The organism is Streptomyces sp. NPDC127108, from assembly GCF_042677545.1.
Classification (GTDB): domain Bacteria; phylum Actinomycetota; class Actinomycetes; order Streptomycetales; family Streptomycetaceae; genus Streptomyces.
In genome coordinates this window covers 290,967-332,256 of the sequence record NZ_JBHXTE010000003.1, presented here as the reverse complement: position 1 = coordinate 332,256, position 41,290 = coordinate 290,967, and the positions used below count along the sequence as shown (strand labels likewise).

Below are 41,290 nucleotides of genomic sequence, written 5' to 3'. Positions count from 1 at the left end.
TCCTCAAACGCCGGACGGGCTGAAATGTGCCGGGCTGTTGCTCAGCTGGTGCAAGTTCGGGCGGGTGGGTGGGAGAAAAAGCCTGTCCGGCGTTTGAGGACGAGGCGCGGAGCGCCGATCGGGGGCGGACCGTCCCACCCGTACGGGACACCCACCCCGGGCGCAGGCCCGCCGCGAGGCGCCCCGTACCGTGGGGGGTGTGTACCGGTTCCTGCTGACGCCCCGCTGGTGGGGCATCAACCTCTTCGTCGCGCTGACGATCCCCGTGTGCCTCTTCATGGGCTCCTGGCAGCTCACCCGCTTCGAGGACCGCGTACAGGACCACAAGGACGCCGAGCAGCAGGCGACGACGGACACGGGCGCCGCCCGGCCGCTGGCCTCGCTGCTGCCGGTGGACAAGAGGACCTCGGGCGAGAAGGCGACGGCGACCGGCCGGTGGGGCAGGCAACTGCTCGTGCCGGACCGGGAGTTGGACGACAAGAGCGGGTACTACGTCCTGACGATGCTGCGCACCGACGGCGGCAGGTCGCTGCCGGTGGTGCGGGGCTGGCTGCCGGGGACGGCGGACGCGAAGAAGGCCCCGGCGCCGCCGAAGGGCGAGGTCACGGTCACCGGCGCGCTCCAGGCCTCGGAGAGCCCGAGCTCGAACGGCGTGACCACGGCGGGCGGGCTGCCGTCCGGCCAGGTGGGCATGATCAGCGCGGCGTCGCTGGTGAACATGGTCCCGGACGACCTGTACGACGCGTGGGTCACGCTCGACCGGGGCACGGGGCCGCTGAAGCCGGTCCCGGCGACGGCCCCGGAGGACTCGGGCCTGGACATGAAGGCCTTCCAGAACCTCGGCTACACCGGCGAGTGGTTCGTCTTCGCGGGCTTCCTGGTGTTCATGTGGTTCCGGCTGTTCCGGCGCGAGCGGGAGTTCGCGCGGGACGCCGAGCTGGGGCTCGTACCGGACGCCACGGAGGCGTGACCGGCCCCGGACGCCGCCGAGGCCTCCGCTAGCGGGGCCAAAGGGCCCGAAGGATCTCGCGGCACGTGTCACCACGCCACGCGCGCGTCACTGCGCCGCGAGCACCCCGGTCTTGTACACGGTCCCCGCACACGCGTTGGGCACCGTCGCGCCCGCGGAGGGCGAGCCCGGCTCGGCCGTCAGGGACACGGCGACCTTGCCGTCCTCCGTGCCCTCCTCGCGGACCAGCTGCGTCGTCGTGCCGTCCGGCGCGCCGCTCTCGGAGCCGCTGCCGCCGTTGCCGCCGCCGCTGTCGCTGGGCGTGGGGTTGGGCGAGGGGTCGCCGCCGTCGGACGGACAGGTCCCCGAGGGGACGAAGGCGAACCGCACTTCGTACGAGGCGCCGGGCTTCAGGACGAGAGCACTGGACTCCTGCGCCGGGTCGGGCAGGCCGGTCGCGGCGTCGCCCGCCGTGTGGTCGACGACGTTGACGTTCGACTGGTCGGCGGCGCCCAGGGCGGCGGCGTTGACGCTGCCGGCCGAGTTCACGGTGCAGCTGTTGCCGGAGGTGTTGGAGATCCGGAAGGTGCCGTAGACCGTGCCGTTGGCCTCGGCGGGGGCGACGGAGCCCGTGGCGCCGAGCTGGGCGGCGTCGCAGCTGGGCGAGGACACGGCGTCCGTGTCGTCGTCCGTCGGGTCGGGGCCACCGGTGGCGCCGCCCTGCTTGCCGTCCTTGTCCTTGCCGTCCTTGCCCTTCCCCTCCTTGTCCTTCTCTTCCTTCTTGTCCTTCTTGTCTTCCTTGTCCTTGACCTTGTCGCCCTTGCCGTGCTCACCGCGGTCCTTGCTGCCGCCGGTGTCGCCCTGGCTGGGCTGGTTGCTGCCCGCGCCGATGATGGAGGGCCGCGCGTCGGAGTCGCCGCCGGAACCGGCGACGTGCACGAGGGCCGGGATGGCCGTGCCGACGAGGAGCGCCGCGGCCGCCATGCCGACGAGGGCCTGGCGCTTGCGGGCGCGGCGCGCGGGCACCGCGTGCCGCAGCCGCTCCAGGGCGGCGTCGCCCGGCTGGATCTCCTGGACGGCCTGCTGGAGCAGGCGCCGCAGCGCGAGTTCGTCGCCGTGCAGACCGTCGGGGTCGTTGGCGTCGTCGGGGTCGTGGGAGTCGTCGCCGCCGAACGGGCCGCCACCGAAGGGGCCGCCGCCGGAGCCACCGGAGCCGGAGCCGCCGCCCGGGCCCGTCCCGCGCGGACCGCCGCCCGAGCCTCCGGCCGCGCCACTGCCCTGGGCGCTGCCGCCCGGGCCGCCGCCGCGGGCGGGGCCGTCGCTCGACGCGCCCTCCTGCGGGCCGTCGCCGGATTCGCTCACGATCAGGCCGAGTACACCGAGTCCGCGGTCGGGGCGGCCCTTGCCGCTCGGCCCGTGCTTCACAGTTCCGTTCCCAGCGTCTTGCCCGCGGGCGCGCCCGGCGTCCCGCTCTTCGTACATGTCCCGCTCGTCCAGCGCGCTCGGCTTCTCCAGCGAGCTCCGCGCGCCCGGCTCGGCCGGGGCGCCGCGCGTACTCGGCTTGGTCAGCGAGCTCCGCTTGTCCAGCGTGCTCTGCTTCTTGTCCAGCGTGCTCTGCTTCTTGTCCCGCGCGCCAGCCCTGTCCAAGGCCCCGCGCTTGTCCGGGGTCCCGCGCCGGTCCGTCAAACCACGCTTGTCCGAAGCACCGCGCTTGTCCGACGCACCGCGCTTGTCCGACGCACCGCGCTTCTCCGGCGCGTCCCGCGTCCTCCGCTTCTCGCGCACGTCCCCGCGCGCGAGCACGTCCCGCTCCTCGGGCGCGCCGCCCTCGGCCGCCGTGCCCTTGCCCTGGTGTCCCCTGTCCGTCATGCCGGGGCCTCCATGGCGACGCGCAGGGCGGCGATGCCCCGCGAGCCGTACGCCTTGACCGAGCCGAGGGATATCCCGAGGGTCTCGGCGACCTGGGCCTCGGTCATGTCGGCGAAGTACCGCAGGACGAGGACCTCGCGCTGGCGGCGCTGCAGGCCGCGCATGGCCTTGATGAGTTCGTCGCGCTCCAGGAGGTCGTACGCGCCCTCTTCGGCGCTCGCCATGTCCGGCATCGGCTTGGTGAGCAGCTTCAGGCCGAGGATGCGGCGGCGCAGCGCGGACCGGGAGAGGTTGACGACGGTCTGGCGGAGGTAGGCGAGGGTCTTCTCGGGGTCGCGCACGCGCTTGCGCGCGGAGTGCACGCGGATGAACGCCTCCTGCACGACGTCCTCGCAGGAGGCGGTGTCGTCCAGGAGCAGCGCCGCGAGGCCGAGCAGCGACCTGTAGTGGGCGCGGTAGGTCTCGGTGAGATGGTCGACGGTGGTGCCCGCGGTCACGCTCAACTCATCGCCCTCGCGCTGAGTCGGGATGCGGGCGGGCCGCGCTGCGGGCATGGGGGCGATCACCGGCATGCCGCCGGGTACGCGCGGGCGCCGGGGCGGTCGCAAGGCCACCGCGCCGCTCGCTGCTGTGAAGTCCAGTACCTCTGCCACGCCTGTTTGACACGCTTCCCCCCATCAGGGTTGTACGCGTCGGGTGTGGCGTTCCGCATCGCCTGCCCGGTGCAGGCCGCAGGCGCCGCGGTCGCGGCGTGCGCCGCGGCTGCGGGAACCGCTCGCGACGATGCATCAAAAGCCCCCATGCGTACCAGCTCTTCCCCTATGCCCCATATTCTTTTTCGCAGCACTTCAGGCCGCCCACTGGAGGGCGACGGCGAAGACGCGCGCCACGCCGTCGCGGTTGCACGACGCGGAAGCCGAATCTTCGAACGCGGAGACGCCCCAGTTCAAGCGGTCTGGACCATCGGATTGAACACAGAACTTACACAGTTCCTACAGGGCGTTCCGCTCCGGGCGGCCCTTACGACGACGGAAGCGACGCCTCCGCTGCTCCGGGGACGACGACTCCTCCGCCCCGTGCCGCTCCCCTCAGCCGCCGCCTGTGAACTCGCCCGCGATCAGCTCCGCGATCTGCGTGGTGTTCAGGGCCGCGCCCTTGCGCAAGTTGTCCCCGCACACGAAGAGTTCGAGCGCCGTCGGGTCGTCGAGGGCGCGGCGCAGCCGTCCGACCCACGTCGGGTCGGTGCCCGTGGCGTCGGCGGGGGTCGGGAACTCACCGGCGGCGGGGTCGTCGAACAGCACGACCCCCGGCGCGGTCGCCAGGATCTCGCGGGCGTGCGCCACGGTCACCTCGTCCTCGAAGCGCGCGTGCACCGTCACCGAGTGGGTGGTGACGACGGGGACGCGGACACAGGTGACGGCGACCTTCAGGTCGGGCAGGCCGAGGATCTTGCGGGACTCGTCGCGCACCTTCATCTCCTCCGAGGACCAGCCGTCCTCGCGGAGCGCGCCGACCCACGGCACGACGTTCAGCGCGACGGGCTCGGGGAAGGGCCCGGTGTCGTCGCCCACGGCCCGGCGGACGTCACCGGGGCCGGTGCCGAGCTCCGAGCCCGCGACGAGCCTCAGCTGCCGCCGCAGGGTGTCGATGCCGTCCTTCCCGGCCCCGCTCACCGCCTGGTACGAGGAGACGATCAGCTCGCGCAGGCCGAACTCGGCGTGCAGGGCGCCGAGGGCGACGATCATCGACAGGGTGGTGCAGTTGGGGTTGGCCACGATGCCCCGGGGCCGGAGCCGGGCCGCGTGCGGATTGACCTCGGGCACGACCAGCGGGACGTCCGGGTCCATCCGGAAGGCGGCGGAGTTGTCGACGACCACGACGCCGCGCGACGCGGCGATGGGCGCCCACTGCTCGGCCACGTCGACGGGGACGTCGAACATGGCGACGTCCACGCCGTCGAAGACGTCCTCGCTCAGCGCGAGGACCTCGACCTCCGCACCGCGCACGGCCAGCTTGCGGCCGGCCGAGCGCGGTGAGGCGACGAGTCGGATCTCGCCCCAGATGTCGGCGTGCTGCGACAGGATCTGGAGCATCACCGTGCCGACGGCCCCGGTCGCTCCGACGACCGCGAGCGTCGGCTTGCGGTTCATCGCCCGGTGCCCCCATAGACCACGGCCTCGTCGGAGTCCGAGTCGAGGCCGAAGGCGGTGTGCACGGCGCGCACGGCCTCGTTCACGTCGTCGGCGCGGGTGACCACGGAGATGCGGATCTCGGACGTCGAGATCAGCTCGATGTTCACGCCCGCGTCGCTCAGCGCCTCGAAGAAGGTCGCCGTGACTCCGGGGTTGGTCTTCATGCCGGCGCCGACGAGCGAGATCTTCGCGATCTGGTCGTCGTAGCGCAGGGAGTCGAAGCCGACCTGGGCCCGGGTCTTCTCCAGCGCGTCGATGGCCTTGCGGCCCTCGGTCTTCGGCAGCGTGAAGGAGATGTCGGTCAGGCCCGTCGAGGCGGCCGAGACGTTCTGCACGACCATGTCGATGTTGACCTCGGCGTCGGCGATCGCCCGGAAGATCGACGCGGCCTCGCCCGGCTTGTCCGGGACGCCCACGACCGTGATCTTGGCCTCGGACGTGTCGTGCGCGACACCGGAGATGATGGCCTGCTCCACCTTGCGGTCCCCTTGCGGTTCGTTGCTGACCCAGGTGCCCTGCAGTCCGCTGAAGGACGAGCGCACGTGGATCGGGATGTTGTATCGGCGGGCGTACTCCACACAGCGGTGGAGCAGCACCTTGGACCCGGAGCTGGCGAGCTCCAGCATGTCCTCGAACGAGATCCACTCGATCTTCCGCGCCTTCTTCACGACGCGCGGGTCGGCGGTGAACACACCGTCGACGTCCGTGTAGATCTCGCAGACCTCCGCGTCGAGCGCGGCGGCGAGGGCGACAGCGGTGGTGTCGGAACCGCCGCGGCCCAGCGTGGTGATGTTCTTGCCCTCCTGGCTGACGCCCTGGAACCCGGCGACGATGGCGATGTTGCCCTCGTCGATCGAGGTCCGGATGCGGCCGGGCGTGACATCGATGATGCGCGCTTTGTTGTGAACCGAGTCGGTGATGACACCGGCCTGGCTGCCCGTGAACGACTGGGCGGCGTGGCCCAGGTTTTTGATCGCCATGGCCAGCAGGGCCATGGAGATCCGCTCTCCGGCGGTCAGCAGCATGTCGAATTCGCGCCCGGCAGGGATCGGCGATACCTGCCCGGCGAGATCGATCAGCTCATCCGTCGTGTCACCCATCGCCGACACCACGACAACGACCTGGTGGCCGTTCTTCTTGGCGTCGACGATCCTCTTGGCGACCCGCTTGATGCCCTCGGCATCGGCTACGGAGGAGCCTCCGTACTTCTGCACGACAAGGCCCACGTGCGCTCCTCGCTCAGTCCGTCTCGTTCCGCATCACTGCGGTCGGCTCAGTCTAACGAGCGGCCGAATTCCGCCCCGCGAGTATCAGATCGTGAGATGCCCCGCTCACGCCTTGATCAACACGGTGGCTCCCTGTCCTCCGGCCGCTCCGGGGAGTCCTCTGCCCGCTGCGGACCGGGACACTCCGGAAAGTGGGACGCGTCACACGGGCGGTACGGCCTTCGGCTCCGGCCCCCTCGGCAGCTCCACCGTGACGCGGAGCCCCCCGTCGGGGCGCGGAGCGAGGGTCAGGGTGCCGTCGTGCGCGTGGGTGATGGTCTTGACGATGGCGAGGCCCAGGCCGAGGCCCGCGTGGTCGGTGGCGTGCAGGCGTTCGGCGCCGCGCTGGAAGGGTTCGGTGAGGGTCGCGGCCAGCTCGGCGGAAAGCTTCTCGCCGGTGTTCTCGACGGTGAGCGCCACGGTCCTCGGGCGGAGGCCGGTGGTGACCCAGACGGTGCCGTGTCGGGGCAGGTTGTGGACGATCGCGTTGTGCACGAGGTTCGTGGTCAGCTGGAGCAGGAGCGCCTGCGATCCGGTCGTGGGGGTGATGTCGCCGGAGGTCTCCAGGGCGACGCCGCGCTTCTCCGCGAGGGGCAGGAGCGTCTCGGTGGCCTCCTCCGCCATGAGGGACAGGTCGACGTGTTCCCGGGTGAAGGAGCGCTGGTCGGCTCGGCTGAGCAGGAGCAGGGCCTCGGTGAGGTCGATGGCCCGGGTGTTGACGGTGCGGAGGCGGTCGATGATCTCGCCCCGGTCGTGGTCGGGGTCGGTGCGGGCCACGTCGAGCAGCGTCTTGGAGACGGCGAGCGGGGTGCGCAGTTCGTGCGAGGCGTTGGCGGCGAACCTCCGCTGTTCGCCGACGTGCGCTTCGAGGCGTTCCAGCATCGTGTCGAAGGCGTCGGCGAGTTCGCGGAACTCGTCCTTGCGGCCGGGCAGCCGGATGCGGTGGGAGAGGGATCCGTCGGTGGCCACGCGGGTGGCGTCCGTGATGCGAGTCAGAGGGGAGAGCATGCGGCCGGCGAGGAACCATCCGCCCACGAGCCCGAAGACCAGAAGGAACACCATGACCGCGGCCGCCGTCGGCCCGAAGCCGCGCACGAGCTCGGTCCCCGGACCCTTTCTCCACGCCCCCTGATCGTTGGTCCCCAACCATCCCTGGCGCAGCAGGAAGAACCCCGCGGCGCCGATCAGCAGCGCCCCCGCGAGCATGACGAACCCGGCGTAGCTGAGGGTGAGCTTGAGGCGGACGCTCAGGCCGGGCCGCCTATCCACGGCCGCCGCCCCCATGCCCGGCGCCGGGCTGCGCGTCGATGCGGTAGCCGACACCCGGCACCGTGGCGATGACCCAGGGTTCGCCGAGCCGCTTGCGCAGCGCCGAGACGGTGATGCGCACGGCGTTGGTGAACGGGTCGGCGTTCTCGTCCCACGCGCGCTCCAGGAGCTCCTCGGCGCTGACGACACCGCCTCCGGCGGCGACGAGGACTTCGAGGACCGCGAACTGCTTGCGGGTGAGGGCGACGTAGCGGTCGTCGCGGTAGACCTCGCGACGGAACGGGTCGAGGCGCAGCCCCGCGATCTCCTGCACCGGCGGCCTGTTGTGGGCGCGCCTGCGGTCGAGGGCCCTGAGCCTGAGCGCGAGTTCCCTGAGCTCGAAGGGTTTCGTGAGGTAGTCGTCGGCGCCGAGTTCGAACCCGGACGCCTTGTCGTCGAGCCGGTCGGCCGCGGTGAGCATGAGGACGGGCATGCCGCTGCCGGAGGCGACGATGCGCCTGGCGATCTCGTCGCCGGAAGGACCGGGCACGTCACGGTCCAGTACGGCGATGTCGTACGCGTTGACGCTCAGGAGCTCCAGGGCGGTGTCGCCGTCGCCCGCGATGTCGGCCGCGATCGCCTCCAGACGCAGGCCGTCGCGGATGGCCTCCGCCAGATAGGGCTCGTCCTCGACGATCAGCACACGCATGACATCGACGCTACAAGCCGCCGCATATCGTCGGCATATCAAAAACCGCATACCCGGCGGCAACACCGCGCTTCCTTCACTGGCGGTATGACTCGAACCCCGCCGTCGGCGCGCATGTCCCACCGCCCGCCCCCTCGCATCCGACCGCTCCTCGTCATCGGCCTGTTAGTGGCCATAACGGTGGCCACCGCGATCCTCGTCCAGCAGACGCAGCGATCCTCTTCCTCTTCTTCCTCGTCCTGGCTGCCGCCCCCGGCCTCCTCCGGGGCGTCCCCGAACGGCGCTGCTCGCGGTGAGGTCCGCGGTCAGCTCGACGAGTCCGACGGTGTCGTCCCCGACCACGTGACGGTCTACGACGACGGGATACCGGCCGTGGCCAAGCTCGACGCGGACCTGCGCGGCGCCCTCCGCGAGGCGGCGGGGGACGCCGCGGACGACGACGTCGACTTCTACGTCAACAGCGGCTGGCGCTCCCCGGACTACCAGAACCAGCTCCTGCGCGAGGCCATCGCCAAGTACGGCTCGAAGGACGAGGCCGCCCGCTGGGTGGCCACCCCGTCGACGTCGCCGCACGTGGCGGGCGACGCGGTCGACATCGGGGACTCCGACGCCCAGGAGTGGCTGTCCGAGCACGGCGCCGCGTACGGGCTGTGCCAGATCTACCGCAACGAAGCGTGGCACTACGAACTGCGCACCGAGGCCACCGACGAGGGCTGCCCGCGCATGTACGCCGACCCCACCGAGGACCCGAGGACACGGCAGTGACCAGCACCATCACGAACACAGCCACAGACACCGGCACAGACACGAACACCGGCACCGGCACCGGCACCCGGACCAGCACCGCCGCCCCGCCCTGGCGCACCGCCCTCCACCGGGCGAAGCGCGCCTGCTCCCGGCCGGACCCCTGGAAGCGCGGCCCCCTCCTCACGGCCCTCGCGCTGCTGCTCGGCCTGTTCCTGCTCCTGCACGCGCGGATACCGAACCGGATCGGGAACGTCGGCAGCCTGGTGGAGACCTTCCTGCCGTGGTTCGGCCTGTTCGTCCCCGTGCTCCTCGCCGGGGCGCTCTGGCGCCGCTCCGCCGCCGCGCTGTGCGCGCTGCTGCTGCCCGTCACGGTGTGGCTGAACCTCTTCGGCGGGCTGCTCGGCGACAAGTCCCACGCGGGCGGCGACCTCACCGTGGTCAGCCACAACGTCGGCGCCGACAACCCCGACCCGGCGGGCACCGCCCGCGACCTGGCCGCCTCCGACGCCGACGTACTGGCCCTGGAGGAGATCACCCCGCAGGCGAAGCCGCTGTACGAGAAGGCGCTGGCGAAGGCGTATCCGCACCACACGGTCCAGGGCACGGTCGGGCTGTGGAGCAAGCTGCCGCTGTCGGACACCCGGCCGGTCGACACCGAGCAGGACGTCGGGCCGCTGGGCGACGCCAAACCGGCCGACGTCACGCTGGCGGCCACCCGGGCGCTGCGCACCACGGTGGCCACGGACCAGGGCCCGCTGGCGGTGTACGTGGCCCACCTGGGGTCCGTGCGGGTGGTTCCCGGGGACGGCTTCGCGACCGAGAGCCGGGACCGCGGGGCGAAGGCGCTCGCCGAGGCCGTCGCGGCCGAGCGCAACGAGCGGATGGTGCTGCTCGGCGACCTGAACGGCACCATGGACGACCGCGCGTTCGGGGACCTCACCGCACGGATGGACTCGGCCCAGGAGACGGCCGGGGGCGGCTTCGGCTTCACCTGGCCGGCGAAGTTCCCGATCGCCCGGATCGACCAGATCCTGGTCCGCGGCGTGCGGGCGCAGGGCTCCTGGGTGCTGCCCGCCACCGGCAGCGACCATCTGCCGGTGGCCGCCGGGATCGACTACCGATGAGTTTTTCCGTGGCGCCCGGTCTGAGAGGTCAGAGATCATGCCGGGAACCGGACGCCGAGTCCGGGACCCTCCGGACCGAGCTACCGAGGACCTTCGATGCGCACTCTGATCAGCACCGCTTTCATCTCGCTCGACGGCGTCGTCGAGGCCCCGGGCGGCGAGCCCGGCTACCGGAACTCCGGGTGGACCTTCAAGGACGTCGAGTTCCTGCCCGAGGCGTTCGAGATCAAGGGCCGGGAACAGGGCGAGGCCACCGCGATACTGCTCGGCCGGACCAGCTACGAGGCGTTCAGCCCCGTGTGGCCCGACATGGCGGAGTTCGCCGACTACAAGCAGATGCCGAAGTACGTCGTCTCCACGACCCTCGCCGAGGACGACCTGGTGACGAACTGGGGCGAGACCACGATCCTGCGCTCGCTCGACGAGGTCGCCGCGCTGAAGGAGACCGAGGGCGGCCCGATCATCGTCCACGGCAGCGCCACCCTGAACCAGGCGCTCTCGGACGCGGGCCTGATCGACCGCTACCACCTGCTCGTCTTCCCGCTCCTCCTCGGCGCGGGCAAGCGGCTCTTCAGCGGCACGGACAAGGACACCCAGAAGCTGAAGCTCGTCGAGCACGAGGCCTACGCCAACGGGCTGCAGAAGAACGTCTTCGACGTCGTCCGCTAGGGCCTGCCGGGAGTGGGCCGGGAGTGACCCGGCGGGCGCCGGTCCACTCCCAGCACGCGCCTAGGTCGCGGGGCGCAGCCCCAGCGGGCCCGCGATCTCCTCGGCCATGACCTTGCCCGCCTCCTCTGCGAGGGCGTCCTCCATCAGGTCCTCGTCGGTGTCCAGGCCGTTGAGGTCCTCAAGGGGCTGGTTCAGCCGGACGTGCGCGACCAGGGACTGCAGGGCGCGCAGGGAGGCGGACGCGGTGGAGCCCCAGTTGGAGAAGTAGGAGAACTGCCACCACCACAGGGCCTCCGTGGTGCGGCCCTCGCGGTAGTGGGCGAGGCCGTGGCGGAGGTCGGTGAGGACGTCGGCCAGGTCGTCGGAGATCCGGCAGGCGACGGGGGCCTTGCGGGGCTCGTAGGGGTCGAAGACCTCGGAGTAGACGTCGATGGGGTCGAGCAGCCGGGCCAGGCTCTCGCGGAGGTCGTCGACGTCCGCCTCCGGGCCGAGGTCCGGTTCGTAGCGCTCGTCGGGGACGATGTCCTCGTGCGCGCCGAGGCGGCCGCCCGCGAGCAGCAGCTGGGAGACCTCCAGGAGCAGGAAGGGGACGGCCGAGTCCGGCTCGTCGCCCTTGGCGATCTCCGTGACCGCGACGATGAAGCTCTCGATCTGGTCCGAGATCTGGACGGCGAAGTCGTCCGGGTCCTGGGTGATCGCGTGCAGCGTGGCGTCAGACATCTAGGAGTCGTCTCCCCTCGAAAGCGCGGCCCAGGGTGACCTCGTCCGCGTATTCCAGATCTCCCCCGACCGGGAGTCCGCTGGCCAGTCGGGTCACTTTCAGGCCCATGGGCTTGATCATGCGCGCGAGGTACGTCGCCGTCGCCTCGCCCTCCAGGTTCGGGTCGGTGGCCAGGATCAGCTCCGTGACCGTGCCGTCGGCGAGGCGCGCGAGGAGTTCCCTTATCCGCAGGTCGTCCGGGCCGACGCCCTCGATCGGGCTGATCGCGCCGCCGAGCACGTGGTACCGGCCGCGGAACTCGCGGGTCCGCTCGATCGCCACGACGTCCTTCGGCTCCTCCACCACACAGATGACGGAGGGGTCGCGGCGCGGGTCGCGGCAGATGTTGCACAGCTCTTCCTGCGCGACGTTCCCGCAGGTCGCGCAGAAGCGGACCTTGTCCTTGACCTCGAGGAGGGCGTGCGCGAGCCGACGGACGTCGGTGGGCTCGGCCTGGAGGATGTGGAAGGCGATCCGCTGCGCGCTCTTGGGACCGACGCCGGGCAGCCTGCCCAGTTCGTCGATGAGGTCCTGGACCACGCCTTCGTACACGGATTGCCTTCCTGTTTCCGGCCGCCGGGCTCGGATCGCCGGGTCTTCAGTCTTCGGGGCTCAGGGAGCTTTCGTACGTACCGTAGTTGGCCGTCGGCTTACTTAGAAGGGAACCGCGGGCCGCAACGGCTGTCAGAACGGCAGGCCGGGGATGCCGCCGCCGCCCAGACCCTGGGCGAGGGGGCCCAGCTTCTGCTGCTGCAGCGCCTGGGCGTTCTCGTTCGCCGCCTGCACCGCCGCCACCACCAGGTCCGCGAGGGTCTCCGTGTCGTCGGGGTCCACCGCCTTCGGGTCGATCACGAGGCCGCGCAGCTCACCCGAGCCGTTGACCGTCGCCTTGACGAGGCCGCCGCCCGCCTGGCCCTCGACCTCGGTCCGCGCGAGCTCCTCCTGCGCCTTGGCGAGGTCCTGCTGCATCTTCTGGGCCTGCTGGAGCAGCTGCTGCATGTTGGGCTGGCCACCACCGGGGATCACGATCAGCTCCTGGTTCCTCTGGTCCGTATGGCGGGATTTTCCCGTCTGGCACGAGCCTACGTGGTCACTGCCGCACGCGCCCCAGCACTCCGGCCGCCACTCTTTCGGGTGAGATTGCCCCAGCTCCTATACCTGATCAAGCGCCCCTTCCGGGCGGAAAAGCCGCGAAAACTGCCGCATAGCCACCCATTGGGCGGTAGGACTGGACGCCGCGCAGCGGCACCAGCCAATTACGTTGCGCCACCTATGCGGAAGCCGAGGGAGTGCCGGGTGAGCCACCAGCCGGAGATGCAGCCTGAGGGGGTGCCCCACGACGGGGACGGGGCCGGTGCGGGGATGCCCGGGGCGGCGCCCGGTGACCTGGTGGGGCGGTCGTTTCCGCAGGGCGACTGGGGAGAGCCCGCCGAGCGCCTCGACGAGCTGTACCGGTGGGTGGAGCGGGGGGCGCTCGACACCGCCGGGTGGTATCTGCGCGACCGCACGCGCAAGCGGCTCGGGGCGCGGCTGCTGCGGGGCGGGGCGGCGCTCGGGGCCGCGGGGGCGGGGGTGCTTCCGCTGCTCGATCTCGCCGGGGGCGCGGAGGGTGTGGCCACCTGGGGATTCGTTTCGCTGCTCGCCGGGGTGGCGTGCGTGGGGTGCGACCGGTTCTTCGGGCTCACCTCCGGGTGGATGCGGGACGTCGCCACCGCGCAGGCCGTGCAGCGGCGGTTGCAGGTGCTGCAGTTCGACTGGGCTTCGGAGAGCGTGCGGGAGGTGCTCGGGCCCACGGAGGGGACCGCCAGTGAGGCGGCCGAGCGGTGTCTCGGGGTGTTGCGGCGCTTCACCGAGGACGTGACCGAGCTGGTCCGGGCCGAGACGGCCGACTGGATGGTGGAGTTCCGGGGTGGGCCCGCGGCGCTGGTGATGCAGGGGGCCGTGCCCGGGGGTTCTGGCGGGGCGCCTCGGGAGGGCGGGGGTGGGCCCGGGCGGTTTCCGTTGCCGCCCGGGGCCCGGCCGAACATGCCTCGGCAGCGGCCGCCGGAGCCCAGGTAGGGGCCCTGCCGGGGGCTTCCCCAATCCCGCCCCTTCCCGAAACTGGGGGCTCCGCCCCCAGACCCCCGGATCGGCGCTCCGCGCCTCGTCCTCAAACGCCGGACGGGCTGACTTATCCCCAGGGCGGGCCGAGGGAAGCAGCCGCGCCGCAGGCCCTCAGCTGTAGATGATCATCGAACCCTGCGCCAGGCTCCTCGTCGTCGCCGCGTGGAGGCCCAGCCAGACGTGGCGTTCGCGGGCGAAGGGGCTTGGGTCGTGCGGGGGTGGGGTGGCTGGTTCTTCCAGGGTGGTGGGGGCCTGGGGCGGGGCCGGGGGGAGCGGGGGGTTGGCCGGGTCTATGCCGATGGCGGGGGCCACGAATTCCAGTTCGCGCAGGAGGGCCTGGGAGGAGCCCAGGGGGCCGCCGCCGGAGAGGAGTTCGTCGTTGGACAGGGGCGCGGGGAAGTCCACGGGGACGTACGCGCCCGCGTGGTCGTAGTGCCAGACCAGGTGGGACTGCTGGGCGGTGGAGTCGAACATCTCCAGGAGCTGTTCGTAGTCCCCGCCGAGCTCGTCGACGGGGGTGACCTCCAGGCCGCAGATCTTCAGGAGGTAGGCGCGGCGCAGGAAGTGCAGCGCGTCGTAGTCGAAGCCCGCGACCGGGGCCACGTCGCCGGAGAGCCCCGGCATGTACGCGTACACGGGCACCGCCGGCAGTCCCGCGTCGCCCAACGCCTTGTCGTACGTGGCGAGTTCCTCGGCGAAGGGGTTGTCGGGGCTGTGGCACAGCACGTCGACGAGCGGGACCAGCCACAGGTCGCAGGCCAAGAAATGCTCCTAGGGTCGGTGAATGGGGCCGGTGGAACGGTTCCTGCGTACACAGCTACCGTGCGTGTTGTTCCGGCAGCGTAGTGGCACCGGGGCCTGCTCAGCCTCCCCCGTGCACGTCCCAGATCCACACCCCGTCTACCCACTTTGCGCGCTGTCCAAGGAGGTCGTCGACCGTCGTGCGCAACGCCGCGTCGCCGGGCTGCGGCGCGAGGACGAGGAGGCCCGCCTTCCAGTACCGCAGGTCGACCCGGGCGGCCTCCCGCCAGGCGTCGGTGATCCGCACGGACCGGCCCGAATTGCGCACGTCCCGCAGGAGGTTGGAGGTGTTGCGGGGCGAGGCGCCGTAGATGCCGACGCGGTCGGGGCCCCAGGGTCCGTTGAAGTAGCCGCCGGGCAGCCGGAATCCCAGGTCGGCGGTGGTCTGCCAGTGCAGGGCCTCGGCGTAGGCGGGGTCGGGCAGCGGCACCGGTACGAGGGTCTCGCCGGACGCCGTGTCGACGTACCGCTTCCAGGTGCCGTCGGCGATGAACGCGGGCACCTCGGTGCGGTCGACGGCCCGGAGGGGGAGCGGGAGGAGCGGGACGAGGGCGAGGGCGACGGCGGCGAGTCCGGCGTACCGGAGGGGCCGTCCCCACATCGGCCGGCCCTCGGCCCCGCGCTCCACGAGCCGTCCCACCGCGAGTGCCACCAGCATCCCGAGGGCGGGCGCGCACACCATCGCCACCCGCGACTCGATGACCGACTCGAACAGCGGCTTGTCGGAGAGCAGCGCCCACGGTCCCGACAGCACGACGTCGGTCAGCGGGATGCGGAACTTCGGACCGAGGGAGAGGAAGGCCGCCGCGACCGCCGTGAAGGCGAGCGCCTTCACCGCCGCGCCGCGCCACAGCCACACCACGATCAGCAGGGCGAGGACGACGAGCGGCCAGCCGTAGAAGGCGTTCTGCTCGGTGGGGTTCATGGACAGGGAGGCCGCGGTGTCGGCGTCGCCCGCGAGGGAGCGCTCGGCGAAGGAGAGCAGGGCCAGCGGGCTGTTGCCCGCGTTGTCGCCGTGCAGGACGCTCTTGTAGCTCTGCGGCCCGAAGAACTGCCACCACAGCGGGAAGGCCACCAGGGGCAGGCAGACGGCGAGCCCGATGCCGATGCCCCGGGCCAGCGGGCGCCAGGCCCGACGTGCCACATCGCGGCGCACCACCGCGTACGCCACCGTGAACAGCAGCATGCCCATCGCGGCGAGCAGCAGCGGCTCCTCGCCGAGGAAGATCTGGTACGTCGCGAAGAGCCCGAGGATCACCCCGTCCCGTACGACGTTCGTGCCCTCGCAGAGGCGCAGCGCACGGTCGATGATCAGCGGGATCATGAACAGCACGATGAAGTTCGGGTGCGCGTGCGCGTGGCTGATCATCGGGGGCGCGAAGGCGGCGAGGGCCGCGCCGAGGGCGGCGGCGCCCCGGTGGCGTACCAGACGGCGGACGATCAGCCAGTACCAGGCGAAGGCCGTCGCGGCGAGGCCGAGGGTCATCGCCAGATTGAGGCTGACGGCCGGGCCGAAGAGCCAGGTGACGGGCGCGAGCGGGACGGAAAGACCGAGCATGACCGTGTTGGCCATGAGGTTCACGCCGTCGGGATACCCCTGCAGATCGGTGAACAGGGGGTTCTGCAGATGGCGCAGATTGTGCGCCGTGACCTCGAAGAACCACTCCCACTGGTTCTGGTCCTGGAGGGAGTGCGGGAGGTAGCGGTGGTCGGGGGATATCCACCGGGACGAGTACAGGACCGTCGCGAAGGCGACGAAGAGGGCGGCGACGAGGAGGTCGGCGCGGCGCACGGAGCGGATCTTGAGGGCGGACACCTCGGCGAGCACCCGGACGTAGTCGCCGGGCCTGACCTTCGAGCCCTCCTGGTGCGACCAGCGCACCGGGACCTCGGCGACCGGCCAGCCCTCCCGCCGGAAGTGGTGCAGGATCTCCACGTCGATGCCCCAGCCGCTGAGCCGGGACGCGGCGAAGGCCGCGCGGGCGCGGTCGCCGTCGAAGAGCTTGAACCCGCACTGGGTGTCGCGGATCCCGGGGACGGCGACCGTGCGTATCAGGAAGTTGCCGCCCCGGCCGAGCAGCTCGCGCAGCCGGTGCTGGTGGACGTCGATCGTCGCGCCCGGCCGCGCGCGGGAGCCGACGGCGGCGGCGTGCCCGTCGGCGAGCGCCTTCTCCAGGGCCTCCAGCTCCTCGATGGGAGCCGCCAGGTCGGCGTCCGTGACGAGCACACGACGGCCGTACGAGGCGAGGACGCCCTGGCGCAGGGCGTGGCCCTTGCCCCGGTTGCGGCCGCCGCGCAGGAGCTGGATCCGGGGGTCCGCGGCGGCGGCCTCGGCGGCGATCTCCGCCGTCCGGTCCGTGGAGCCGTCGTCGACGACGATCAGCTCCCACTGCGGGCGCCCCGTGTCGGCGGCAGCTCCGTCCAGGTAGGCGCGGATCGCGTCCAGGGTGGGGGCGAGGCGGCGTTCCTCGTTGTAGGCGGGGACGACGATGGTGAGGTCGACGGTCATGCGGGGCCCTGCGGGAGGTCGTGGCCGGGGTCGTGCCGGGCGCCGCTCCGCGGCCCCTCGGCGGCGGCCAGGCTCTCGACGAGCTCCAGCGAGTGGGCGTTGTACTCCGCCACGATCGCGTGCGCGAGGACGGCGTCGCGGCAGGTCAGGGCCTCCACGAGGTCCAGGTGCCGGGACCAGAGGCGGCCGCGCAGGTCGCCGCCGCGCTCCACCTCGCGGCGCAGGTGCGGGACCGCGCACACCCAGGACTGGACGCGCAGGCGGTGCAGGAAGTCCGAGAGGTAGGCGTTGCCGAACAGGGCGCTCAGTTCGCGCCAGAAGCGCAGGTCGTAGCCGATCAGGACGGTGAGGTCGCCGGCGGCCGCCGCGCGGGCCGCCTCCTCGCCGCGGCGGCGTACGGACACGAAGCTCGCCGCCGGTACGGCCTGGTGGGCCGCCGTCGTCGCCACCTCGCGGAAGATGGCGTCCGCGATGAGGCCTCTGGCCTGGAGCATGCCCCGGTAGTCGGCCAGCGTGTGCTCGTGCACGCGGAAGCCGCGGTGCTGCACCGAGTCCAGGAGGCCCTGCGCCGTGAGGTTCACCAGGGCCTCGCGGACCGGGGTCGCGGAGACGCCGTACTGGTCGGCTATCTCCTTCACCGTGAACTCCTGGCCCGGCACGAGGCGGCCCGCGAGGATCTCGTCGCGCAGGGCGTCGGCGATCTGCTGGCGCAGGGTGCTGCGGATGACGGCCGGGCCGTCGGGTCCGGGCATGGTGGTGGGCCTCCCCCTACGCATTTCTCTGACGTGGGCGTCCTCGCGGACGTGGGTAAGTTCTGGTCACTTACGAGCACGTCAGACTACGTGGTCGGGGTTCCCCTGCCCCATGACCGACGTCACCGTCGTCGGCGGGGGCCGTCGCCCTCGGGGTGCCCCGCCCCACACGTTACGGCTGCCGCCGACCTGGGCTGTGCCCACCCGCGCCGCCCCTGGCGGCCCAGCTGCCCACAGCGGGGTGGGCTGCCACAGCGAGGTTCGCCGCGGAGCGGCGGGGCAGGGGGCGGTGGGGTGAGCCCACACGCTCACCCCGCCCAGCCCCGGCGGCCGCGTCAGGCCACGTGGGCGTCGGCGGCGTCGAGGGCCGCGTCCAAGGCCGCGAGGCCGGCCTTCGCCTCGGGTTCCGAGATGTTGCACGGCGGCACCACGTGCGTACGGTTCATGTTCACGAACGGCCAGAGCCCCTGCGCCTTCGCGGCGGCGGCGAACGCGGCCATGGGGGCGTTCGCGTCGCCCGCGGGGTTGTAGGGGACGAGCGGCTCCCGGGTCTCCCGGTCCCGTACCAGCTCAAGGGCCCAGAACATGCCGACCCCGCGCACCTCGCCCACGCTCGGGTGCCGCTCCGCCAGCTCCCGGAGCCCGGGCCCGATGACGTCCTCGCCCATGCGGGCGGCGTGCTCGACGACGCCCTCGTCCGCCATGACGTTGATCGTCGCGACGGCGGCCGCGCAGGCCAGCGGGTGCCCGGAGTAGGTGAGCCCGCCCGGGTAGGGCCGCTTGGCGAAGGTCTCGGCGATGGCGCCGGAGATGGCGACGCCGCCGAGCGGCACGTACCCGGAGTTCACGCCCTTGGCGAAGGTCAGCAGGTCGGGGACGACGCCTTCGTAGTGGTCGACGGCGAACCACTTGCCCGTACGCCCGAAGCCCGCCATGACCTCGTCGAGGACGAGCACGATCCCGTACCGGTCGCACAGCTCGCGGACGCCCGCGAGGTAGCCGGGCGGCGGCGGCATGATCCCGGCGGTGCCGGGGATCGTCTCCAGGATGATCGCGGCGATCGTCGCCGGACCCTCGAAGGCGATGGTGTCCTCCAGGTGCGCGAGCGCGCGCTCGCACTCCTGGGCCTCGTTCTCGGAGTGGAACGGCGAGCGGTAGAGGAACGGCGCCCAGAAGCGGACGATGCCCGCCGAGCCGTTGTCGGACGGCCAGCGGCGCGGGTCACCGGTGAGGTTGATCGCGGCGGCGGTGGCGCCGTGGTACGAGCGGTACGCGGACAGGACCTTCGGGCGGCCCGTGTGCAGCCGAGCCATCCGGGTGGCGTTCTCCACGGCCTCCGCGCCGCCGTTGGTGAAGAAGATCTTGTCCAGGTCGCCGGGGGTGCGCTCCGCGATGAGGCGGGCGGCCTCGCTGCGCGCCTCCAGGGCGAAGGCGGGCGCGAACGTCGTCATCGTCGCGGCCTGCTCCTGGATCGCGGCGACGACCTTCGGGTGCTGGTAGCCGATGTTCGTGTAGACGAGTCCGCTGGTGAAGTCGAGGTACCGGTTGCCCTCGTAGTCCCAGAAGTACGAGCCTTCCGCGCCGGCCACGGCGAGCGGGGTGATGAGGTCCTGGGCGGACCAGGAGTGGAACACGTGGGCGCGGTCCGCGGCGGATACGGCTGCGCCGAGCTGCGGGTTTGGCTGAGGGGTCATGGGGCCGAGGGTAGATGTCCACTTCGTGGACGGGACATGGGCGTCCTGTCTGGCGGCCGCCGGGGAACGCGACACTTTGTCGGGCGGGGGCGCCGTACGCGGGCTTGCCCTTCCCTCGTCGTCACAGCGCTGTCGGCCTGGGGCGTGCCCCTCCCCCGACGTCATCGCACCGCCGTACTGGGCTGTGCCCACCCGTTCCGCCCTGCGGAACGACTGCCCACAGCAGGGAGAGCCGACGGTTGCCGCCCAGCAGGGGCGGAGGCCGGGGTGGGAGTGAGTCAGTCGTCGTCCGGCTCGGGGACGGCTCGGGCGCGGGGGCCGTTCGGGGTGCAGTGGATCTCGTACGTCAGGTCGGCTCGTTCGTCGTCGTCGTTGGCCTCGGCTTCCAGGTGGGCCGTGGGGGACGGGCCGCGGGTGACGTCGTCGTCTATGTGGTAGCCGTCGGCCGGGCTCCAGGAGAGGAGGTAGACGGTGCCGTCGGGGCGGCACTCCACCGTCGCCGTACCGCCGGTGAAGCGGACCGTCGAGCGTTCGGCGGCCCGCTGGGGCGGCTGCCCGGTCGGCTCGGCCGGGCGCGTACGGGAGGGCGAGGGGCGGGAGGGGAATGAGGGATGGGAGGGGCGGGAAGGGCGGGAGGACCGGGCCGGAGGGGGCGAGGCCGACGGGGAGTCCGGGGTCTCCGCGAGGGCCCGCCGCACGGCCCCCTCGTCCAGGGGCCTGCTGTGGGCGGCCCCGCCAGAATCCGCGCTGGCCAACTGCCAGGCACCCAGCGCCCCGGCCGCCGTGCCGACCGCCACCCACGCCGCCGTACCCGCGGCACTCCACCACTTGCCCACCCGCACACCTTCCCCCAGCGTTCCCTAACGTCCGGTTAAAAGCCCGGTTAAGGTCGGCCCAGGGAGCGTGATCCGGCGTGAATCGGCGGCCGATTCCCGGTGAACCCCTGGTTACCGTGGCCGCATGGCCCACCTGCTCGTCGTCGAGGACGACCCCCAACTGCGCGGCGCCCTCGTGCGTGCCCTGCGCGACAAGGGCCACGCCGTCGCGACCGCGCCCACCGGCATGACGGGGCTCGACGCGGCCGTGACCCACCGGCCGGACCTGGTCGTCCTCGACCTCGGCCTGCCCGACGTGGACGGCGCCCAGGTCCTCCGGATGCTGCGGGCGGTCAGCGACGTACCCGTCATCGTCGCCACCGCCCGCGACGAGGAACCGGAGATGGTGGCCGTCCTCGGCGACGGCGCCGACGACTACATCGTGAAGCCGTTCGGCGCCGCGCAGTTGGACGCCCGGGTGAAGGCGGTCCTGCGGCGCCTCGGCGTGGGCGCGGAGGGCGCGGAGCCGCTGCGGGTCGGCGGGCTCAGCGTCGACGTCGCCGCCCGCGAGGTGCGGCTCGACGGGGCGCCGGTCGACCTCACGCCCCGCGAGTTCGACCTGCTCGCCCATCTCGCCCGGCGCGCGGGCCAGGTCGTCTCCCGGCGTGAACTCCTCGCCGAGGTCTGGCACCAGCCGCTCGGCGGCGCCGACAAGACCGTGGACGTCCATCTGTCGTGGCTGCGGCGGAAGTTGGGCGAGACGGCTCTCGCGCCGCGCTATCTGCACACCGTGCGTACGGTCGGGGTCAAGCTCACCGCTCCGGGCGAACGGGCCCCGGGCGAGCAGGCTCCGGACAGCCCCGCGCCGGACGAACGGGCCCCGGGCGAGCAGGCTCCGGACAGCCCCGCGCCGGACGAGGGGGCGCCGGACGAACGGGCTCCGGACGACCCCGCGTCGGACGCGCGGCCCCCGGACGGCCCCGCGCCGGACGCACCCTCACCGCACGGGCCCGCCTGATGCGGCGTCGCCTCCTGCTGCTCACCGCCGCCACCACCGCCCTCGTCCTCACCGCCCTGCTCGTCCCCCTCACCCTCCTCACCCGCAGCCACGCCGCCGACCGCGCCACCGCCGAGGCCACCGCCCGCGCGCAGTGGGTGGCCCATGCGATCGGGCCCGTGCTCGCCTCGGCCGGGGAGCGGCCGACCGCCGAGCAGACCGTCGCCGGGGTCAATGGGGACGGGTTGCCCCGTACGTCGCTCGTCCTCGGGGACGGGACCGTCGTCGGACCCGGACACCGCTCCGGCGGCGGCGCCGTCACCGACGCCGTCCGGCTCGCCCGGACCGGGCGGGCGTTCACCTATGAGCCCGCGGGCGGCGGCCGTCAGGTCCTGGTGCCCGTGCACGGGGCCGCCGACGGCACCGCCGTCGTCCAAGTCACCCTCACCGAGCGGCAGTTGTACGCCGGTACGCTCACGTCCTGGCTCGTGCTCGCCGGGATCGGGGTGGGGCTCGTCCTGCTCGGCCTGCTCCTCGCCGACCGGCTGGGGGCGCGACTCGTGGGGGCCACGCGGGGGCTCGCCCGGACCGCGGACCGGCTCGCCACCGGGGACCTCACGGCTCGGGCCGAACCCGACGGGCCACCCGAACTCCGGCTCGTAGCAGGAGAGTTGAACCGGCTAGCCGGGCGCATCGACGAGTTGCTGACCGCCGAGCGGGAGAACGCCCGCGAGAACGCCGCCGACCTCGCGCATCGGTTGCGGACGCCGGTCGCCGCGTTGCGGCTCGACGCCGAGTCGTTGCGGGATCCTCGGGAGGCTCGGCGGATCGCCGAGGACGTGGCGGCGCTGGAGCGGAGCGTGGACGACGTGATCCGGCGGGCTCGGCTGCCCCTGCGCGGGGAGGAGTGCGCCGATCTTGCCGCCGTGGCGCGGGAACGCGCGGCGTTCTGGCTGCCGTTGGCCGAGGACCAGAGCCGGGACCTTCTGGTCGACGTCCCGGTACCTGGTGAACCTGCACGCCAGCGGCACCCCCGCCCGGGGCTGTGCCCACCCTCCCCCAAACTCTCGGCTTCGCTCGGCCAGGGGGCGCCCCTATCGCCCTCTGGGCGGCCCAGCTGCCCACAGAGCGGGACGGACGACGGCCATCCGCAAGGTGGAGGCGAGGTCCCCACCCCCACCTCCACCCCCGCCCGCGTCCCCATCTCCATCCCCGTCCCCCCGGACGAACTCTCCGCCGCCCTCGACGCCCTCATCGGGAACGTCCTCGACCACACCCCGCACGGCACCGCCTTCCGGATCACCGTCGAGGCGACGGCCGGAGGGGGCGCGCGGCTCACCGTCGCGGACGACGGGCCCGGGTTCCCCGACGGTTACCCGGAAGCCGCCGCCCGCGGCGCCAGCGGGGGCGGGTCCACCGGGCTCGGGCTCGACATCGCGCGACGGACGGCAGAGGACGCGGGCGGCAGCTTCACGATCGCGAGCGGCCCGACCCGCGTGACCCTCACCTTCCCGCTCGCGTGACCCGCACCGTCCCGCCCGCGTACCCCGCACCATCCCGCCCGCGGCCCCGCGCCCCTCACCTTCCCGCCCGCGGGAACACCGTCCGGACCGCCCGCGCCCAGCGGTTGACGCCGAGGTCGGGGCGGACGGCCGCGAAGCCGCCGCAGTACTTGGTGAATTCGGCGGCGCGCAGGCCGTAGCGGTGCAGGACCCGGTCGGCCTCGGTGAGGCGGCCGCGGGTCTTGGTCTCGACGAGGACGAGGCCGCTGTCGGCCGCGGCGGTGCGGCCCGTCGCCACGTCCCGCACCACGAGCGCCGCGTCGCACGTCACGCGCTGGCCGTCGGCGACGAACGTCGCGCGGCGGTAGTCCGTGACGAGGGAGGGGGCGAGTCCGTGCGGTGCCTCGATGCCGTACGACCCCCGCAGCACCCCGGCGAGGAAGCCGCGCCGGGTGTCGTCGAGGGCGTGGTCGGCGCCCTCCATCCGCTGCCGGTGCTTGACGGTCTCGCCGCGCCCGGTCTTCAGCTTGATCTCGAACTGCCGCTCCCCGCTGTCCTGGTAGACCCGCTCCCGGACGCGGTAGCGCAGCCTGCGGCCCTGGCGGTGGTCGTGGTACGTGCGCAGGGCCGGGGTGTCGTAGTACGTCGAGCTGTAGCCGAACGAGCGGCGGCCGCCGATGCTCAGGGCGCGGAACGCGCCGCCCGCCCGGCGCGGGTCGGTGAGCAGCGCCGCGAAGTCCTCGAAGATCTCCACGGGGACGAGATAGCTGTGGTCGTAGCGGGCGAGCAGTTCCGCGCGGACGTTCAGCTCGTCGAGCGAGACGGGGTGCGCGGCGAGCGCGGCACGGCTCAGGGCACGTACGGCGGGTTTCACGCGGCCTCCTTGGCGTACGGCGGGGTCACTCGTACGAACTCCTCATCGTGCGCCATTGGTTCCGGCTGACGGAAGCGGACTTCCAGCACCATGAGGTCGCGTACGTAGTCGACCTCCTGGACCGTCCAGCCGAGCGGTTCGCCGAGCCGTCGGGTGAGCTCGGCGCGGAGCGCGTCCTCCTGCCGGTACACGGCGTCGAGGGTCACCAGGGCCCGGCGGTCGCGGGCGTACAGACGCGGGTGGTCGCCGACGTACATCACCAGGAGCAGCACGCCCGAGAGGCCCGCGGCCAGCGGCAGCGAGAGCCCGGGGAGCCCGCACAGGAGGCCGAGGACGAGGGTCGTGAAGTAGTACGCGACTTCCTGGTGGCGCACCGAGTCGGAGCGGAGCCGGACGATCGACAGGACGCCGAAGAGCCCGAACCCGAGCGCGAGACCGCCGCCGCCCGACGCCTCCGACAAGGCCGCGACGACCGCGAACAGCGCGACGTTCAGGGCGAGATAGGCGGGCACCAGCTCGCGCCTGCGGTGCCGTGGGCAGAACACGGCGAAGGTCAGCAGCGAGACGGCCACGAGGTCGAGGCCGAGGTGCGCGGAGAGGGTCGAGATGTCCATGGGCGGGACGTTAGGGAGGGGCGGGTTAAGGGGACCGCCGACGCGGGTTAATCCATCGCGGGTCGATCCATCATTGACAGCACACTGTCGACATGACAGCATCCTTACATCAGCCACCGAGTGGAGGTCACCATGAGCACCACCGCCACCGTTCACCTCGCCGTCTACGACGCCCTCGCCGACTGGGAGACGGGCTACGCCACCGCCTACCTCGCCCGCGCGGGCCACACGATCCGTACGGTCGCCGCGACGCGCGAGCCCGTCACCACCGTCGGCGGCGTCCGCATCCAGCCCGACCTGACCCTCGACGAGCTGCGGGCCGAGGACAGCGAGCTGCTGATACTGCCGGGCGGGGACCTGTGGGACACGGGCGACTCGCTCGCCCCGTTCGCCCGCGCGGCCCGCACGTTCCTGGACGCGGGCGTGCCCGTGGCGGCGATCTGCGGGGCCACGGCGGGGCTCGCCAGAGAGGGGCTGCTCGACGACCGGGCGCACACCAGCGCGGTGTCGATGTACCTGGACGCGACGGGCTACAAGGGCGCGGACCACTACGTCGAGTCGGACGCCGTCACCGACGGCGACCTGATCACGGCGGGGCCGACGGAGCCGGTCGCGTTCGCCCGCGAAGTCCTCAAGCGGATGGGTGCGTTCGAGGGCGAGAAGCTGGATGCCTGGTACCGGCTCTTCCACGACTCGGACCCGACGGCGTACGAGACACTCGAGTCATGAGCAGCGAGAAGCAGGCCGGCCGGCTCGGGAACGGGGAGTCGGCCGGCGAGGGCGGGGGCGGGGCCCAGGTCGTCAACGTCACCGTCGGCGAGGGTGTCCTCGCCCGCCCCGAGCAGGACCTCCTGACCCGCACCGCCCTCGGCGTCTTCCGCCTCAACGGCCAGTTCCTCACCGTCTCCGAGGAGATGGCCCGCCCGGCCGGGCTGACCGCCGCCTGGTGGCAGGTGCTCGGCGCGGTCCTGCGCGAACCGCAGCCCGTCGCGGGGATCGCCCGCACCATGGGCATCACCCGGCAGAGCGTCCAGCGCGTGGCGGACCTCCTGGTCCGGGGCGGCCTCGCCGAGTACACCCCCAACCCGGCCCACCGCCGCGCCAAACTGCTGACCCCCACCGACGAGGGCCGCGCCGCCGTCCAGCGCATCCAGCCCGCCCACGCGGACCTCGCCACCCGCCTCAAGGAGGCCCTCGGCGAGGAACAGTTCGCGCGGACCGCGCAGACGCTGGAGCGCCTCTCCGAGGTCCTGGCGGGGCTGGAGGTGGACGTGGAGAACTCCTAGCGAAAGACTCCTAGCGAGAGGACGTTGTCCGGGGCGACGGCTCGTCCAGGGGTCGCACAGCGACGGCGATCTTGCCGCGTGGGCGTCCGCGGCCCTCGCCGACGGAGCCGCCCTCCAGCAGCGCGTGCGCCCGTGCGATGTCGGCCAGCGGCAGCACGGCGCCGATCACCGGCCGGAGTTCGCCCTGGTCGACCAGGCGGCCGAGGGCGGCGAGTTTCGCGCGGCCGGGGCTGACGAAGAGGAAGTGGTAGGTCGCGTTGACACCCCACGCGGCGAGCAGGTTCTGCGGCTCGGGGATGTCCACGATGGACACCACCCGGCCTCGGTCGGCGAGGACCTCCGGGCTGCGGGTGAGGGTGTCCCCGCCCACCGTGTCCAGTACGACGTCGACCCCGCCCAGCGCGCGGACCTGCGGCACATAGTCACCGGCCGAGAAGTCGATCGCGTGGTCGGCTCCCAGCCCGGTGACGAACTCATGATCCCTGGCCCGCGCGGTGGTCACCACCTCGGCTCCCAGCGCGCGGGCGACCTGGACGGCGGCCGAGCCGACCCCGCCCGCTCCGCCGTGCACCAGGACCCGCTCCCCGGCCCGCACCCCGGCGCGTTCGACCAGTGCCTCCCACGCCGTCACGCCCACGAGCGCGAGACCGGCGGCCTCGACGTGCGACAACCGTGCGGGCTTGCGGGCGACCAGTGCCTGGTCGACCACGTGGAACTCGGCGTAGGTCCCCTGCCCGGCGAACACCGGCGCCAGGTACCAGACCTCGTCGCCCGGCTGGAAGTCGCCCGCCCCGGGGCCGGTCTCGACCACCACGCCGGACACGTCGTTGCCGATCACCGCGGGCAGCGCGACCTGGTCGCGGTAGTCGCCGCGCCGGGTCTGCAGGTCGAGCGGGTTCACGGACGTGGCAAGGACACGCACAAGGACCTGGCCGGGTCCGGGAGTGGGCCTGGGCAGCTCGCGGGTGGCGAACGCGGCGTCCGCGCCACCGAAGCGGACGAGTTCCACCACACGCATCATCGAAGTCGACATGCGGCGAACCTAGATCGTCATATCGCGAATCGTCAATATGTACGTGCGTTACGATCACCGCGTGTTCTCGGAGGCGGAGTTGCTGGCTGTGTTCCGGGCCCTGTCCAACCCGGCCCGCCGCCAGATGCTGGTGTGGCTCAAGGAGCCGATGAGCTTCCCAGGCCAGGAGCCCGACGACGTCGAGATCGGCGTCTGCGTGACCGACATCCAGCAGCGCGCGGGCCTGGGACAGTCGACCACCTCGCAGTACCTCGCGATCCTGCGCCAAGCGGGTCTCGTGGTCGCCACCCGGCGGGGCAAGTGGACCTACTACCGCCGCGACGAGGCGAACATCGCCCGCCTCCTGGAGACCCTGCGCGACGTGTTCTAGACCCGGTGCCGTTCGGTTCAGTTCGGTCCTGCTGCGGGCGAAGGTTCCGGCGCTCTGGCCAGTACGAGAGCGGACGGGCACTGGTCAGCGCGGTGTCCTCTCCCGGGCGGCATACCGCGCGGCGCGCAGAGCGCGGCGCAGCCGGGTGCCCTTGGCGCAGTCTTCCATGGCGCCGCAGGGCCGGCACACGTCGACGTGCTGGAGCAAGAGCCGGTACAACTCCTCTGCGCGCGAGGCGGCCTGGTCAGTGGCGGTCACGACTCGATCGCCTTCAGTGTCTCGGCCGTGGACAGCAGCGCGGCGAGGTGCGCGGGATCGCACAGGTGCCCGCGGCGCTGCGGCTGGACCGCCCAGTACGTGACGGGTGAGACCTTCTTGCCGATGCGCGGCACGGCCAGGTACGTGCCGGTCCTGAGCCGGTCCGCAGGGCCCTCCCACAGCGCGTCCACTGCCACCAGTACGTAGTAGCAGCCGCTGCCCGTGCGGGTGTCGCAGATGACCGGGCCGTGCAGCCAGTCGTCCAACGTCGGCTCGACCACTTCCGCCTGGTCGCTCCCCACCGCGGCATGGACAAGCCGACCGGGGACGCGGATGGCGTCGAAGCGCTCGCCGAGGGGCAGGAGTGCGATCCCGCGGTCGGCCCACTCCGATGCTGCCTTGCGCACCACGGGGTGGGTCCTTGCGAACCAGTCGGCGATGGCGCCACGGTCGTGCGCCTGCTCCCGCGCCCTGCATTTCGGGCCTGGTGCGGGGACCGTACTCTCGCCCATGTCGACTCCTCAGTGGTCGGCCATGACCCGGGGCCGGTCGCACGGTCGCCGGGGCTTTTGTTGACCTGGCCAGCGTCCTGTGACGCTGGGTGTCGACCCGATACCCCACCGGTAATCTCACAGTGGGATGGAATCTCATCCCGTTCGTGGATACCGGGGGCCGCGCCATGGGGACCGCACTGGAGCCGATCGAACTGCCTGACTGGGCATGGGAACGCGCCGAGGTGCGCCAAGCCCTCAGGGCCCGCGACATAGGCGCCGTGTTCCGCCACGTGCAGCAGTACGCGGGCGCCAGCCAGGCCCGCATCGCGACCGCGACCTGCATGACGCAGGCCCGCGTCTCCGAAATCATCAGTGGGCGCCGGGAAGTACAGCGGCTGGACGTGTACGAGCGGATCGCTGACGGGCTCCACATGCCCGACGACGCCCGGCACCTCCTCGGCCTCGCCGCGGGCCGGGAGCGTCGGACGGGCGGGGCCGCGTTCGAGCTGGCGACGTTCCCGGAAGTGGTGCGCGTGTACGCGGCGCAGAGCTCGGCAGCGGAGGAGATCAAAGAGCGGGCACGTGAAGCCACGGAGTTGGACGTCCTGGCGGTGCGCGGGCTCGGGCTGATCGGCCTGAACGACAGTCTGCTGCGCGCCTGTCTGCCCCGCGAGCGAGGCGGCAACGGGCTCCGCGTCCGGGTCGCTCTCCTCGACCCGGACAGCGAGGCTCTGACGCGCCGTGCGGCGGAGATCGGGGAATCCGCGGAGTCCCTCGCTTCCGGGGTGCGGCTCGCCGAGGCGAGCCTCCGCGAACTGGCGGACGTGGGCGACGTCAGCGTGTGGCAGTACCGGATGCTTCCGACGTGGCGCCTCATCCGCGCCGACGGGACGACGTTCGTCGGCGCGTTCGACGCCGGGTGGGAAGGGCACGAGTCGGCGCTGTACAAGGTGGTGGAGACCCCGCACGGCCCCCTGCACCGAGGGTTTCGGCGGATGTTCGAGGCGGTCGTCGACGGAGCGCGGCGCACGGTCTGACGAGGAGGCGACCCAGGTGATCGAGGCCGAGTTGAAAGCACGCGTGCACGCGCCGGAGCAGGTCGTGCGGCGGTTGGACGAGCGGGCGACAGCGCGGATCGAGGTGTACCGGGACACGTATTACGACCGGGCGGACGGCTCGTTGGAGGAGGCAGGCGAGGAGTTGCGGGTGCGTACCGTGCATGGCGCGGACGGCACGCGCACGGTGCTCACGTACAAGGGCGCGGTGGTCGACGAGGGGTCCGGGTCGAAGCCCGAGCATGAGACGCGGGTCGAGGACGCCGAGCAGGCGCACGCGATCCTGCGAGGGCTCGGGTATGTGGAGCTGATCGCGTTCGAGAAGCGGTGCCGGAACTACGAGTTCGAGGCGTATGGACGGCGGATGCTCGCCACGCTGGTGCGCGTACCGGAGATCGACGGCACCTTCCTGGAGGTCGAGACCCTCGTCGGCGAGGACCATGTGGCCACGGCCCTCGACAACGTCCGTGCGGTGCTCGCCGAGCTCGGCATCGGCGCGGAGGACCTGACATTGGAGACGTACACGGGCGCAGTGGCCGCGCGGCGCGGCTGACCGGGCCCGGGTCGTCGAGGCCTTGCACTCGGCTGCGCAAGGACCGGATACAGGTCCCGCCCCGATGCTGCCATCACCATCACCGGGCCGTCCGCCGTCTCACGGATGTGTCACAGATTCCGTCGACGGACTGCGGAAAAGGCGCGCATGTAGTGGGCTTATAAAGGACTCGGGGGCGTCCCATGGGCCGTACGGACGGTGCGTAGACTCCTCGGTCTGTCGCACGGCGATGTACGCGCGGTCGCCGCACCGCGGTGGCTGGAAAACAGGGGGAGGGCGGTGCCGATGGCCATGGAGAAACTCGGCCCGGGGGATCCGCAGAGGATCGGTGCCTACCGGCTGCTCGCGCGGCTCGGTGCGGGCGGCATGGGGCAGGTGTATCTGGCGCGGTCCGACCGCGGGCGCACCGTCGCGGTCAAGCTCGTCCGTGAGGAGCTCGCCGCGCAGGACGAGTTCCGGGGGCGGTTCCGGCAGGAGGTGGGGGCCGCGCGGCGGGTCGGCGGGGCGTGGACCGCGCCGGTCCTCGACGCCGACACGGAGGCGGACATCCCGTGGGTCGCCACGGGGTACGTCGCCGGGCCCTCGTTGCAGGCCGTCGTCTCGCACGACCACGGGCCGCTGCCCGAGCGGTCCGTGAACATCCTCGCCGCCGGGCTCGCCAACGCCCTCAAGGACATCCACGCGGCCGGGCTCATCCACCGCGACCTGAAGCCGTCGAACGTCCTCGTCACCATCGACGGGCCGCGCGTCATCGACTTCGGGATCGCCCGCGCCCTGGAGACCGTCACGGACGGGGGGCTCACCCGGACCGGGGCGCTCGTCGGGTCGCCCGGGTTCATGGCGCCCGAGCAGGTGCGGGGCGACCGGGTCACCGAGGCCTGCGACATCTTCTGCCTCGGGTCCGTCCTCGCCTACGCGGCCACCGGGGCGTTGCCGTTCGGGACCGCCAACAGCGGTGTGCACGCGCTGATGTTCCGCATCGCGCAGGAGGAACCCGACCTGGAGGCGCTGCCCGAGTCGCTGCGGGACCTGGTCGGGCACTGTCTCGCCAAGGCGCCGGGCGACCGGCCGTCCCTCGACGAGATCCTCGCCCGGACCGGGGCCGAGGACACCCTCTCCGAGGGGAAGTCCCGGGAGCCCTGGCTGCCGGGCGCCCTGGTCGCGCAACTCGGGCGGCACGCCGTGCAGTTGCTGGAGATCGAGGAGCCCGAGGGGGCGGCCCCCGGGGTAGCGGGAGCAGCGGGCGCGGCGGCGGGAGCGGGAGCAGGCGCAGCGGCAGGAGCGGGAGCTGTGCCCGACTCGGACGCCGCCGCCGCGCGAGGCCGCCCCGACCCCGAGGCCCCGCCCTCCACACCCCCGGGCCAGGCCGACCCCGCCTCCCCGTCCGGCCAGGACACCCCGCCCCCGCCCGGCACCCCCGGCCAGGCCCCCGTCAACCACCTCCCCACCATGGTGAGCGGCCTGCCCCCGGCCCCTGCGGCCGCGCCGACACCCACGCCCAACGCCACCCCGACGCCGACCCACTCCCCCGCGTACGCCTATCCGCACCAGGCGCCGGGCTACGGCTACCCGCACCCCCACCCGCAGCAGCCCGCGTACGGCTCCACCCCGCCCTACGGCCCCACCCCGCCGTACGGCCTGACTCCCGGGGAGCCGCAGCGGCGCAGCGGGCGTTCCACCGCGCTGCTCGTCGCCGTGGCGCTGATCGTCGCCCTCGGGGCGGGCGGCACCGTGTACGCGACGATGAAGGGGGACGACGGCGACCCGAAGGCGCGGGGCGGTGGCGACGGCAAGAACCGGGAGAGCAGTGCGCCGGAGACGCCCGGCTCGCCGTCGGAGTCCGACTCCGGGCCGAGCCCTTCGCCGTCCACGTCCGCCGTCTCGGACAAGACGGTGCCGGACAAGTTCATCGGCACCTGGAACGGCACGGTCAGCGGCGACGCCGGGCTCAGCACGCGGCGGCTCACGATTCAGCAGGGCCAGGAGGGCGACACCGTCCTGTCCATGACGGCCGACGGTCCTTTGGAGGGCGGCGGCACCTACCACTGCGTGTTCCAGGGCGAGTTGGAGTCCGCGAGCGAGGACCGGCTGTCCATCGGCCCGACGCGGGTCACCGTGGGCGGCCCCCCGGCGTGCGACCCCGGCAAGCCGACCGTGGTCACGATCCTGCCGAGCGGCGAACTGCACCGCGTCAACACCGACGGCACCCGCGCGCTGACGTACACCAAGGGCTAGTTGACGGCCTGATGTACACCAAGGGCTAGCTGACGGCCCGACGTACATCAAGGGCAGTTGACGGCCTGACGGCGAGGACGGCCCGCAGCAAGCGCCGTCAGGGCAACCCGCCCGCGCAGCAAGCCAGTTGAACCGGTCGCGAACGTCCGGCGACGGAACGGCGAAGTCCCCGGTCCGGGCGTTCCGCGCGCCGGGGGCGCCTCCGTAGCGTGCGGGCGTGGACTGGTTGAGCCCCGAGAACGTCGTCGCCGTATCGACCGCCGCGCTCGGGCTTCTGGCCACGTTGGGTGCCATCTGGTACGAGCGCCGGGTGCCGCGGCGCAAGCGCATCGGCTACCGCGTGCAGATGGACACCGCGATCGGCGACAACGTCCGCACGGGCGGCGCGAACGCGCGGCTCGGTCTGTTCGACGAGACGCCGGAGATGTCCGACGCGACGCTGGTGCTGCTGCGGGTGGAGAACGACGGGTCGCAGTCCATCAGCGACGCCGACTACACCGGGCGGGCCCTGCACGGCCTGACCGCCGTGTTCACCGGCCGCACCGTGCGCGGCCTCGCCGTCACCGCGCAGGCGGGCGCCGACCACCTGATGGAGCACTTCACCCCGGCGGCGGGGCTGCGGTACGACGGCTCGACGCTGTACGTCCCGCGCGTCCCGCTGAACCGGGGCCAGCACTACAAGCTGCTCGTCCTGCTCACCGGCGGCGCCGTCGGCGGCGAGGTCATCGTCTCCGGCGGCCTCCAGGCGGGCGCGGTGAAGCCCAACCGGTCCACCACGCCCGACGAGAAGCCGCCCCTGTTCAGCCGCCCCGCGAAGGTCCTGACCGCCCTGCTCACCGCGTCCGTGGTCACGCTCGCCACGATGATCCTGGCGAGCGAGGACGAGCCGACGCCGATCGAGTGCGCCACGGGCCGGCTGACCGTCGTCGGGTCGACGGCGTTCCGGCCCGTCGCCGAGGAGCTGAAGGAGAAGTACGAGGACGACTGCCCGGGCGCCACGATCGGCGTCAACGCGCACGGCAGCACGGCGGGGATACGCGAACTCGACGCGGAGGGCGCCGAGTCGGCGCGGTCGGCGAAGAAGTCGCCGCCTCTGATCGCCCTGTCCGACGGGCCCAAGTCGGACGGCTATCCGCGGCTCGTGGAGCACCGCGTGGCGGTCTCGGCGTACGCGCTCGTCGTCAACGACGGGGTGCGGCTGCGGAATCTGTCGCTGAAGGACGTGCGGCGGCTCTACCGGGGCGAGATCAGGAACTGGAAGCAGCTCGGCGGGGCCGACCGGGAGGTCGTCCTCGTCAGCCGCGGGTCCAGCTCCGGCACCCGCGACACCCTGCAACGCCGCCTGCTCGGCGGCGACTTCGAGATCAAGGCGTCGTCCAACGACTGCGTGCGCAAGGACGACGGCCGCGCGCCCGTGATCCGCTGCGAACTCGACTCCACCGAGCAGGTGCTCGACGCCGTCGGCCGCATCCCGGGCGCCCTCGGCTACAGCGAGCTGCGCGCCGCCGCGAACCTCAAGGGCCTGCACCGGCTGTCCCTGGACGGCCGGGAGGCGTCCACGGACGACCTCGCGAGAAGCGGCGGCTACCCGTACCGCGAGATCGAGTACGCCTACACCTACGGGCAGCCGCCCGCCGACTCGCTCGCGTCGAGCTTCCTCGCGTACGCGCGCGGCAGCGGCCAGGACGTGATCCGCACCCATGGCCATCTGCCGTGCGCGACACCGGAGGGCCTGCGCGCCTGTGCCGAGCTTCCGGACGAGCCGAACTCCCGGACCAGGCGCGCCGGTCGACCTCTGGATGAACGAGTCGACCGCTAGATGAACGAGTTGATCTCGATCGTCTCGTCGCGGCCCGGGCCCACACCGATCGCCGAGATCGGCGCGCCGGACATCTCCTCCAGGGCCTTCACATAGCCCTGCGCGTTCTTCGGCAGGTCGGCGAAGGTCTTGGCCTTGGTGATGTCCTCGGACCAGCCCGGCAGCGTCTCGTAGATCGGCTTCGCGTGGTGGAAGTCCGTCTGGTTGTACGGGAGTTCCTCGACGCGCTTGCCGTCGATCTCGTACGCGACACAGACCGGGATCTGCTCCCAGCCGGTGAGGACGTCCAGCTTGGTGAGGAAGAAGTCCGTCAGGCCGTTCACGCGGGTCGCGTAGCGGGCGATCGGGGCGTCGAACCAGCCGCAGCGACGGTCGCGTCCGGTGGTGACACCGCGCTCGCCGCCGATGGTGCGCAGCGCCTCGCCGTCCTTGTCGAACAGCTCGGTCGGGAACGGTCCCGCGCCGACCCGCGTGGTGTACGCCTTCAGGATGCCGATGACACGGCTGATCTTCGTCGGGCCCACGCCGGTGCCCGTGCAGGCGCCGCCCGCGGTCGGGTTCGACGAGGTGACGAACGGGTACGTGCCGTGGTCCACGTCCAGGAGCGTGCCCTGGCCGCCCTCGAACAGGACGACCTTGTCCTCGTCGAGCGCGTTGTTGAGGATCAGCGTGGTGTCGGCCACGTACTGCTTGATGTTCTCGCCGTGCTCCAGGAGCTGCTCGACGATCTGCTCGGCCTCGATGGCGCGGCGGTTGAACACCTTCGTCAGGAGCTGGTTCTTCTGCTCCAGGGCCGCTTCGACCTTCTGCTTCAGGATCGACTCGTCGTAGAGGTCCTGGACGCGGATGCCGGTGCGGTTGATCTTGTCGGCGTACGTCGGGCCGATGCCGCGGCCGGTCGTGCCGATCTTCCGCTTGCCGAGGAAGCGCTCGCCGACCTTGTCGACCGTCACGTTGTACGGCGTGATGATGTGCGCGTTACCGCTGATCAGCAGCTTCGACGTGTCGACGCCGCGCTCGTTCAGACCGCTCAGCTCGGAGAGCAGGACCGACGGGTCGACGACGACTCCGTTGCCGATGACCGGGACACAGTCCGGCGAGAGGATCCCGGAAGGGAGGAGATGCAGCGCGTACTTCTGGTCGCCTACGACAACCGTGTGGCCGGCGTTGTTGCCGCCCTGGTAACGCACTACATAGTCCACGGAGCCACCGAGCAGGTCGGTGGCCTTTCCCTTGCCTTCGTCACCCCACTGAGCACCGAGCAGCACGAGTGCGGGCACAGGCGTACACCCCTTCCGGGCGGGGCATGTCCAAGGTCAGGGGCCACAGCGACAGGCCGTCGGCCGCCGGTGTGGGTGTGCCTTGGTTGCCCCGGAATAGACGAAGCCCCTGGCGCAATAGCGCAAGGGGCTCTTGCACAAAGATGCTACCCGAGACCTAAAGAAAGGGCGCACGTGTCGGCTCGCGACCAGCTTCTGGTGGTCATCGACCCGGTCGCCCGGCGCACGGACGGGGAGTCCGTGCGCATCGCCAAGGACGTGCTTGGCGCGGGCGCGGGCGTCAGGGTGTGTCTGCCTGAAAGCCCTGAGGAATTCACGAAAGCGCTGGTCAGACGGGGGGCTCGGCGGCCCGTCGTGGTGGGCGACGATACGGCGCTGCTGCGCGCGGTCGGTGTGCTGCACCGGGAGCGGGCGCTCGCGTCCGCCGTTCTCTCCGTCGTCCCCGTCGGCTCCGCCGCGTCCGCCGTCCGGCTCTCCCGGGGCCTCGGGGTGCCCGCCGGGGCGGTCGCCGCGGCCCGGGCCGTCCTGGACGGGGCGCCCCGGCGGCTGGATCTGCTCGTGGACGACCGGGACGGGGTGGTCCTCGGGGACGTGCTGATCCCGCCCGTGGGTCCCGCGGGGGCCGGGGGCGGCGTGCCGGGGGCCGACGGCCACGGGGAGGCGGGGAGCGGGGAGCGGCATCCGTGGTTGCGGACCTGCCAGTCGCTCGTGCGGACGCTGGCCGTGCGGCCCTCGCGGGTGGTGCCCGGCGGACCCTCGCGGCTGCGGGTCGAGGCCGACGGGGTGACCCTCGTGGACCTCGACCAGCCCGTCGAGGGCGTGTCCGTGCGGCCCGGCGGGGCGGGGTTCGCCCGGGTCGAGGTGCATCCGGCGTCCGTCGGGGCGGAGGTCGCGCCCGTGCGGGCGCGGGCCCGGTCGGTGACGGTGTCGGGGCCGGACTTCCGGTACCGGGCGGACGCGGTGGTCACGGGGCCGGTGCGGAGCCGGACGTGGCACGTGCGGGCGCAGGCCTGGGGGCTTGTTCTGCCTCGGTGAGGTCCCGGCGGAACGCCTGCCCACAGCGGGTCAGGCAGACGCGTCAGCGGGGCGGGCCGAAGAGGGATTCCCTGTGGGTGCGCCAGCGGGTCATCATTCCCGTCAGTTCCGCCTGGACGAACTCGAAGAAGGCGAGGGTCTCCTCCAGGCGGTGACCCGCGGGCGAGTCGGGGCCGAGGCTGGCGATGCCGTCGCGCAGGGCGGTCTCCCAGCGCTTGAGGACGGCGTCCCGGTTGGTCAGCGCCTCGTACCACTGGTTGCTGTGCACCCGGAAGATGTCGCGCCGCGAACCGGGCTCCCGCTCGCGGGCGACCATGTACTGCTGGGTCAGATAGCGCACCGCCCCCGACACGGCCGCCGGGCTCACATGCAGCCGCTCCCCCAGCTCGGCCGACGTGAGCGCGCCGGACTCGGAGGCGAGCAGGGCGGCGAAGACGCGTGCGGGCATGCGCGGCATCCCGGCCCAGACCAGTTGCGCGGCGAACTGCTCGGTGAACCGGGAGGCGGCCGCCAGGTCCTCCGCGCGGTCGCCCGCGGAGCCTTCCGCGCGGTCCTCCGCGAAGCCCTCCGCACGGTCCTCCGCGAGGCCCGCCGCCATGTCCTTCTCGTCCGTGCTCATCCCTGGATCATCTCCCCTGCTCGCCTCGACCCATCCCAAGTTTATACAGTTCCTTAACTTCACAAATTTGTGAAAGTAGCGTACGTTCAAAAACATGACGAAGGCAATCACCGTCTCCGGGCTGCACAAGTCGTTCGGCCGGACACACGCACTGGACGGCCTCGACCTCGACGTCGAGCGCGGCGAGGTCCATGGCTTCCTCGGGCCCAACGGGGCCGGCAAGTCCACCGCCATCCGCGTCCTGCTCGGCCTGCTGCGGGCCGACTCCGGTGCCGCCCAGCTCCTCGGCAAGGACCCCTGGCACGACGCCGTGGAACTGCACCGGCGCCTCGCGTACGTACCGGGCGACGTCACCCTGTGGCGGAACCTCTCCGGCGGCGAAGTCATCGATCTGTACGGCAAGTTGAGAGGCGGCCTGGACCAGGAGCGGCGGGCCGAGCTCATCGAGCGGTTCGAGCTCGACCCGACGAAGAAGGGCCGCGCCTACTCCAAGGGCAACCGCCAGAAGGTCGCCCTGGTCGCCGCGTTCGCGTCGGACGTCGAGCTGCTCATCCTCGACGAGCCGACGTCCGGCCTCGACCCGCTGATGGAAGAGGTCTTCCAGAGCTGCGTGGTCCGTGCGCGCGCCGAGGGCCGTACGGTCCTGCTGTCCTCGCACATCCTCAGCGAGGTGGAGACCCTCTGCGACCGGGTCAGCATCATCCGCAAGGGCGCCACCGTGGAGTCCGGCTCCCTCGCCGACATGCGCCACCTCACCCGCACCAGCGTCCGCGCCGAACTCGCCGCCGCCCCCGACGGGATCGCGCACCTGCCGGGCGTGCACGACCTGGAGGTCGACGGCAACCGCGTCGCCCTCCAGGTCGACACCGACAAGCTGGACGCGGTCCTGCGCACCCTCACCGACTCCGGCATCCGGTCCCTGACCAGCACTCCGCCCACCCTGGAGGAGCTGTTCCTGCGCCACTACCAGGACGACGTGGAGCCGGCGGACGCCGGGCGCGGGACCACGGGGGCGATGTCGCGATGACCGCCCTGACCACCGCGCCGCCCACAGCACCCGCCCGGCGCACCGGCGGCCGCGGCCACCTCGCGGGCACCGGACCGCTGCTGCGCCTGGCACTGCGCCGCGACCGCGTCGTCATCCCGGTGTGGCTCGTCGTCATCACGATGATGGTCCTGAGCATGCCGAACACCCTCAAGGAGGTGTACGGCACGGCGGCCCAGCGCGCCGACCTGATGGAATCCCTCGCCACCAACGCCTCCCTGCGCGCCATCTACGGCCCGGTGTTCGACCAGTCCTTCGGCGGGCTCACGGCATGGCGCGTCGGCACCTTCGCCGGGGTGCTCGCCGCCGTGATGAGCCTCGTCATCGTCGTACGGCACACGCGCGAGGAGGAGGAGACGGGGCGCCAGGAGATGATCTCCTCGGCCATGGTCGGCCGCCGCGCGCCCCTGACGTCGGCGCTGCTCACCGCGCTCGTCGCCAACGCGCTCCTCGGCCTCCTCGTCGCCGCCGGGCTCGCGGGCGAGGGCGGCTCCGGGGCGCTGGCCCTCGGGCTCGGCATCGCCGGGGTGGGCATGGTGTTCGCCACGATGGCGGCGATGGTCGCCCAGTTCACGGAGAGCGCCCGGCTCGCCAAGGGCCTCACCTCGGCGCTGCTCGGCGCGGCGTTCGTGCTGCGCGCGGCGGGCGACTCGGCGACGGCCGACGGCTCCTCGCTGCTCACCTGGCTGTCCCCGGTCGGCTGGCTGGAGAACCTGCGCGCGTTCGGCGCCGAACGGTGGTGGGTGCTGCTGCTGTTCGCGGGCGCCGTCGCCGTCCAGACCGTCGGGGCGTACGAACTCGCCGGGCGCCGCGACGTCGGCATGAGCTTCCTGCCGTCCCGCCCGGGACCCGCGCACGGCCGCCTCGGCACCGCGGGCGCGCTCGCCTGGCGACTCCAGCGCGGCGCCGTCATCGGCTGGAGCCTCGGCTTCCTCGCCGCCGGGGTCGTCTTCGGCGGGATGACGGAGGGCGCCACCGACCTGGTCGGCGACAACGAGAACACCCGCGAGATCTTCGAGCGCATGGGCGGCCAGACCGGCCTCACCGACGCCTTCCTCGCCGCGATCGTCGGCCTCATCGGCATGGTCGGGGCGCTCTACGTCGTCGCCTCGGTCCTGCGGCTGCACGGCGAGGAGACCTCGCAGCGCGCCGAGCCGGTCCTCGCGAACGCGGTGGGCAGGCTGCGCTGGGCGGCGGGCCACCTCGTCGTGGCCTTCGGGGGCGCCGCCCTGATCATGCTGCTCGCGGCCTGCGGGCTCGGCATCGGGTACGGACAGGACTTCGGGCCGATCGTCGGCGCCTGCCTGGTCCAGCTGCCCGCGATCTGGCTGCTCGGCGCCCTCGCGGTGCTGCTGCACGGCCTCTCGCCGCACCTGGCCGTCGGCGCCTGGGGCGTGGCGGGCCTCGCCCTGCTGATCGGCTGGATCGGCCCCGCCCTCGACGTACCGCAGCCGATCATGAACCTGTCGCCGTTCTCGCACCTGCCGAAGCTGCCGGGACAGGACATGGCGTGGACCCCGGTGCTGCTGCTCACGGCGGCCGCGGTGGTCCTCACGGCGGCCGGGCTCGCGGGGCTGCGCCGCCGGGACCTGGCGACCGGCTGAACACGCCCCGCCCCGGAGCCGTTCAGCACTCGACGAGCAGCTCCCCGAGGCCCCGGATCACGAAGCCCGGCTTGCGCACGGGATCCGACGCGAGCCGCAGGTCCGGGGCCAGGCGCAGCAACGCCCCCAGCGAGGCGGCCAGTTCGACGCGGGCGAGCGGTGCGCCGACGCAGTAGTGGATGCCCGCGCTGAAGGAGATGTGCGGGTTGTCGGCGCGGGCCAGGTCCAGGGTGTCGGGGGCGGCGAACGCGGCCGGGTCCCGGTTGGCGGAGCCGAAGAGCAGCGCGACCTCGCTGCCGCGCGGGATGACGGTGTCCCCGACCTCGATGTCGTCGAGCACCCACCGCTCGAAGAGCTGGAGCGGGGTGTCGTAGCGCAGCAGTTCCTCGACGGCCGTGGGCAGCAGCCTCTCCGGTTCGGCGCGCAGGGCGGCGAGCTGGTCGGGATGGCCGAAGAGAACGTGCCACCCGTTCGCCGTGGAATTGACGGTCGCCTCGTGGCCCGCGTTCAGGAGCAGCACGCAGGTCGAGATCATCTCCTGCTCGCTGAGCCTCTCGCCCTCGTCGTGCGCGGCGATGAGGGCGCTGATCAGATCGTCGCCGGGCTCCTTGCGCCGCGCGGCGATCAACTCCCGCAGGTACGCCGAGAACTCCACCGAGGCCCGCACGGCCCGGGCCGCCGTCGCCGCCCCCGGATTCAGCTCGTACATCCCGCAGATGTCCGCCGACCAGGGCCGCAGCGGCCCCCGGTCCGCCTCCGGGATGCCCAGCATCTCGGCGATCACCGCGACGGGCAGCGGCTCGGCGACCCGCGCCACCAGGTCCCCGCCCCCGTCCGCCACGAGCCCCCGCACCAACTCGTCCGCGAGACCCTCGACGTACGGGCGCAGCCGCTCCACCGTGCGCGGTGTGAACGCCTTCGCCACCAGGCGGCGGACGCGGGTGTGCGCCGGGGCCTCCAGGTCGAGCATGCCGTGGTCGTTGAGGACGTGGAACGGCTCGTGCTCGGGCGGAGGCGCCTGGCGGCCGAACTCCTCGTGGCTGTACCGGTGCAGATACGTGCGGCCGAGGCGGCGGTCGCGCAGAAGGGCGGCGACGTCCGCGTGGCGCGGGATCAGGTACTGGCGGCTGGGTTCGTAGTAGTGCGCGCGGCTCCGGGCGCGCAGGGTGGCGTACGCGGGGTAGGGGTCCGCCACGAACTCGGGCGACCAGGGGTCGAAGGGGGCGTCCATGCGGGGACGCTAGCCGCGCGCACCCCGCCTGACCAGACCGGCGCACCCCGCCCGACCGGGCCCGCGCGCCCCGCCGACCGGCCCTCTCAGCCCGCCCGACCGGCCCTCTCAGCCCGGCGTCACCAGCCGCGCCTCGTACGCGAACACGGCCGCCTGGGTGCGGTCGCGCAGGCCGAGCTTCACCAGGACCCGGCTGACGTGCGTCTTGATCGTGGACTCGGCGACGACGAGCCGGGCGGCGATCTCCCCGTTCGACAGGCCCTGCGCGATGAGCACCAGGACCTCCGTCTCGCGTTCCGTCAGCTCGCCGTACTGCGCCTGCGCCTGCGCGGACGCCGCGAGCCGCGGGTTGTCCGACAGCTTCGAGAACTCCGTGATCAGGCGGCGCGTCACGCTCGGCGCGAGCAGCGCCTCGCCGGAGGCCACCACCCGTACGCCGTCGGCGAGTTGGCGGGCCGACGCGTCCTTCAGCAGGAAGCCGGACGCGCCCGCGCGCAGCGCCTGGTAGACGTACTCGTCCAGGTCGAACGTCGTCAGGACGAGGACCTTCGTGTCGACGCGGGCGTCCGCGACGATCTCGCGGGTCGCCTCGATGCCGTTCAGCTCCGGCATGCGGATGTCCATCAGGACGACGTCCGGGGCGAGTTCACGGACCCGCTCGACGGCCTCGCGCCCGTTCACCGCCTCACCGGCGACCTCGATGTCCGGCATCGCGTTCAACAGCACGGAGAAGCCCTCGCGGACCATCATCTGGTCGTCGGCGATCAGGACGCGGATGGTGCGGTTCATCAGGCGTGACCTCCGGCGGGCTTGTCCAGGGAGATGGGGCGGGTGACGTCGGGGGACGCGGCCGCCGTCTTCGGGGCATCCCCGGCGTCGGCCGTCCTCGGGGCGTCGGCGGGCACCGGCAGGAACACCGTCACCTCGTACCCCCCGTCCGCCGTCGGCTCCGCCGTCATGTCGCCGTCCAGCATCGAGACGCGCTCCCGCATCCCCGTGATGCCGTGCCCCGCGCCCGGCGAGGGCTTGGCCTGCTCCGTCGGGGGCCCGTTGACGACCCTGAGGCCGAGCCCGCCGAGGACGTAGCCGATCTCCACCCGGGCCGTCGCGCCCGGCGCGTGCCGCAGGCTGTTGCTGAGCGCCTCCTGCACGATGCGGTACGCCGAGAGCTCCACGCCCT

At 72.5% G+C, this 41,290-nt stretch carries 40 protein-coding genes and 1 pseudogene (1 of these 41 running past the window's edge); 17 read left to right on the top strand and 24 right to left on the bottom strand.

Translation table 11 applies throughout. The annotated features are described in order from the left end of the window. Positions 1–199: 199 nt before the first annotated feature. Positions 200–970 (top strand): SURF1 family protein, encoded by a 771-nt coding sequence (locus ACFVHO_RS04600; RefSeq protein ID WP_385710062.1) that lies wholly within the window; start codon positions 200–202, stop codon positions 968–970. A gap of 87 nt (positions 971–1,057) precedes the next feature. On the opposite strand, the gene ACFVHO_RS04595 is transcribed toward ACFVHO_RS04600, so the two are convergent. From ACFVHO_RS04595 to ACFVHO_RS04570, 6 genes are all read right to left on the bottom strand, one after another. Then, positions 1,058–2,818, bottom strand: coding sequence for a hypothetical protein (locus ACFVHO_RS04595; protein ID WP_385710060.1), 1,761 nt, complete (start codon positions 2,816–2,818; stop codon positions 1,058–1,060). Then, complete coding sequence (locus ACFVHO_RS04590) at positions 2,815–3,471, bottom strand: SigE family RNA polymerase sigma factor (RefSeq protein WP_380842537.1); 657 nt, start codon at positions 3,469–3,471, stop codon at positions 2,815–2,817. Before ACFVHO_RS04590 ends, ACFVHO_RS04595 begins: the two co-directional genes overlap by 4 nt. Positions 3,472–3,906: 435 nt before the next feature. After that, complete coding sequence (locus ACFVHO_RS04585; protein WP_385710058.1) at positions 3,907–4,968, bottom strand: aspartate-semialdehyde dehydrogenase; 1,062 nt, start codon at positions 4,966–4,968, stop codon at positions 3,907–3,909. After that, positions 4,965–6,236 carry an aspartate kinase gene (locus ACFVHO_RS04580; protein ID WP_289947889.1) on the bottom strand — a complete coding sequence of 424 codons (1,272 nt, stop codon included), beginning with the start codon at positions 6,234–6,236 and terminating at the stop codon, positions 4,965–4,967. Before ACFVHO_RS04580 ends, ACFVHO_RS04585 begins: the two co-directional genes overlap by 4 nt. Positions 6,237–6,437: 201 nt before the next feature. Next, positions 6,438–7,544, bottom strand: a complete 1,107-nt coding sequence (locus ACFVHO_RS04575; RefSeq protein ID WP_385710055.1) for a sensor histidine kinase — start codon at positions 7,542–7,544, stop codon at positions 6,438–6,440. Beyond that, complete coding sequence (locus ACFVHO_RS04570; protein WP_385710052.1) at positions 7,537–8,232, bottom strand: response regulator transcription factor; 696 nt, start codon at positions 8,230–8,232, stop codon at positions 7,537–7,539. Before ACFVHO_RS04570 ends, ACFVHO_RS04575 begins: the two co-directional genes overlap by 8 nt. Before the next feature lie 87 nt (positions 8,233–8,319). Here ACFVHO_RS04570 and ACFVHO_RS04565 point away from each other — a divergent pair, with 87 nt between their 5' ends. The 3 genes from ACFVHO_RS04565 to ACFVHO_RS04555 all read left to right on the top strand — a co-directional run bounded on the left by ACFVHO_RS04565 (position 8,320) and on the right by ACFVHO_RS04555 (position 10,772). Further along, positions 8,320–8,997 (top strand): M15 family metallopeptidase, encoded by a 678-nt coding sequence (locus tag ACFVHO_RS04565; protein WP_385710050.1) that lies wholly within the window; start codon positions 8,320–8,322, stop codon positions 8,995–8,997. Further along, complete coding sequence (locus ACFVHO_RS04560; protein WP_385710047.1) at positions 8,994–10,103, top strand: endonuclease/exonuclease/phosphatase family protein; 1,110 nt, start codon at positions 8,994–8,996, stop codon at positions 10,101–10,103. Before ACFVHO_RS04565 ends, ACFVHO_RS04560 begins: the two co-directional genes overlap by 4 nt. Before the next feature lie 96 nt (positions 10,104–10,199). Next, complete coding sequence (locus ACFVHO_RS04555; RefSeq protein ID WP_385710045.1) at positions 10,200–10,772, top strand: dihydrofolate reductase family protein; 573 nt, start codon at positions 10,200–10,202, stop codon at positions 10,770–10,772. Between the two features lie 60 nt (positions 10,773–10,832). Here ACFVHO_RS04555 and ACFVHO_RS04550 read toward each other — a convergent pair whose 3' ends face one another. From ACFVHO_RS04550 to ACFVHO_RS04540, 3 genes are all read right to left on the bottom strand, one after another. Beyond that, positions 10,833–11,492, bottom strand: a complete 660-nt coding sequence (locus ACFVHO_RS04550) for a DUF5063 domain-containing protein (RefSeq protein ID WP_385710042.1) — start codon at positions 11,490–11,492, stop codon at positions 10,833–10,835. Next, entirely contained in the window at positions 11,485–12,084 is a 600-nt protein-coding gene (gene recR, locus ACFVHO_RS04545) for a recombination mediator RecR (RefSeq protein ID WP_016638709.1), read from the bottom strand. The genes ACFVHO_RS04550 and recR overlap by 8 nt, the downstream gene beginning before the upstream one ends. A 132-nt stretch (positions 12,085–12,216) precedes the next feature. After that, positions 12,217–12,558 (bottom strand): YbaB/EbfC family nucleoid-associated protein, encoded by a 342-nt coding sequence (locus tag ACFVHO_RS04540; RefSeq protein WP_087885156.1) that lies wholly within the window; start codon positions 12,556–12,558, stop codon positions 12,217–12,219. Positions 12,559–12,846: 288 nt separating this feature from the next. Between ACFVHO_RS04540 and ACFVHO_RS04535 the strand changes: the two genes are divergently transcribed. After that, positions 12,847–13,590: an SLATT domain-containing protein gene (locus ACFVHO_RS04535; protein ID WP_385710115.1), complete on the top strand. Its 744-nt coding sequence runs from the start codon at positions 12,847–12,849 to the stop codon at positions 13,588–13,590. Positions 13,591–13,746: 156 nt separating this feature from the next. On the opposite strand, the gene ACFVHO_RS04530 is transcribed toward ACFVHO_RS04535, so the two are convergent. The 5 genes from ACFVHO_RS04530 to ACFVHO_RS04510 all read right to left on the bottom strand — a co-directional run bounded on the left by ACFVHO_RS04530 (position 13,747) and on the right by ACFVHO_RS04510 (position 20,227). Next, a complete protein-coding gene (locus ACFVHO_RS04530; RefSeq protein ID WP_190117960.1) occupies positions 13,747–14,397 on the bottom strand; it encodes a hypothetical protein in 651 nt (216 codons plus the stop codon). A gap of 100 nt (positions 14,398–14,497) precedes the next feature. Next, positions 14,498–16,945: a dolichyl-phosphate beta-glucosyltransferase gene (locus ACFVHO_RS04525; protein WP_385710039.1), complete on the bottom strand. Its 2,448-nt coding sequence runs from the start codon at positions 16,943–16,945 to the stop codon at positions 14,498–14,500. Next, the gene (locus ACFVHO_RS04520; RefSeq protein WP_385710036.1) at positions 16,942–17,697 is read right to left on the bottom strand and encodes a GntR family transcriptional regulator; all 756 of its coding nucleotides are present in this window, start codon (positions 17,695–17,697) and stop codon (positions 16,942–16,944) included. The genes ACFVHO_RS04525 and ACFVHO_RS04520 overlap by 4 nt, the downstream gene beginning before the upstream one ends. A 335-nt stretch (positions 17,698–18,032) precedes the next feature. Further along, positions 18,033–19,391, bottom strand: a complete 1,359-nt coding sequence (locus ACFVHO_RS04515; RefSeq protein ID WP_385710034.1) for an aspartate aminotransferase family protein — start codon at positions 19,389–19,391, stop codon at positions 18,033–18,035. 278 nt (positions 19,392–19,669) lie between these two features. After that, entirely contained in the window at positions 19,670–20,227 is a 558-nt protein-coding gene (locus ACFVHO_RS04510) for a hypothetical protein (protein ID WP_385710031.1), read from the bottom strand. A gap of 124 nt (positions 20,228–20,351) precedes the next feature. On the opposite strand from ACFVHO_RS04510, the pseudogene ACFVHO_RS04505 reads away from it, so the two are divergent. Both ACFVHO_RS04505 and ACFVHO_RS04500 read left to right on the top strand, forming a co-directional pair. Further along, positions 20,352–21,077, top strand: a pseudogene (locus ACFVHO_RS04505) (response regulator transcription factor); the annotation flags it as partial. A 146-nt stretch (positions 21,078–21,223) separates the two neighbouring features. Next, positions 21,224–22,726 (top strand): sensor histidine kinase, encoded by a 1,503-nt coding sequence (locus ACFVHO_RS04500; protein WP_385710028.1) that lies wholly within the window; start codon positions 21,224–21,226, stop codon positions 22,724–22,726. Between the two features lie 55 nt (positions 22,727–22,781). On the opposite strand, the gene ACFVHO_RS04495 is transcribed toward ACFVHO_RS04500, so the two are convergent. Both ACFVHO_RS04495 and ACFVHO_RS04490 read right to left on the bottom strand, forming a co-directional pair. Further along, positions 22,782–23,579, bottom strand: a complete 798-nt coding sequence (locus ACFVHO_RS04495) for a VTC domain-containing protein (RefSeq protein WP_385710026.1) — start codon at positions 23,577–23,579, stop codon at positions 22,782–22,784. Further along, complete coding sequence (locus tag ACFVHO_RS04490; RefSeq protein WP_385710024.1) at positions 23,576–24,193, bottom strand: DUF4956 domain-containing protein; 618 nt, start codon at positions 24,191–24,193, stop codon at positions 23,576–23,578. Before ACFVHO_RS04490 ends, ACFVHO_RS04495 begins: the two co-directional genes overlap by 4 nt. Positions 24,194–24,325: 132 nt before the next feature. On the opposite strand from ACFVHO_RS04490, the gene ACFVHO_RS04485 reads away from it, so the two are divergent. Both ACFVHO_RS04485 and ACFVHO_RS04480 read left to right on the top strand, forming a co-directional pair. Continuing rightward, positions 24,326–24,922, top strand: a complete 597-nt coding sequence (locus ACFVHO_RS04485) for a DJ-1/PfpI family protein (protein WP_385710021.1) — start codon at positions 24,326–24,328, stop codon at positions 24,920–24,922. Further along, positions 24,919–25,479, top strand: coding sequence for a MarR family winged helix-turn-helix transcriptional regulator (locus ACFVHO_RS04480; protein ID WP_385710019.1), 561 nt, complete (start codon positions 24,919–24,921; stop codon positions 25,477–25,479). The genes ACFVHO_RS04485 and ACFVHO_RS04480 overlap by 4 nt, the downstream gene beginning before the upstream one ends. Before the next feature lie 10 nt (positions 25,480–25,489). Here ACFVHO_RS04480 and ACFVHO_RS04475 read toward each other — a convergent pair whose 3' ends face one another. Further along, positions 25,490–26,512, bottom strand: coding sequence for a zinc-binding dehydrogenase (locus tag ACFVHO_RS04475; protein ID WP_385710016.1), 1,023 nt, complete (start codon positions 26,510–26,512; stop codon positions 25,490–25,492). A 61-nt stretch (positions 26,513–26,573) separates the two neighbouring features. On the opposite strand from ACFVHO_RS04475, the gene ACFVHO_RS04470 reads away from it, so the two are divergent. Beyond that, positions 26,574–26,882 (top strand): ArsR/SmtB family transcription factor, encoded by a 309-nt coding sequence (locus tag ACFVHO_RS04470; RefSeq protein ID WP_385710013.1) that lies wholly within the window; start codon positions 26,574–26,576, stop codon positions 26,880–26,882. Positions 26,883–26,966: 84 nt separating this feature from the next. Here the strand turns inward: ACFVHO_RS04470 and ACFVHO_RS04465 are convergent, their stop codons facing one another. Together ACFVHO_RS04465 and ACFVHO_RS04460 are read right to left on the bottom strand one after the other, a co-directional pair. Beyond that, positions 26,967–27,140 carry a hypothetical protein gene (locus ACFVHO_RS04465; RefSeq protein WP_385710010.1) on the bottom strand — a complete coding sequence of 58 codons (174 nt, stop codon included), beginning with the start codon at positions 27,138–27,140 and terminating at the stop codon, positions 26,967–26,969. Continuing rightward, the gene (locus ACFVHO_RS04460; RefSeq protein WP_385710007.1) at positions 27,137–27,652 is read right to left on the bottom strand and encodes a hypothetical protein; all 516 of its coding nucleotides are present in this window, start codon (positions 27,650–27,652) and stop codon (positions 27,137–27,139) included. The genes ACFVHO_RS04465 and ACFVHO_RS04460 overlap by 4 nt, the downstream gene beginning before the upstream one ends. A 167-nt stretch (positions 27,653–27,819) precedes the next feature. On the opposite strand from ACFVHO_RS04460, the gene ACFVHO_RS04455 reads away from it, so the two are divergent. The 4 genes from ACFVHO_RS04455 to ACFVHO_RS04440 all read left to right on the top strand — a co-directional run bounded on the left by ACFVHO_RS04455 (position 27,820) and on the right by ACFVHO_RS04440 (position 33,296). Next, positions 27,820–28,671 (top strand): helix-turn-helix domain-containing protein, encoded by an 852-nt coding sequence (locus ACFVHO_RS04455; RefSeq protein WP_385710005.1) that lies wholly within the window; start codon positions 27,820–27,822, stop codon positions 28,669–28,671. Between the two features lie 16 nt (positions 28,672–28,687). Beyond that, a complete protein-coding gene (gene cyaB / locus ACFVHO_RS04450) occupies positions 28,688–29,242 on the top strand; it encodes a class IV adenylate cyclase (RefSeq protein WP_385710002.1) in 555 nt (184 codons plus the stop codon). A 291-nt stretch (positions 29,243–29,533) separates the two neighbouring features. Next, positions 29,534–31,477, top strand: coding sequence for a serine/threonine-protein kinase (locus ACFVHO_RS04445; RefSeq protein WP_385710112.1), 1,944 nt, complete (start codon positions 29,534–29,536; stop codon positions 31,475–31,477). A 217-nt stretch (positions 31,478–31,694) separates the two neighbouring features. Further along, the gene (locus tag ACFVHO_RS04440) at positions 31,695–33,296 is read left to right on the top strand and encodes a substrate-binding domain-containing protein (protein WP_385710000.1); all 1,602 of its coding nucleotides are present in this window, start codon (positions 31,695–31,697) and stop codon (positions 33,294–33,296) included. On the opposite strand, the gene ACFVHO_RS04435 is transcribed toward ACFVHO_RS04440, so the two are convergent. Beyond that, positions 33,293–34,576: an adenylosuccinate synthase gene (locus ACFVHO_RS04435; RefSeq protein ID WP_289947933.1), complete on the bottom strand. Its 1,284-nt coding sequence runs from the start codon at positions 34,574–34,576 to the stop codon at positions 33,293–33,295. The genes ACFVHO_RS04440 and ACFVHO_RS04435 overlap by 4 nt on opposite strands. A gap of 174 nt (positions 34,577–34,750) precedes the next feature. On the opposite strand from ACFVHO_RS04435, the gene ACFVHO_RS04430 reads away from it, so the two are divergent. After that, entirely contained in the window at positions 34,751–35,611 is an 861-nt protein-coding gene (locus ACFVHO_RS04430; RefSeq protein ID WP_385709997.1) for a diacylglycerol kinase, read from the top strand. 43 nt (positions 35,612–35,654) lie between these two features. Here ACFVHO_RS04430 and ACFVHO_RS04425 read toward each other — a convergent pair whose 3' ends face one another. After that, the gene (locus ACFVHO_RS04425) at positions 35,655–36,068 is read right to left on the bottom strand and encodes a GbsR/MarR family transcriptional regulator (protein ID WP_385710109.1); all 414 of its coding nucleotides are present in this window, start codon (positions 36,066–36,068) and stop codon (positions 35,655–35,657) included. A gap of 256 nt (positions 36,069–36,324) precedes the next feature. Here ACFVHO_RS04425 and ACFVHO_RS04420 point away from each other — a divergent pair, with 256 nt between their 5' ends. Both ACFVHO_RS04420 and ACFVHO_RS04415 read left to right on the top strand, forming a co-directional pair. Beyond that, on the top strand, positions 36,325–37,257 hold the full coding sequence (locus tag ACFVHO_RS04420) for an ATP-binding cassette domain-containing protein (RefSeq protein WP_385709994.1): 933 nt from the start codon (positions 36,325–36,327) through the stop codon (positions 37,255–37,257). Beyond that, positions 37,254–38,879, top strand: coding sequence for an ABC transporter permease (locus ACFVHO_RS04415; RefSeq protein ID WP_385709991.1), 1,626 nt, complete (start codon positions 37,254–37,256; stop codon positions 38,877–38,879). Before ACFVHO_RS04420 ends, ACFVHO_RS04415 begins: the two co-directional genes overlap by 4 nt. Before the next feature lie 22 nt (positions 38,880–38,901). Here the strand turns inward: ACFVHO_RS04415 and ACFVHO_RS04410 are convergent, their stop codons facing one another. From ACFVHO_RS04410 to ACFVHO_RS04400, 3 genes are all read right to left on the bottom strand, one after another. Continuing rightward, positions 38,902–40,110 (bottom strand): cytochrome P450, encoded by a 1,209-nt coding sequence (locus ACFVHO_RS04410; RefSeq protein WP_385709989.1) that lies wholly within the window; start codon positions 40,108–40,110, stop codon positions 38,902–38,904. A 108-nt stretch (positions 40,111–40,218) separates the two neighbouring features. Beyond that, positions 40,219–40,899, bottom strand: coding sequence for a response regulator (locus tag ACFVHO_RS04405; RefSeq protein WP_385709986.1), 681 nt, complete (start codon positions 40,897–40,899; stop codon positions 40,219–40,221). Next, on the bottom strand, positions 40,899–41,290 hold the final stretch of the coding sequence (locus ACFVHO_RS04400; protein ID WP_385709984.1) for a sensor histidine kinase. It continues 1,000 nt past the right edge of the window; the window shows 392 of its 1,392 coding nt (coding positions 1,001–1,392); its start codon lies off the right edge, out of view — the gene reads right to left on this strand; the stop codon is at positions 40,899–40,901. The genes ACFVHO_RS04405 and ACFVHO_RS04400 overlap by 1 nt, the downstream gene beginning before the upstream one ends.

Coding starts and splice junctions, on each gene's coding strand:
- ACFVHO_RS04595 (WP_385710060.1), bottom strand. CDS start 2,818: ATGACGGACAGGGGACACCAGGGCAAGGGCACGGCGGCCGAGGGCGGC.
- ACFVHO_RS04585 (WP_385710058.1), bottom strand. CDS start 4,968: ATGAACCGCAAGCCGACGCTCGCGGTCGTCGGAGCGACCGGGGCCGTC.
- ACFVHO_RS04570 (WP_385710052.1), bottom strand. CDS start 8,232: ATGCGTGTGCTGATCGTCGAGGACGAGCCCTATCTGGCGGAGGCCATC.
- ACFVHO_RS04565 (WP_385710050.1), top strand. CDS start 8,320: ATGACTCGAACCCCGCCGTCGGCGCGCATGTCCCACCGCCCGCCCCCT.
- ACFVHO_RS04555 (WP_385710045.1), top strand. CDS start 10,200: ATGCGCACTCTGATCAGCACCGCTTTCATCTCGCTCGACGGCGTCGTC.
- ACFVHO_RS04550 (WP_385710042.1), bottom strand. CDS start 11,492: ATGTCTGACGCCACGCTGCACGCGATCACCCAGGACCCGGACGACTTC.
- ACFVHO_RS04535 (WP_385710115.1), top strand. CDS start 12,847: ATGCAGCCTGAGGGGGTGCCCCACGACGGGGACGGGGCCGGTGCGGGG.
- ACFVHO_RS04525 (WP_385710039.1), bottom strand. CDS start 16,945: ATGACCGTCGACCTCACCATCGTCGTCCCCGCCTACAACGAGGAACGC.
- ACFVHO_RS04520 (WP_385710036.1), bottom strand. CDS start 17,697: ATGCCCGGACCCGACGGCCCGGCCGTCATCCGCAGCACCCTGCGCCAG.
- ACFVHO_RS04515 (WP_385710034.1), bottom strand. CDS start 19,391: ATGACCCCTCAGCCAAACCCGCAGCTCGGCGCAGCCGTATCCGCCGCG.
- ACFVHO_RS04500 (WP_385710028.1), top strand. CDS start 21,224: ATGCGGCGTCGCCTCCTGCTGCTCACCGCCGCCACCACCGCCCTCGTC.
- ACFVHO_RS04490 (WP_385710024.1), bottom strand. CDS start 24,193: ATGGACATCTCGACCCTCTCCGCGCACCTCGGCCTCGACCTCGTGGCC.
- ACFVHO_RS04485 (WP_385710021.1), top strand. CDS start 24,326: ATGAGCACCACCGCCACCGTTCACCTCGCCGTCTACGACGCCCTCGCC.
- ACFVHO_RS04480 (WP_385710019.1), top strand. CDS start 24,919: ATGAGCAGCGAGAAGCAGGCCGGCCGGCTCGGGAACGGGGAGTCGGCC.
- ACFVHO_RS04475 (WP_385710016.1), bottom strand. CDS start 26,512: ATGTCGACTTCGATGATGCGTGTGGTGGAACTCGTCCGCTTCGGTGGC.
- ACFVHO_RS04460 (WP_385710007.1), bottom strand. CDS start 27,652: ATGGGCGAGAGTACGGTCCCCGCACCAGGCCCGAAATGCAGGGCGCGG.
- ACFVHO_RS04455 (WP_385710005.1), top strand. CDS start 27,820: ATGGGGACCGCACTGGAGCCGATCGAACTGCCTGACTGGGCATGGGAA.
- ACFVHO_RS04445 (WP_385710112.1), top strand. CDS start 29,534: ATGGAGAAACTCGGCCCGGGGGATCCGCAGAGGATCGGTGCCTACCGG.
- ACFVHO_RS04425 (WP_385710109.1), bottom strand. CDS start 36,068: ATGCCGCGCATGCCCGCACGCGTCTTCGCCGCCCTGCTCGCCTCCGAG.
- ACFVHO_RS04420 (WP_385709994.1), top strand. CDS start 36,325: ATGACGAAGGCAATCACCGTCTCCGGGCTGCACAAGTCGTTCGGCCGG.
- ACFVHO_RS04415 (WP_385709991.1), top strand. CDS start 37,254: ATGACCGCCCTGACCACCGCGCCGCCCACAGCACCCGCCCGGCGCACC.
- ACFVHO_RS04410 (WP_385709989.1), bottom strand. CDS start 40,110: ATGGACGCCCCCTTCGACCCCTGGTCGCCCGAGTTCGTGGCGGACCCC.
- ACFVHO_RS04405 (WP_385709986.1), bottom strand. CDS start 40,899: ATGAACCGCACCATCCGCGTCCTGATCGCCGACGACCAGATGATGGTC.